Below are 42,203 nucleotides of genomic sequence, written 5' to 3'. Positions count from 1 at the left end.
CGAAGTGCGAGGTGCGAAGTGCTAAGTGCGAGTGCGAAAGTGCGAAAGTGAGCGAAGCCCTTCCTCCGGATCCGGAAGAAGGGCTTCGACCCGAGTGGAAGCTGAAGTGCAGCGCGGAACCCCGGTAAAGTACCCTCTCCCGAAGTTGGGAGAGGGTGGCGACGCGGTAGCGGCGCCGGGTGAGGGCCTACCCGCGGTCGCGCCTGGTCCTCACGCACCTCGCACTTCGCACTCTTCTCACACCCCCACCGCCTCCTCCGCCGGCTCCGCGGCCACCCCGGCTTCCGCGCGGCGGAAGACGAGGTGCGCCGTGCCGGGGGCGCGGTCGACCACCACCGTGTCGCCGTCGTCGAACTCGCCCTCCAGCACGTGCATGGCCAGCGGGTTCTGCACCAGGCGCTGGATGGCGCGCTTGAGCGGCCGCGCGCCGTACGCCGGGTCGTACCCCTCCTCGGCGATCAGCTCTTTCGCGGCGTCGGTCACCTTGAGCGTGATCTTGCGCTCGGCCAGCAGGGCGGCCAGGCGCTTCAGCTGCAGGTCCACGATGGTCTTCAGCTCGCCCCTGCCCAGCGGCGCGAACACGATCACGTCGTCCACCCGGTTCAGGAACTCGGGGCGGAAGTAGCGCCGCATCTCGGACAGCACCGTGTTCTCCACCTCGTCCCGCACCGCGGGGTCGTCCATCCGCCCGGCGCGCTCCAGGATCAGCGGGCTGCCGATGTTGCTGGTCATGATGATGACCGTGTTGCGGAAGTTCACCGTCCGACCCTGGCTGTCCGTCGCCCGCCCGTCGTCCAGGATCTGCAGCAGGATGTTGAAGACGTCGGGGTGCGCCTTCTCGATCTCGTCGAAGAGCACCACCGAGTACGGGCGCCGCCGCACCGCCTCGGTGAGCTGGCCCCCCTCCTCGTAGCCCACGTACCCCGGCGGCGCGCCGATCAGCCGCGACACGGCGTGCTTCTCCATGTACTCGCTCATGTCGATGCGCACCATGGCGTCCTCGTCGTCGAAGAGGAACTCCGCCAGCGCGCGCGCCGTCTCCGTCTTCCCCACGCCCGTGGGGCCCAGGAAGATGAAGCTCCCGATCGGCCGGTCGGGGTCCTGCATCCCCGCGCGGCTCCTGCGCACCGCGTTCGCCACCGCGCTGGTGGCCTCGGGCTGGCCGATCACCCGCTCGTTCAGGTGCTCGTCCAGGTGCGCCAGCCGCTCGCGGTCGCTCTGCAGCATCCGGGAAACGGGGATCCCGGTCCAGCGCGCCACCACCTCGGCCACGTCGTCGGCGTCGACCTCCTCCTTGAGGAACTTCGACTCCTTCTGCAGCTCGGCCAGGCGCAGGTCGGCGTCGGCGATCTCCTTCTGCAGCGCGGGGATGGTGCCGTACTGCAGCTCGGCCGCGCGGTTCAGGTCGCCGGTGCGCTGGGCGCGGTCCAGCTCCACCTTCAGCTCGTCGAGCCGCTCCTTCTTCTGGCGGATCGCGCCGATGGCGTCCTTCTCGGCCTGCCAGCGCGCCTTCATCCCCGAGCTCCGCTCGCGCAGGTTGGCCAGCTCCGCCTCCAGCCGCTCCAGCCGCTCGCGGCTCTCGGGGTCGGTCTCGCGCGAGAGCGCCTGCTTCTCGATCTCGAGCTGCATGATGCGGCGCTCCACCTCGTCGATCTCCTGCGGGAGCGAGTCGATCTCGATGCGCAGCCGGCTGGCCGCCTCGTCGATCAGGTCGATCGCCTTGTCGGGGAGGAAGCGGTCGCCGATGTAGCGGTTCGAGAGCGTGGCCGCCGCCACGATCGCCCCGTCGGTGATGCGCACCCCGTGGTGCACCTCGTAGCGCTCTTTGAGCCCGCGCAGGATGGCGATGGTGTCCTCCACGCTCGGCTCGCCCACGAACACGGGCTGGAAGCGCCGCTCCAGCGCCGCGTCCTTCTCGACGTACTGCCGGTACTCGTCGAGCGTCGTCGCCCCCACCACGCGCAGCTCGCCGCGGGCCAGGGCGGGCTTGAGCATGTTGCCGGCGTCGGGCGAGCCCTCGGTCTTCCCCGCGCCCACGATGGTGTGCAGCTCGTCGATGAAGACGATGAACTTCCCCTCGGAGCTGGTGATCTCCTTGAGCACCGCCTTCAGGCGCTCCTCGAACTCGCCGCGGTACTTGGCGCCCGCCAGCATGGCGCCGATGTCGAGCGAGATCAGCGTCTTGTCGCGTAAGCCCTCGGGGACGTCGCCGTGGACGATGCGCTGGGCGAGGCCCTCCACGATGGCCGTCTTCCCCACGCCGGGCTCGCCGATCAGCACGGGGTTGTTCTTGGTGCGGCGGGAAAGCACCTGCACCACGCGGCGGATCTCCTCGTCGCGGCCGATCACCGGGTCCAGCTTGCCGCGCCGGGCCCGCTCGGTGAGGTCGGTGGAGAAGCGCTGCAGCGCCTGGTACTTTTCCTCGGGGTTCTGGTCGGTCACGCGGTGGGCGCCGCGCACCTGCTCCAGCGCCTCCAGCAGCGCCTTGCGGCCGGCCCCCTGCGCGCGCAGCAGGTCGCGCACGGCGAAGCCCTTCTCGGCCAGGCCCAGCAGCAGGTGCTCGGTGGAGACGTACTCGTCCTTGAGCCCCTGCGCCTCCTTCTCGGCCTGGTCGAGCACCTGGTTCAGCTCGCGCGAGATGGTGGGCTGGGCGCCGCTCTGCTTCGGCAGCCGGGCGGCCGCCGCGGCGACCCCCGCTTTCAGCCCCGTGACGTTGACGCCCACCTTCTGGAGGATGGGGACCACGATCCCCTCTTCCTGGTCGAGGAGCGCGCCCAGCAGGTGCACGTCCTCGATCTGCGGGTTCCCCGCCTGGCGCGCGACGTTCGCCGCCTCCTGCAGGGCCTCCGCCGATTTGACAGTCAGCCGGTCGAAGTTGATCATCGTTCTCCTAAGTCCCGATTATTCAGCGATTTACCTCCAGCCCGGGGATTCCCTGCGCCTGCGGGGTTTTCCGCCGCCGGCAGGGACGCGCGAGGGTGCGCGCCGGGCGATGCTGCCGGTGGAAAAAGGAAGTTCCGTGCCTGGAAACGCATGCCATTTCGTCAGGGAAGGCCGATCCGGAGGAAGGCGACTGCGATCGGGGAGGATGGCGGCAGATACGCGATTCCTGCGTGCACTCGACGGCGCGTTTCGTGCGGCCGTCCGGGCCTGCGCCGCCTCGCCCGCCTCCGCCGCGGGAGGTGTGCGCCAGCCCACCCGCGCGCCGGGAGGTCAGCGTGAGGATCGCATCGCCGTGCCGCGCCCGTCACGAGGCCGGCGCCCGCGCCTGCTGCCGCGTCGCCTGAGCGTCCGCGGGGCCGCACGCCGTGCACCGGCGCGCGGCCCCTTTCTTCCCACTCAGTGGAGGAGGTGCACCATGAGCAGGGCCATTCGCGCCACACGGATCTCGCTCTTCGCCCTGGCGGTGGCCGGGGCGCTCGGCTTCGGCGCCTCGGCGGCGCTCGCGGACACGCGGCCGTGCCCGCTCACCGCGATCGGCACGTGCGGCAACCTGGCGCGGTGCCAGGACATGTGCGCCGCGGCGGGCGGCGACGTCTCGGGGGCGGCCTGCAACAACGGCTGCTGCTTCTGTCCCGGCGCGGGGGTCTGAAGCTCGCGCCGCGGCCCCGTCGTGTCCGGCCGCGGACGCGGCCCGTCCACCCTTCCGACCCGGGAGCAGCCATGTACGCGGCCACGGTGAAGCTCCGCAACGTGACGTTCGGCGCGCTGACGATCGCGGCGCTCGGCTTCGGCGCCACCTCCGCGCTCGCCGGCCCCGCGCCGGCGCAGTGCACCGATCCCAGCGCGCAGGGCACCTGCCAGTCGCAGTCGGACTGCCGGAAGATCTGCAACCGGCTCTCCAACGGGCTGATCCCGTTCTGCGACACGCAGACGCAGTGCTGCACCTGCCAGAAGCTGTAACCGCTCCGGCACGGAGAACGACGAGCCCCCGCCGCGCTGCTTCGCGGCGGGGGCTCCTCGGCTCGCAAGGCGGACCCGTCGGTCCGCGCACCAGGCTCAGTACGCTGCCTGCGGATACTGGGGCGGGCACCCGCCGCTGCAGTAGATGTCCTCGCTCGGCAGGCAGATGTCGATGCAGGTGCAGACGTCCGGCCAGGACATGCCGTCGGGCTGGGCGTAGCTGGAGGTCTGCATGAGCGAGGAGGTCTCGAACGAGCTGACCTGGAGCTGGTCGAGGTTGAGCGTCATGGCGTTCTCCTTGGGGCAGGTGGGGGAGGATGAGACCGGCGGGTGCACGAATCTCATACGACCCCGCCTTCTTCCGCAAGATCGTGTCGGCAAACGGGTTCAACGCGCCATAACGGTCCCGAGGCTCTGGAATGGAAGCTTCCGCCACGGTCCCTGAAACCCGAGCCCCCGCCGGCAAGCTCGCGACGGGGGCGAAGGAGTCGATCAGGTGGTCGAGCCGGGACGGAGGATCACCGTCCGCCGGCCATGCGACGTCGGGGTTGAGACCCCTCCATCTGCTGGGTGGGGAGAGGGGGCGCACTCTCCGGGTGCCGGGTGACGGCGACGTAGTCGAGGTCCAGCTCGTTCAGGTACGCGTCCGCCGCTGCGCGCAGCTCGTCGGTGTGGCCGTGGCGCTCCCACATGTCCTGGATTTCCCTGGCCGCTTCGGCATTCTCCTTCATGCGCTGATGGAACCGGGTCCCTCGCAGCTTCTCGATACTCTCCTCGACCAGGGCGGGATCTCGCTCTTCATCGAGGTAGAGGGGCAAGGGATGAGTGTCACTGAAGGGCGCCACCAGCCCGTCGAGCAGTTCCAGCGCGCTCAGCCAATCGTCCTGAACCTCCTCGTTTCCGGGAGCAACGAGCAGGTCCAGCTCTTCGGGCGTGAAGCGAGTGTAGGTGGTTCCGTGCGGCATTGGATCACCTTCCTTCCAGGATCGCCAGTGCTTCCAGCCGGGAAGTCGCCGCCGACGGGCCCGTAATCTCGTCGAGAACGAGAGCGCGGAAAGCCGGATCTGCATGGTTGTCCGCGAAGAGCAGATCGAACTCGGCTTCGGCGAGGTCGGGAATCAGCACTTCGCGGGAGCCTCGCCGGGCCGAGTTCCTCCGCAATGCGCGCTCGGCGAGATCCCGGTCATGTCCACACGTTAGACAACGGGATAGAAGAATTCAACCGGACACCTCCGGCAGACGCGCCGAAGCCGTGCGGCCGTCACGTCGTCCAGCCTCTTCGCTTCCTTCTGCTTCCTCACCCCTACCACCAGGCTCTTGCGGAGGTCGCGGACGAACCTGTCCCAGGAATCACGGTGCAGCCAGGGCAGGTAGAGGTCTTCGTAAATATGGTATGGACTGGACGACTTCGGATTGGTACCCGGCGGCGGATAGAACTCCTCCGCCAGCCAGGCGTAGTGCACGCCGCCGTAGAAGTAGTGGTTGATGATCCACGCGAGCGCCGGGACCGTTCCGTAGCAGTAGCGGGGCATGAGGAGGGTGGGCGGGACGGGAAAGTGGACAAAGTGCACGAGAAGATGGGGCGGGCCTCGCGCCGCCGCAAGGCCCGCCCCGCCCCAATCTCCTCTTCCGACCTCCCGGCCCGATCACACCACGCGCGTCTTCCACCTCCCGCGGCGGAAGAGGAGGGCGCTCGCCACGGCCAGCGTGGCGTGGGCGATGGTGATGGAGACGAACGCGCCCATCGGCCCCAATCCGAAGACCACCGCGAGCGCGTACGCCAGCGGGATCTCGAAGAGCCAGAACACCACGAAGTTCAGCAGCGTGGGCGTCCAGGTGTCGCCCGCGCCGTTGAACGACTGCGAGATCACCATCCCGTAGGCGTAGAAGAGGAAGCCGCTCGCCACCACGCGCAGGCACGCCGTGGCGTGGCGCGCCACCTCGGGGTCGGCGGTGAAGGCGCCCACCAGGGTGCCGGCGAACGCCACGAAGACGAGCCCCACCGAGCCCAGGAAGCACAGGTTGTAGAAGCCCGCCTTCCACACCGCGGCCTCGGCGCGCTCCGGCTTCCCCGCGCCCAGGCCCTGGCCCACCAGCGTGGCCGCGGCGTTGCTCAGGCCCCAGCTCGGCAGCAGCGCGAAGATGATCACCCGGATCCCCACCGTGTACCCGGCCAGCGCCGCGCTGCCGAAGGTGGCGATGATGCGCACCAGCCCCACCCAGCTCGTCGTCCCGATCAGGCTCTGCAGCGTGGCCGAGGACGACAGCCGGGCGATGCGGGCCATCACCCCGGCGTCCAGCCGCAGGTGCCGCCGCCCCACCCGGATGTGCCGCCCGGGGCGGGTGAGCTGCCAGAGCGCCATGGCCGCCCCGCTCCCGCGCCCGATGGTGGTGGCCACCGCCGCGCCGGTCACGCCCAGCTCCGGGAACGGGCCCGCGCCGAAGATCAGGCACGGCCCCAGGAAGATGTTGATCAGGTTGGCGAACCACAGCACGCGCATGGAGATGGCCGCGTCGCCCGCGCCGCGGAAGACGGCGTTGGCCACGAACAGCACGATGATGGTGGCCTCGCCGCCCAGCATCACGCGCGCGTAGCCGAGCCCGGTGGCGATCACCTCCGGCGAGGCGCCCATGAGCGCCAGGAGCCGCGGCGCGAGCAGCACCCCGGCCGTCCCCAGCACCGCCGACACCAGCAGCGCTAGCGCGATCCCCTGCACGGCCGCCGTGGCCGCCGCCTCGGGGTCCTTCTCGCCGATCCGGCGCGCCACCACGGCGGTGACGCCGATGGAGAGCCCGATCCCCAGCGCGTAGACGAAGGTCAGCAGACTCTCGGTGAGCCCCACCGCCGCCACCGCCTCGGCCCCCAGGCGGGAGACGAAGAAGATGTCGGTGAGCGCGAAGACGCTCTCCATCGCCATCTCCAGCACCATGGGGACGGCCAGGAGGAGGATGGCGTGGCCGAGCGGGCCGGTGGTGTAGTCGTGGTGCGCGGAGCCGCGCAGCGCCTCGCGCACCGAACGCCAGAAGCCAGGCGCCGGCGCGCCCGCCGCTTCGGCGGGAGCGAGGTCGAGCGGAGTAGACATGGGGACCCGAAAACCGTTGTGCCCCCGCCGGCCGCGCGAGCGGGAAAGCTCGCGCGGGTGCGCGGGGTGCGTGATCGAACAGGGTTCCGGGAGGAAGCCGCCGGCCGCAGGTGCGCCGGCGTCCGTGGGTGCGGGTTGGGGAGGACCTCCCGGAGATGCTGCCCTACCCGATCAGGCTGCCTTCATCGGCTCTCGGTCTGGCTGGTGGAAGGAGTCCCGGGGGCGCGGAGGCGGACCGCCGCGACCGGGGGCGCCAAGTATTGCGCCTCCCTTCCCGATGGTCAAGGCCCGCGATGGCGGGCCGGCGGTGGATCTCCGGAATCGTACCGGCTCCGGAAAACATCAGGTTTCACGCAGAATCAGCAGAGTTAGCGGAGTAGTTCTCTGCTGACTCTGCTGACTCTGCGTGAGAAACAAAATTTTTTATTCCGTCCCGGCGAAGATCGACAACTGCGGCTCCCAGGATTCTCCCGGCTCCGCGGAGGCGGCGGGGCCGGGCTCGCGCGCGTGGACCCGGGCGAGCGTCTCCTCCATCAGCCGCTGCTGCCGCCCGAGCTCGCGGGCCAGGGGGAGGTGGATCGGCCGCTCGCCAGTTTCGTCGGGATACTCCCAGAGGCCGTTGGGGCAGTAGCGGTCGTCGTTCCACCCCGGGTGGCTGACGATGGGATAGAGGCAGATCCCCTCCAGCGGCACCCCGCGGCGGAGGGCCGCGCGCGCCTCCCTGCACACGTAGCGCAGCCACGTGGCGCGGACGTCGCCCTCGATCCCCGTCTCGGCCACGAAGAGCGGGCGCCGGTAGCGCGTCCAGACCTCGCGCAGGATCTCGCGGAAGGGTCGGTAGCCGGGGTGCCCGGGCGGGATCCACCCCTGGCGATGGATCCACTGGTTGTGGACGTAGTAGTTGACGCCCACCACGTCCAGGTACCGCGGCGCGCCGCCCAGCTCCGGCATCTCGAGCCCCGCGAGCATGTCCCACGCCTCGTACTGCGCGCGGGTGTACGCCGCCGCGATCCTCCGGTCGCGCGGGCGCCCGGGGGCGGGCAGCACGTGGATGGCCGGGTCGACGTGGGCGATGCGGGCGCGCGGGTCCACGCTCCACACCGCCTCGATGGCCTCGATGGCGGCGCGCACCAGCTGCGCCTTGAGAGCGCGCGCCTGGCGGCGGCCGAACGGGTGGAAGTACCCCGCGCGCCCCGCCGCCCAGGAGAAGAACGAGATCTCGTTGACCGGGACCCAGAAGGGGACCTGGTCCGTCTCTCCCGCCACCACCTCGGCGGCGGCCCGCGCGAAGCGGGCGAAGCGCCGCACGAACTCCGGCCCGCGCAGGTCCAGCCAGTCGGGCCAGCCGTAGTGGCACAGGTCCCACATCACCTGCACCCCGGCGGCGCGGGCCGCGCGGACCAGGGGGAGCGCGCTCGCGAAGTCGTACCGCCCCGGCGTTCTCTCCACCAGGTGCCAGCGGAAGCCGTCGCGCGCGGCGCGGATCCCCACTTCGCGGAGCCGCCGGTAGTCGGCCTCCGCGTGCCGGTCGTGCCCGCTGGCGGCGATCACGTCCACCCGCCGGCCGCCGCGCAGGAGGCAGGTGGAGCACTCGAACCCGCCCAGGAAGAAGCTGCGGAACAGCCCCTCCATCGGCGCTTTAGTCCCCCGCGGCCGCGGCGGCCGGCCGGGCGCCGCCGCCCCGCGCCCGGACCGCGGCGGGGCGGGCCGGCGTCGCCCCGGTGATCCGGGCGTAGGTGGCGAGCGCCTGCGCCACCACCTGGTCCATGTTGTAGTACCTGTACGTCGCCAGCCGGCCCACGAACCACACGCCGGGCGTCTCGTCGGCCAGCTCGCGGTAGCGCCGGTACAGCTCGGCGTTCTCGGGGCGCGGCACCGGGTAGTACGGGTCGCCGCCGTCGCAGGGGTACTCGTAGACGATGCTGGTCTTCGGGTGCTCCTGCCCGGTGAGGTGCTTGAACTCGGTCACCCGCGTGTAGGCGTGCTCGTTGGGGTAGTTCACCACCGCCACCGGCTGGAAGCGGGGCGCGTCCACCGTCTCGTGCCGGAAGGTGAGCGAGCGGTACGGCAGCTTCCCGAAGCGGCAGTCGAAGAACTCGTCGACGGGGCCCGTGTAGACCATCTCCCGGTAGGGGACCACGCCCTCGATCTCGCGGTAGTCGGTCTGCAGCATCACCTTGATGTTGGGGTGCGCCAGCAGGTTCTCGAACATGCGGGTGTACCCGTGCAGCGGCATCGCCTGGTAGGTGTCGGTGAAGTAGCGGTCGTCGCGGCTGGTGCGCGCCGGCACCCGCGCCGTCACCGCCGCGTCCAGCTCCGACGGGTCGATCCCCCACTGCTTGCGCGTGTAGCCGCGGAAGAACTTCTGGTACAGCTCGCGCCCCACCTTGCTCACCACCACGTCCTCGGCGGTGCGGAGCTCCTCGCGCGGCTCGGCCAGCGAGGCGAAGAACTTTTCCAGGTCGAACGAGCTCAAGCTGAGCCCGTAGAGCTGGTTGACGGTGGTGAGGTTGATGGGGATCGGCACCAGCTGCCCGTCGACGCTGGCCAGCACCCGGTGCTCGTACGGCCTCCACGCGGTGAAGCGCGAGAGGTAGTCGAAGACCTCGCGCGAGTTGGTGTGGAAGATGTGCGGCCCGTAGCGGTGGACCAGGACCCCGTGGTCGTCGTAATGGTCGTACGCGTTGCCGGCCACGTGGTTGCGGCGGTCCACCACCAGCACCTTCTTCCCCGCGCCGGCGGCCAGCCGCTCCGCGATCACGCTCCCCGCGAACCCCGCGCCCACGATCAGGTAGTCGAACACATCACTGCTCCAGCTTGGGGAACGGTTGAAGCCCACCTGAATCATCCAGATCCATCTCTTCCGATCCGACCGAACCCCCTTTGGTCTCACACAGAGACGCAGAGACACAGAGAACTTCTGCGAGTTGTTGCCGTCTCTCTGTGTCTCTGTGCCTCTGTGTGAGTCATGCTGTTGATCAGTCCGCTCCCACCAGCGCTCCTCCCCCGATTGGACGGACGCGCTCCCGCTCTCTCCGGTCCACGCCGCCCCGGCGGGCGGAGACGACCTCCTCCACCCGCGCGCGCATCTCGCCCCAGGTGCGCTCCCACGAGGTGCGCGCGAGCGCCGCGTCCACCCGCTCCAGCCACGCGGCCCGCGTCTGCGGATCCTCCCGCAGCGCGGCCTCCACCGCCGCGACGGTCTCCTCCACGGTCGCCGCGATCCGCACCAGCCCCGGCTCGCCGTAGGTGCGCACCACGTCGTGGATCGGGGTGGAGACCACGGGCCTGCCGGCGGCCAGGTACTCCGGCGTCTTGGTGGGGCTGACGAAGCGGGTGGCCTCGTTGCGGGCGAAGGGGAGGAGCGCCACGTCCCACCCGGCGATCCAGGCGGGGAGCTCGGCGTAGCCCCGCGGCCCGGGGTAGTGGAGGTTGGGCAGGCGCGGCAGCTCCGCGGGGTCGATCTTCACCACCGGCCCCAGCAGCACCAGGTGCCAGTCCGGCCGCGCCTCGGCCACGCCGCGCACCAGGCCGGCGTCGAGCCGCTCGTCCAGCACGCCGAAGAAGCCCAGCCGGGGGCGCGGGACCGCCGCCTGGTCCGCCGGCTCGGCCAGCCCCTCGCGCGCCCGGGCGAAGTGGGCGAAGTCGATGCTGCTGGGGAAGAGGTGCACGCCCGGGTGGCGCCCGCGCTTGGCCTCGTACAGGCTGGCCCCGCCCGTGAACACCAGGTCCGCGCGCCCGAGCAGCTCCTCCTCGCGCGCCAGCAGCTCCGGCGGCGCGCCGCGGAAGGCGGAGAGCTCGTCCATGCAGTCGTAGACGGTGGCGAGCGGGCGCAGGTGCCGCGTGAAGGCGAGCGCCATCGGCGTGTAGTACCAGAGCACGAAGTCGAGCACCCCGTACTCCGCCAGCAGCACGTCCAGCAGGCGCCGCTGCTCGCGCTCGGCGGCGTCGCGGTCCAGCCCGTGGGGGAGGTGGGGGACGGCGACCGTCACGTTCTCCCCCCGCGGCCGCGTCTCCAGGCGGGGCCGCTCCGCCCCGAAGACCGGCTCCTCGACGAAGAACACCCGCCCCTCCCGCGCGAAGCGGCCGAGCAGGTGCTGCGGGCGCTGCCAGACGAAGTCCCAGCGCAGGTGCGAGAGGCAGACGAGGTCCACGGCGGAGGGCGGTCCGCCGAGCGGATGGCTGTTCAAGGATTGGGTCCAGGCAAGCGGTGACGGTGCCGGGCCGATACTACGGGTCCCGGGATCTCCCACGCGGACGAACTCCCGCGCCCGTCCGAAAGAGGCGGGACGGGCGGGGCTGGCCGGCGGCGCTTCGCGGGAGACGGACCCGCCGGGGGGCGAACCCCGGTTGCAAGCGGCATGCCCCGGAGTGGACACAGGTGACAGAAAACGGGGAACAGCCGTCGGCTGTTCCCCGTCCCCCTGAACCCTGTCGCCCGTGGTCGGCGCCGCCGGGCGGTCTCAACCAGCCGCGGCGCGCTCCCTCGTCTCTTCCTCCTCATCTCCCAGCAGCCGCGCCGCCTCCCAGCCCAGGATCGCCTGCTTGCGCGCGGTGCCCCACCGGTAGCCGCCCATCACCCCCAGCTTGCGGATCACGCGGTGGCAGGGGATGGCGAAGGCCACCGGGTTGCGCCCCACCGCGTTGGCCACCGCCCGCGCCGAGCCGGGCGCGCCGGCGGCATCGGCCAGCGCCTCGTAGGTGACCAGCGCGCCGGCCGGCACCCGCAGCAGCGCCTGCCACACGCGCACCTGGTGGTTGGTCCCCTGCACGAAGAGCGGGAGCGGCCGCTCGTCTCCCTGCTCGCGGTCGAAGATCCGCCGCGCGGCGTCCGCGGTCGCCCGCGGGTCCTCGGCCAGGCGGGCCAGCTCCCACCTCTCGCGCAAGTCCTCCAGCGCCTCCCCGCCGCCGTCCTCGTCGACGAAGGCGAGGCCGCAGACGCCGCGGTCGGTGGTGGCCAGCAGCGCGGTGCCGAACGGCGTCTCGTGGAAGCCGTAGCGGATGGCCAGGCCGGCGCCGCGCAGCTTGTACTCGCCGGGGGTGACGGCCTCCAGGGAGACGAACAGGTCGTGCAGGCGCCCGGGGCTGGAGAGGCCGGCGTCGTAGGTGGCCTCCAGCACCGAGCGGCACTCCTCCAGGCGCCGCTTGGCGTGCTCGACGGTGAGGAACTGGAGGAAGCGCTTGGGCGAGATCCCCGCCCAGCGGCGGAAGAGCCGCTGGAAGTGGAACTCGCTCAGGTGGACGCTCCGCGCCACGTCCTCCAGCCGCGGCTGCTCGCGGTAGTGGCGCTCCAGGTAGCGGATCGCCTGTTCGATGCGCTGGTAGTCCGAAGTAGGCATGGTCCTGAGTCTCGCGGAAAAAGGTGACTGCTGCCAGGGACCGGGTCCGGGGACGCGGCGGCGCCGTCTCGTCTCCTTCGTTCACGTTGCGAAGGATAGCGCTGGACAACGGGGCCGACCACCCGGATCTTGCGGACATCACGCAATGGAATTCTGCCGAGGAGGGAAATGGACCCGGTGCTCTCGATCGACGGGCTGGAGACGCCCGCGGCGCTGGTGGAGGTGGAGCGGATGCGCGCCAACCTGCAGAAGGCGGGCGACTACTGCCGCGCGCACGGGCTGGCGTGGCGTCCGCACGCCAAGACGCACAAGGTGCCCGAGCTCGCCGCCGAGCAGGTGCGCGCGGGCGCCGTCGGCGTCACCGTGGCCACGCCGCGCGAGGCGGAGGTGATGGCGCAGGCGGTGGACGACCTCCTCCTCGCCTACCCGCCCGTCGGCCGCGCCAAGCTCGAGCGGTTGATGGCGCTGCGCGACCGGGTGCGCCTCACCATGGCGCTCGACTCGTCCGAGGCGCTCGGCGGCCTGGTGGCGGCGGCGCGCGAGGACGTCCGCCGCGTGGGCGTGCTGGTGGAGGTGGACGCCGGGATGCGCCGCGTCGGGGTGCAGACGCCCGAGGCGGCGGTGGCGTTGGCGCGCGAGGCGGCGGGGCTGCGGGGCGTCGAGTACCGCGGGCTGATGTTCTACCCCGGCCACGTCCGCGCCCACGTCCGCGAGCAGGACGCCGCCCTCGCCGCCCTCGCCGCCACGGTGCGGCGCTTCGTGGACGCGCTGGAAGACGCGGGGCTGGCGCCGGAGGTGGTGAGCGGCGGGTCGACGCCCACCTTCTGGCGCTCGCACGAGATCGGGGGGCTCACCGAGGTGCGGCCGGGGACGAACATCTTCAACGACCGCACCACGGCCGAGATCGGCGCCTGCGCGTGGGACGAGGTCGCCTACTCCGTCCTCGCCACCGTGGTCAGCACCGCCGTCCCGGGGCAGGCGGTGGTCGACGCGGGCTCCAAGGCGCTCGCCCGCGAGGAGCTGCGCGCCGAGGGCGGGGGATACGGCGCGCTCCTCGACCGCCCCGAGGTGGTGGTCAAGGCGGTCTCGGAGGAGCACGGGCTGCTCGACCTGTCGCGCACCGGCTGGCGCCCGCGCATCGGCGAGCGCGTGCGCGTGGTGCCGAACCACGTCTGCGTCTCGGTGAACCTGCAGGAGCGCCTCTGGGGCGTGCGCGGCGACGAGGTGGTCGCCTCCTGGGACGTCGCGGGGCGGGGGAGGGCGCCGCTCGCCGCCAGGGTGGAGCCCCCTTCCTGACGGTCCCGCCGCGCGCCGCCGGGCGGGTAGGCGGCGCGCGCGCTCCGGTGCTATATTTCCGCCACACGTCTCCCGACCGGCGCCTCCCGTCCGCGGTTCCTGCTTTCCTCCGATTCCCGCTCCCGGATGACGGACTACCTGGATCGGAAGTTCGACCTCGCGGACCCGGAGCTCGCGTCGGCGCTCGACGAGGTGTCGTTCTGGTCGTCGCGCTTCGGGCGGCTGCTCTTCGACCACCTCGAGCCGCGGAGGGGGATCACGGGGCTCGACCTGGGATGCGCCAACGGCTTTCCGCTCTTCGAGCTGGCGCACGCGCACGGGCCCTCGTGCCGCTTCGCCGGGGTGGACGTCTGGGCGCCGGCGCTCGAGCGCGCCGAGCGGAAGCGCCGCGTCCACGGCCTGCGCAGCGTCGCCCTGGCGCGGGCGGACGGCGCGCGGCTCCCGTTCCGCGACCGCAGCTTCGACCTGGTGGTGTCGAACCTGGGCGTCAACAACTTCGACGACCCCGCCGCCGTCCTCGCCGAGTGCGCCCGCGTGGCGAGGCCCGGCGCCCGGCTGGCGCTCGCGACCAACCTCGCCGGCCACATGGCCGAGCTCTACGCCGCCTTCCGCGAGGTCGTCGCCGGATTCGGCAGACCGGAGTACCTGGAGCGGCTGGCGGCGAACGAGGCGCACCGCGGCACGGTCGACTCGGTCCGCGCGCTGGTCGAGGACGCCGGGTTCCGCGTCGCCCGCGCGGCGCGGGACGCGTTCGCGATGCGCTACCTGGACGGCGGCGCGCTCCTGCGGCACTCGCTGACGGTGATCGGCTTCCTGGGCGGGTGGCGCGCGGTGGTGGACCCCGCCGACGAGCCGGCCGTCTTCGCCGAGCTGGAGCGGCGGCTGGACGCCCTCGCGGCGGAGCAGGGCGGGCTGCGCATGACGGTGCCGATGCTGTACCTGGAGGCGGTGCGCGCGTGAGGCGGACGGGATGAACCTCCTCTTCCGGATGCTGCGCGTCCTGGCCGCCTCGCTCTTCGGCCCGCGGCTGGACCCGCTGGACGAGTCGGTGGTGCGCTTCCGGGTGCTCCCGAACGACCTGGACGCCAACCTCCACATGAACAACGGGCGCTACCTGACCCTGATGGACCTGGGGCGGGTGGACCTGCTGCTGCGGGCCGGCGTCGTCCGCGTGATGCTGCGGCGGCGCTGGGGCGGCGTGGTGGCCTCGCTCACCATCCGCTACCGCCGGCCGCTGGGCCCCTTCCAGCGCTACGAGCTGCGCACCCGCCTGGTGGGGTGGGACGAGCGCTGGTTCTTCGTCGAGCAGCGCTTCACCCGCCGCGGCGAGCTGATGGCGCTGGCGCTGGTCAAGGTGCAGTTCCTGGGGCGGGAGGGGCGCGTCTCGCCGCAGGAGATGGCCGCCGCCGGCCCGTGGACGCTCGAGCCGCCCCCGCTCCCCCAGGCGGTCCTCGACTGGCAGGACGCCGAGAGCCGGCTGCAGCCGCAGGGGAGCCCGCGAGAAAGGCAGTATGAATCCGCAGGATCCTGAAGCGCTGGACGCCCGGCTGGAGCGCCTGGAGCGGCTGGTGGAAGACCTCCAGCGCCAGCTCGCCGCGCGCGCGGACGCTCCCGCCGCGACGCTGGAAGCACCGCCTTCCCGGGCTCGGGACGCGGTTTCGTCCGCACCGCCCGTGATTCCCGGCGCGGCGGCGGAGGCGCGCCGGCGGAAGGCGCGGCGGGCCGGGTGGACGGCGCGCATCAACTGGGATGGGCAGCTCTGGCTCAACCGGCTGGGGATCGCGCTGGTGCTGCTGGGGATCGCGCTCCTCTTCCGCTACTCGATCGAGCAGGGGTGGCTCACGCCCGCGGTGCGCGTGGCGATCGGCGCGGCCGCCGGGGCGGTGCTCTTCGGGGCGGGCCTGCGGCTCGACGAGCGGCGGGGCTTCGGCGCGGTGCTGGCGGGCGGCGGGATCGCGGCGTGGTACACCACCGGCTGGGCCGCCTTCCACCTCTACGGGCTGATCGGCTACCTGGCCGCCTTCGCCGGGATGGTGGGGATCACGGGGCTGGCGTTCGGGATGGCGCTCCGGCGCGGCTCGCCGGCGCTGGGGATCCTGGGCGCCGTGGGCGGGCTGGGGACGCCGCTGATCCTGGGCGTCTCGTACGGCACGCCGCGCGGCTTCGCCCTCTACACCTCGCTGGTGCTGGCGTGGACGGCCGCCGTGCACCTCTACCGCGGCTGGAGAACGGTGCTGTGGACGGCGCACGGCTTCGGCTGGGTGCTCCTCTTCGTCTACGCCCGCCACGCCCCCGAGGTGCGTCTGGTCCCCGCCGACGCCTGGAGCGTGCAGGCGGCCGTCGTCTTCGCCTGGCTGGCGCTCGGCGCGCTGCCGCTGGCGAAGCGCGTCGTCGATTACCGCCGTGTGCAGCACGGGCACGAGCGCCACTGGAAGCACCTGGAGACGGCGCACTGGTACGCGCTGGCGCTCGTCCCCCCGCACGCGGCGCTCGTGGTCAGCGCGGCCGTCTGGCACCCGCAGCCCGAAGCCTGGGGGTGGTGGGTGATCGCCGTGGCCGGGGCGTACGCCGCCGCCGCGTGGGCGCTCTACCGCCCCGACCACCGCATCGCGCGGGCGCTCCTGTTCACCGCCTCGCTGCTGCTGTCGGTGGGGTGCGTGGCCGCGCTCGACGGCGACGCGCTGCTGGTGTCGTTCGCCGCGCAGGCGCTGGCGCTGCACGTGGTCGCGCCGCGCGGGGGCGGCGTGCCGGCGCGGTGGCTGGCGCACAAGGTGTTCATCGCGGCGGCCGGCTGGATGCTCTTCCGCCTGGTGGAGAACGGCGACACCGACGCGCCGCGCGTGCTGGCGGACCTCTCCGTCCTGCTGGTGGGCTTCGCCGCCGCGTTCCTGGTGCGCTCGCGGCGGGAGCGGACGGCGTACCTCTACTTCGTGCACGCGGGGCTGCTGGGGTGGGTCTGGCGCGGGCTGGCGCCGCTGGAGGGCGGGCAGGGGTTCGCCACCATCGCCTGGTGCGCGTACGGGCTGGGGCTGCTGCTGCTGGGGCTCAAGCGCGGCTCCGCCGTGCTGGAGCGGACGGGGCTCGCCACGCTCCTGCTGGTCGTCGCCAAGCTGTTCCTGGTGGACCTGGCGGCGCTGCACGCCCTCTTCCGCGTGCTCCTCTTCCTCGGCTTCGGCTCGGTGTTCCTGGTGCTCAGCTACACGCTGCAGAACTGGTGGAAGGACGGGCGCCCGGCGGAGGGCGACAAGCGCCCCCACGCGCCCCCGGCCCGGTAGATGGCGGCGCCGCTCCGCCCACCGCCCTCGCCGCCCCCGCCCCCGGGGCTGTGCGAGACCTGCGCGAACGTGAAGGTGGTCGAGACGCGCAAGGGCTCGCGCTTCTACCTGTGCACGCTCTCGGAAGTGGACCCGCGCTTCCCGAAGTACCCGCGCATCCCCGTGGTGCGGTGCATCGGCTACGTCCCGGCCCCGGGCGGGGAGTCGGTCGGGGCCGCGGCGGCGGGGGAGGGAGAAGGATGAAGCTCCTGGCCGGGATCCTCCTCGCCGCCTCGCTCGCGGCGCCGGCGAAGCTGCTCGCCTGTTCGTGCGTGGGACCTCGCGACGAGGTCGAGGCCATGGGCCGCGCGCACGCCGTCTTCGCGGGCCGGGTGGCGTCGGCGCGCGTTGTCCGGGGGGCGCACGGGCTCCCGGAGCGGGTGGTCGCCTTCACCGTGCACCGCTGGCTGAAGGGCGGCCGCGGCCGAACCGTGGTCGTCCGCACGTGGCTGGGCGGCGGCGACTGCGGCGTTCCCTTCCGCGTGGGCCGCACCTACCGCGTCCACGCCCGCCATCGCGAAGACGGGCGGCTGTGGACGAGCCTCTGCATGGAGCCGTTCCCGTCGCTATCCCGCCTTCGTGCCGGGCGCGGGGCGCGGCTCGCCGCCGCGCGGAACGCGTCCGCGGCCCCTTCCTGCCCCGGGTGATCCCCTTGTCGTCCATCCGCCTGCTGTCGATCCAGGTCGCCCTCCCGCGCACGCACGGGAACGAGGGCGCGCGGGAGCCGCTGGACCGTGCGTGGACCACGGCGTTCTTCAAGGAGCCCGTCGCGGGGCCGGTGTGGCTCGGGCGCGCCAACCTGGCGGGCGACCGCCAGGCCGACACGAAGAGCCACGGCGGGCCCGACAAGGCCGTGCTGGCGTACGCCGCCGCGCACTACCCGCTCTGGCGCGCCGAGCTGGGGGTGGAGATGCCGTTCGGCGCCTTCGGCGAGAACTTCACCGTCGCGGGGCTGGACGAGGGGAGCGTCTGCCTGGGCGACGTCTACGCGGTCGGCGGGGCGAGGGTGCAGGTCTCGCAGCCGCGCATCCCCTGCTGGAAGATCGCGCGGCGCTGGCGGCGCAAGGACCTCTCCGCGCGCGTCCAGGCCACCGGCCGCACCGGCTGGTACCTGCGCGTCCTCGACGAGGGAGCCGTCGCGCCGGGCGACGAGTTCGGGTTGCTGGAGCGCCCGCACCCGGAGTGGACCGTCGCGCGCGCCAACCGGGCGATGTACGTGCTCCGCACGCGCGAGGCGGTGCTGGAACTCGCCGCCTGTCCCGCCCTGGCGCCCTCGCTCGCCGCGGGCCTGCGCCAGCGCGCCGCCGCCCCGCGCGACGGCGGCGACGACGGGCGCCTGCTCGGGCCGAACGAAGACTAGCCGCCGCCGTCCCCCTTGACGCCGCCGTGCGGCACGTCCATTTTACCCGTCCGTTTCGATCCTTAAGATGCAGATCCATCCCCCGGCCTGAATCCACGCGGGAGCGGTGCCCGCCCGCGCGACGCTCCCGACCGTGCCCACCTGCCTCTTCTTCGACGAGTCGGGGAACCTCGACTTCTCGCCCAACGGGTCGAGGTACTACCTCTTCGGCGTGCTGAGCACGGCCGACCCCGCGCCGCTCACCGTGGCGCTCACGGAGCTGCGCTACCAGATGCTGGGGGAAGGGCTGGAGCTGGAGTGCTTCCACGCGGCCGAGGACACGCAGGCGGTGCGCAGCCGCGTCTTCGCGCGCATCACCGAGGTCGGCGGCTTCGAGCTGGACGTGCTGGTGGCCGACAAGCGCCGCATGCGCGCCGAGCTGCACGACCCGCTCGAGTTCTACTCGTGCCTGGCGCCGGCGCTGCTCGACGCCGTGCTGCGCCGCCACGCGGACGGCGGCGAGCGGCTGGTGGTGGTCACCGACCGGCTCCCGCTGCAGCGCCACCGCAACGCCGCGGAGAAGTCGATCAAGAGCGCCATCCGCAACACGCTGGGCGCACGCCCGTTCTCGGTGGTGCACCACACCTCGGCGGCGCACGCGCTGCTGCAGGTGGTGGACTACTGCACCTGGGCCGTGCAGCGCAAGTGGCACCGCGGCGACGGGAGGTCGTACGAGCTGATCCGCCCCTGGATCCGGGGCGAGTACGAGGCGCTGGGGGAGATCGGGGGAGGGTAGGAAAGCGACCTCCCCGGCTACCCTGCCGAAGCAGGGAGAACCCCTTGGGTTCTTGTCACCGGGGAGGAACCTTTGGCCTGGAGCCGCCCGGAAGCCCGTGCGGCGATCTGGACGGAAACTAACGAGCCGCCGCCGGGCTGTCAAGGGTTCTGTTCGGGATTTCTTCGCCGGCCTGCCGCGCTCCCGCGGGGCTCACCCGGGGAGGGGGCTGCGCTCGCGGAAGTAGTCGATGACGGCCTGCCCGAGCGCCTTCGCCTTCACCCCCAGCGTCCCGCTCTTCATGATCCACCCCACCACCGGCACCGTGCCCATGAGCTCGGCCGCGACGGCGCCGAAGCCGCTCGCGGCCAGGCCGCGCAGGTGCCCCTTCACTGCCTCCTCGTCGAACCGCGCCACGCCGAACGCGGCGGCCACCTGGCGGATCATCACCATGTCGGCCGCGGTGAGGGCGAGCGCCGCGCCGGGGAGCCAGCCGGTCAGGTACGCCGTGGCCGCCCAGCGGTCCACGACCCGTTTCGCCTTCGCCTCGGCCTCCGCGCGGGTGCGGGGCGGCTGCCGGTCCGCCATCGTGCCCTCCTGGATCGAAGGAGCGTCGGGCTACTCGCGGCTGTACATCGCCTCCAGCTCGTACACCGCCTCGGCGGGGCCGATCAGGATCAGCGTCTCGCCGGGGTGGATGACGCGCTGGGCGTCGGGGTTCAAGGTGAAGCCGCCGTCGGGCTCGCGGATGGCCAGGATGCTCACGTTGCGCAGGCGCCTGAGGTCGCACCCGGCCACCGTCTGCCCGGCGAAGGGCGAGTCTTCGGGGACGGTGACCTGACCCACGTCGACCGAGATCTCGACGCCGAAGCTGAAGATCTCGTTGAAGAGGTCGTGCACCGCCGGCCGGAGCAGCGCCAGCGCCAGGCGGTGCCCGCCGATGGCGTCGGGGGTGACCACGCGGTCGGCGCCGGCGCGGCGCAGCTTGGGCTCGGAGGCCTCGGAGTTGGCGCGGGCCACGACCAGCAGGTGCGGGTTCATCCCCCGCGCGGTGAGCACGGCCAGTACGTTGCTGGCGTCGGAGTCGAGCGCCGCCACCAGCCCGCGGGCGTGCTCCACCCGAGCCGTCTTCAGCACCTCGTCCTGGGTGGCGTCGCCGATCAGGTGGGTGATCCCCTCGGCCAGGAACATCTCCTCCAGGGCCTGCGACCAGTCGATCACCACGAACGGCTCGCCGCGGGCCATCAGGTCGCGCACGATGCGGGTGCCGAGCCGGCCGTGCCCGCAGATCACGTAGTGGTCGCGCAGCCCCGCGAGCGACTGTCTCATCCTTCGCCTCTGCACGCTGGTCCAGAGCGTCTGCCCGAGCATCACCTCCACGGCGTTGCTGGCGGCCCAGGCGCCGATCCCCACCCCCAGCACGATCAGCATCATCGTGAAGACGCGCCCCGCCTGGCTCAGGGGGTGCACCTCCCCGTAGCCCACGGTGGCCACCGTGATGATGGTCATGTAGGCCGCGTTGAGCCACCCCATCCGCTCCAGCACGTGGTACCCCACCGTCCCGAAGCAGAGCAGCAGCACCAGCAGCAGGAGCGAGAACTGGAACTGCCGCACGGGGTCCGCCAGCGCGGTCCGGAAGCGGTGCGGCAGCGGGAGGGGAGAAGGCGCGCGCGCGGGCTGCCTCGGCGGGCGCCGCCGCCGGAGGGGCGTGCCGCCGGGCAGGGGCTCGAGGGGGAGGGAGCGGCGCTCTCGCGGCGGCACGTGGGCTCGCGTGGGCACTCGGGCGGAGTGGAGGCGCTCCCGGCGCGGGAGCCCGTGCGCGGAGTCTACGGCGCGCCGGGCCGCTCTACAAGGCGGCGTGCGCGCGGGCGGCGTCGCCCGGCCGTCAGAAGTAGCCCCCGCACTCCCACTCGCCCGGCGGCACCCGGTAGGTGCACTCGTTCATCCCCGGACCCACGTAGCGGAACGACAGCTCGTACCCGTTCGCGGTCCGCCTGTACTCGAGCGGGTAGGCCTCCTGCTCCCGGCGGGGGACGGCGAGCGCGTGCGCGGCCAGGTAGCGGGGAACCAGCTCCGCGAGCGCGGCGGGATAGGCGCCCTGGGCGGCGCGATACGCCGCGAGCGCCTGCATCACCGGGTCCGCGCGCCGGTAGCCGCGCTCCGCCTTCGGACCCTTGCCGGGCGGATCGCACGCGGCAAGGAGGAGCGTCGCCGCCAGCGTCAGAAAGACGAGCGCTCGTCGGCGCCGACGAGTGGTCTGCGTCCTCACGGCGCGGGCTCCGGCGCGAAGCTGCGCGTCGCCTCCACCGCCTTCCGGTACGCCGCGACCTGCCGCTCGACCTCCGCCGCGTCCCACCCGATCCCCTCCTCGCGCGCCATCCGCCCGGCCACGGCGCGGGCGGCGGAGAGGGCGCCGTCGGGCGCCTCCAGGAAGAGGTGGAGGCGGCGCGCGAGCAGGTCTTCCAGCGTGAGCGCCATCTCGGCGCGGACGGCGTGGGGGACCTCGGCCCAGACGTAGGGCTGGCCCTCGACGATGCGCCCGCCCAGGGCGCGGTCGGCGCGGACGGCGGCCAGCAGCGCGTCGGCGTCCTCGCCGTAGGCGCGCGCCAGGCGAGCGGCCACGTCCTCGCCGATCCCCAGCTCCGCGGCCTCGCGGGCGACGCGGGCGCGGAACGCATCCCACGGCTCGCGCGGGGCGCCGGGGAGGGGGAGGTCGGCCGTGGGGGAGACGCCGCTCTCCACGCCGTGCCGCTCGCGCAGCCGCCGCGCGGCGCGGTCGACCACCTGCTCGGCCATCACGCGGTACGTGGTGAGCTTGCCGCCGGCGATGTTCAGCAGGCCGGACTTGTCCCACCAGATCTCGTGCTCGCGCGAGGTGGCGCCGGCGGAGAGCCCCTCGCTCGCGCGGCGCTGCGGGGCGAGCAGGGGGCGGATCCCGGCCCAGGTGCTCACCACGTCCGCCTCGGTGAGCCGCGCGGAGGGGAAGATCGAGTTCGCCGAGTCCAGCAGGTAGCGCACGTCCTCGGGCTCGGCACGCACGTCGGCGGGCGAGCCGGCGTAGTCGGTGTCGGTGGTGCCCACGTAGGTGTGCCCGCCCCAGGGGAGGACGAACATCACCCGCCCGTCCCGCGGCGACTGGAAGGTGATGGCGTGCCGGTTTCCCACCCGCTCGCGCCGCAGCATCACGTGCACGCCTTTCGTCGGCCGCAGCCGCGCGGGGGCGGCGGGGTCGGCCAGGCGGCGCAGGGCGTCGCTCCAGGGGCCGGTGGCGTTCATGACCACGCGCGCGCGGACCTCGAACGCCTCCGCCGCCGGGTCCAGCCGGTCGCGGACGCGGGCGCCGCGCACGACGCCGCCGTCTTTGATGAACTCGACGACCTCGGCGTGGGGGACGACCGCCGCGCCGGCCTCGTGCGCGCCGCGCGCGTTGGCCAGGGTGAGCCGCGCGTCGTCCACCGAGGCGTCGTGGTAGAGGGCGGCGCCCAGCAGGCCGTCGGCGCGTAAGCCCGGCTCCTCGCGGCGGACACCCTCGGGGCCCAGCATGCGATGCCAGGAGATGTTGCGGAAGAGGGCGAGGGCGTCGTAGAGCCACATCCCCGCCTGCAGCTTCCAGAGCCCCGTGGGGCCGCCGCGGAAGACGGGGAAGAGGAAGGCGAGGGGGTGCACCAGGTGCGGCGCCAGCTCCAGCAGGCGGCGGCGCTCGGCGCTGGCCTCGAACACCAGGCGCAGCTCGAAGCTCTCCAGGTAGCGCAGGCCGCCGTGGATCAGCCGCGAGGAGCGGCTGCTGGTGCCCCGGGCGAAGTCGCCCGCCTCCACCAGCGCCACCCGCAGGCCCCGCCCGGCGGCGTCGCGCGCGGCGGCCGCGCCGGTGACCCCGCCGCCCACCACCAGCAGGTCCCACGTCCCCTCCGCGAGGGCGCGCCGGTGCGCGTGGCGCGCGGCCGCGGAAAAGGGAGGGAAGGCGTCCGTCATCCGGTCGCCGCGGCGGGGCTGCGCATCAGGCGGAGGGCGCGCCGCGGGCGGGCTCGGCCACGTCGGTGAAGCCCAGCGCCCGCAGCAGCGAGCTGAAGGAGACGTCGGTGTGGCTGAGGACGAAGACGCCCTCGAAGGTGGTGTCCAGGAAGGTGAAGTCGGTCTCGATCATCAGCCCGCGGACCTGCTGCGCCAGCCCCTCGCGCTCGCCCTCCAGCAGCTCGGGGGTGCCGATCATCACGCCCTTCCCCAGGAAGGTGCCCAGCACGCCCACGTACGCCGCGCAGACGATGTTCCCCATCTCCATGAGCGCCGAGCGCTCCAGCGCGCCCACGCCGGAGGGGGGATCGCCGCGGCGGAGCATGAGCGCCACCATGCGCAGCGCCGTCTCGCGGGCCAGGATCAGCGAGGCGCGCTCGCCGCCGCCCTCGGTGACGCCCATGATCGGGACGGCGACCACCACCAGCGCGTCGCTCCCCGGGAACGAGCCGGCCGTCTCCGCGTCGCCGCCCACCCACTGGATGCGCGGCACGGAGATCATCACCCTGAGCCCGGTGAGCGCCGAGAGGTTCGTGGCGGCGTGGCCCGCGCCGATGTTCACCACCTCGCGGATGGCGTCGAGCTGCCTGGGGGTCACGGGGTTGTCGGTCATCGCGGGGCGTCCGGTCGGGTCAGGGCGGCGTGGCGCACGGTGGCCGGAAAGATCTCACCCGGCGCGGGCCGCCGTCCAGCCCCCGCCGGGTGCCATTCACGTTTCGAACCCATCGGCGCACAGCTCAGAGCCGCGGCGGAGTCACCCCCACCTGCCCCTGGTACTTGCCCTTGCGGTCGCGGTAGCTCACTTCGGGCCCTTCGTCGCCCTCGAAGAAGATCACCTGCGCGATCCCCTCGTTGGCGTAGATCCGCGCCGGGAGCGGCGTGGTGTTGCTGATCTCCAGCGTCACGTAGCCCTCCCACTCGGGCTCGAAGGGCGTGACGTTGGTGATGATCCCGCACCTCGCGTACGTCGACTTGCCCACGCAGAGGGTGATGACGTTCCGCGGAATCCTGAAATACTCGACCGACCTCGCCAGGGCGAAGGAGTTGGGAGGGACGATGCAGATCTCGCCCTGGAAGTGCACGAAGCTCTTCTCGTCGAAGGCCTTGGGGTCGACGATGGCGTTGTTGACGTTGGTGAAGATCTTGAACTCGTCGGCCACGCGCATGTCGTAGCCGTAGCTCGACAGGCCGTAGCTGATGGTGCCCTGGCGCACCTGCGCGTCCTCGAACGGCTCGATCATGCCGTGCTCGCGGGCCATCCGCCGGATCCAGGTATCGGGGCGTATGCTCATCGCGGAACGAGACTTGAAGGGGGTGGAGGGCCTTTTCGCGCGCGGGGCGAACGGACGCCGAAAGCCGGGGTACCGGGAGCGGCCGGACGCGCCGGGAACGTACGCGCGGGGCGGGGGCGGGGCAAGGGCCGGAAACGACCGCCATTTCGCTTGACACTGCTCCCTCGCGGGCAGTATCTTGGCCCCCGGCTCCAAACAAGTGAAGGATTTCACAAGCTCGCTGGCGAGAGGCGCCGACGGATGCTGAAGCCGTACCTCCCCGTGCTGATCCTGCTGGCCGTGTCGGTGGCCAACGCCGTCTTCATGGTGGTGCTCTCAACGGTGCTGAGCCCGGGGAAGCAGACCAGGGTCAAGGCGGCGCCGTACGAGAGCGGGATGATCCCGCTGGGGAGCACGCGCGAGCGGTTCTCGGTGAAGTTCTACGTGGTGGCGATCCTGTTCATCGTCTTCGACGTGGAGACGGTGTTCCTCCTCCCCTGGGCGGTGTCGATGCGCTCGCTGGGGTGGACGGGGTTCGCCGCCGCGATGGTCTTCATCGTGATCCTCACGGTGGGGCTCGTCTACGAATGGAAGAAGGGAGCGCTGGAATGGGACTGAGCGACACGGGCGCGACCGATCGCGATAGCACGCTCCCGGTGGTCCACCAGGGCCCGCCGGGATCGCTGCAGAAGGAGTCGGCGGAGTCCGGGCTGGCGCAGGGCGGGATCTTCTCCGGCCAGCCGAGCTTCCTCACCACCAAGCTGGACGCGGTGGTGAACTGGGCGCGCATGAACTCGCTGTGGCCGATGCCGTTCGGCACGGCGTGCTGCGCCATCGAGATGATGGCCACGGCGGCCGCCCGCTACGACCTGGCCCGCTTCGGGATGGAGCGGATGAGCTTCTCGCCGCGCCAGGCCGACCTCTTGATCTGCGCGGGCCGCGTTTCTTACAAGATGGCGCCGGTGCTGAAGAAGATCTGGGAGCAGATGCCCAGCCCGAAGTGGTGCATCTCGATGGGCGCCTGCGCCAGCAGCGGCGGGGTGTTCGACGTCTACAGCATGGTGCAGGGGATCGACACCATCATCCCCGTGGACGTCTACGTCCCCGGCTGCCCGCCGCGCCCCGAGGGGCTGATGTACGGCATCCTCATGATCCAGGAGAAGATCCGCAACTCCGCGCCCACCAGCGAGGACGAGTGGAACGCCGTGGACGAGCTGCCGGAGACGGGGAGCTACCTCCCCGAGCAGGTGGTCAACCACATCACCGCGCCCTTCGGCAACTCGACCAGCCAGAACCGCGCGAGCGGACTGGTGTCGACGGGGGCGGTGGTGCGGGTGTCGGACCGGAGGCCGTGAACTGCGAGTGTTTTAGTCCTTAGTCCTTAGTGCTTGGCAACACCGGGCTCGCGCTAAGGACTAAGCACTAAAACACTAAGGACTTCTTCGATGAGCGACGGCGACGCATTCAAGAAGGGGCTCGAGGGGCTCGACCAGGGCCCCCGCCCCTCCGACGCCGGGGCGACAGGGGCGCCGCCCCCCGCGGGCGACCTCCCGCCGCACCCCAGCGTGGACGCGCTGCGGGAGGAGTTCGGCTCCGCGGTGCTGCGCCACGAGGTCACCGCGGGCGACGAGCACATCGTCTACGTCCCCGCGGAGCAGAACCTGGAGATCCTGGGGTGGCTGCGCGACACGCCCGGGCACCGCTACGACTTCCTGCAGGACCTCACGGCGGTGGACTACGGCGGCGGGCGGGAGATCCAGGTGGTCTACCAGCTCTGGTCGATCCCCAACCGGCTGAACCTCAGGGTCAAGTGCGAGCTCCCGCTCTCCGCCCTGGAGATCAGGAGCGTCTACCACCTCTGGCGCGCCGCCGACTGGCTGGAGCGCGAGGTGTTCGACATGTTCGGCGTGGTGTTCGCGGGGCACCCCGACCTGCGCCGCATCCTGATGCCGTACAACTACGCCGAGGGGCACCCGCTCCGGAAGGACTTCCCCCTGCGCGGGCGCTTCTCGCGCGCCGAGCAGACCCGGCGGGCGCTCTCGATGAAGACCGAGGACCACTACTCGCCGCGCGAGCTGGAGATCGCCGACCTGCTGGGGCAGGCGGTGCCCGACCCCTTCAACCAGGGGGAGACGGGCGGCCAGCAGGGGCAGTTCGGCGGCATGGGAGGGACGGGCTGAGATGGCGCTGAAACGGGTGGTCTACAACGTCACGCGCAACCCGGAGCTCGCCCCGGGCGGCGCGCTGGTGCACGCGCCGATCGTCCCGGTGGAGGGCGAGGCGTACGAGGTGCACGACGACATCGCCGGCGAGCACATGCTCATCAACATCGGGCCGCAGCACCCCGCCACGCACGGGGTGCTGCGCCTGGTGCTGGAACTCGACGGCGAGACGGTGGTGCGCTGCATCCCGCACATCGGCTACCTGCACTCCTCCTTCGAGAAGCTGGGCGAGTACCGCGACTGGAACCAGGTGGTGCCGCTCACCGACCGCATGGACTACCTGGCGCCGCTGATCTACAACTGCGCCTACGCCATGGCGGTGGAGAAGCTGATGGGGGTGGAGGTCACCGAGCGCTGCAAGGTGGTGCGGGTGATCTGCATGGAGCTGGACCGCATCTTCAGCCACCTGTTGTGGCTCGGCACCACGGCCATCGACCTGGGGGCGTTCACCGTCTTCCTCTACACCTTCCAGCAGCGCGAGCTGATCTACGACCTGCACGAGCGCTTCACCGGCGCGCGCATCACCACGTCGTCGACTCGGATCGGCGGGATGATGGCCGACCTGCCGGCGGGGTGGATCGACCAGCTCAGGGCGTTCCTGGACGGCTTCGTCCCCGTGCTCGACGAGTGCGAGACGCTGCTCACCAACAACGCCATCTGGATCGGCCGCACCCAGGGCGTGGGGACGATCTCGGGCGAGGAGGCGGTGAACTTCGGCCTCTCGGGCCCGAACCTGCGCGCCTCGGGCGTCGCCTACGACGTGCGCAAGGACCGGCCGTACTACGACTACGAGACGTACGACTTCGACGTCCCCGTGGGCGAGCACGGCGACATCTACGACCGCTACCTGTGCCGCGTGGAGGAGATGCGCCAGAGCGTGCGCCTCCTCCGCCAGGCGATCGACCGGCTCCCCGGCGGCCCGATCAACGTCGACGACCCACGCGTGATCCTGCCGCCCAAGACGGCGGCGATGAACGACATGGAGTCGATGATCCACCACTTCAAGGTGGTGATGGAGGGGGTGCGCGCCCCCGTCGGCGAGAGCTGGTTCTCGGTCGAGTCGTCCAAGGGCGAGCTGGGGATGTACGTGGTGTCCGACGGCGGCAGCAAGCCGGTGCGCTGGCGGGTGCGCGGCCCCAGCTTCATCAACATCGCCGCGCTGCCGCACATGATCGAGGGGGCGCTGCTCTCCGACGTGATCGCGGTGAACGCGTCGCTCGACATCGTGCTGGGGGAGATCGACCGATGACCCACGCGGCCGGCAGGGTGAGCGACCCGCCCCCCTCGTCGTGGCCCGAGGCGAAGCAGAACCCCGGCTTCGCGGGCGACACCGGCGAGTTCGCGAGCCTCACCGAAGATCAGGTGCGCGGCCTCTCCTACGTGGGCGTGCGTCCGCTGGACGGCGGGCACCCCTCCGTCGCGGGGACGCTCCCGTACCAGGTGGCCGGGAAGGATCCCGGCGCGCCGGTCTTCGCGGGCCCGTACGAGGAGCGGCTGCAGAAGGTGCTCTCGCGGTATCCGGACAAGATGGCGGCGCTCCTTCCGGCGCTGCACATCGCGCACGAGGTGCGCGGGCACCTGTCGCCGGAGACGATGGACGAGGTGGCGGAGCGGCTGGGGGTGCCGCCGGCGTACGTGCGGGGGGTGGCCAGTTTCTACACCATGTACAACCTGGGCCCGGTGGGGAAGTACCTGATCCAGGTGTGCACCAACATCAGCTGCCAGCTCTGCGGCGGCGAGGCGGTGCTGGAGGCGTTCCTGAAGCACACGGGGACCGAGCCGGGCGAGACCAGCGCCAACGGGCTGTGGACGGTGATCGAGGTGGAGTGCCTGGGCGCGTGCGGCTTCCCCACCGCGGTGCAGATCAACGAGCGCTTCTTCGAGAACGTGCGGCCGGAGGACGTGCCGCGGGTGCTCGAGGTGCTGACGTGAACGGAAAGTGCTGAGTGCTGAGTCCTAAGTGCTTAGTCCTTAGTGTGTTAGTGAACGGAAGGGCGCAGGCGCATAGGACTTGGCACTAAGGACTAAGGACTAAAGCACTCAGGACCGCAGTCCGACCAGAGCGACGAATGGCGTATCCCTACTCGCACCCGAGCGAAGTCCGGCTCATCTCGAAGTACTTCGGCGACCCCGAGGCGCGCACCCTTCAAGGGTGGGAGCAGCGGGGCGGCTACCAGGCGCTGCGCAAGGCGCTCCAGATGGACCGCGCGGCCGTCGTGCAGACCGTGAAGGACTCCGGGCTGCGCGGGCGCGGCGGCGCCGGCTTCGCCACGGGGCTCAAGTGGAGCTTCATGCCCAAGAAGGAGCCGGGCAAGCCCCACTACCTGGTCTGCAACGCCGACGAGAGCGAGCCCGGCACCTTCAAGGACCGCGAGCTGATGCGGTGGACGCCGCACGCGCTGGTCGAAGGCTGCCTGATCGGCTGCTACGCCATCCACGCCGAGCACGCCTACATCTACGTGCGCGGCGAGTTCTTCGAGGCCACGCAGATCATGGCGAAGGCCATCGAGGAGGCGTACGCGGCCGGCTACTGCGGCAAGAACGTCCTGGGCAGCGGCGTCGACCTCGACATCACGCTCCACATCGGCGCGGGCGCCTACATCTGCGGCGAGGAGACGGGGCTGCTGAACTCGCTGGAGGGGCGCCGCGGCGAGCCGCGCATCAAGCCGCCCTACCCGGCCATCTCCGGCGCCTTCCGCGGCCCCACGGCCGTCAACAACGTCGAGAGCCTGATCGCCGCCGTGCACATCGTGCAGAACGGCGCCGAGTGGTACAAGCAGTGGGGGACGGAGAAGAGCACCGGCACCAAGCTCTTCTGCGTCTCGGGCCACGTGAAGCGGCCCGGCAACTACGAGATGGAGATGGGCTTCAACTTCAAGGAGTTCATCTACGACGTCTGCGGCGGCACCCCGTCGGGGCGGCCGATCAAGGCGGTGATCCCGGGCGGCAGCTCGGTCCCCATCCTCACCGGCGACGAGCTGGACATCGGGATGGACTACGAGGCGATGGCGGCGGCCGGGACCATGCTGGGGTGCGGCTCGGTGATCGTGATGGACGACACCACCAACATCGTCAAGGCCGTGCGCCGCATGGTGGACTTCTACGCCCACGAGAGCTGCGGCCAGTGCACCCCCTGCCGCGAGGGGACGGCGTGGGCGGCCAAGATCCTGCGCCGCATCGAGAACGGCCGCGGCGAGCCCGACGACCTGGACACGCTGCTGCAGATCTCCGACAACATGACGGGGAAGACGATCTGCGTGCTCTCCGACGCGGCGGCCGCGCCGATCGTCTCCTCGATCGAGAAGTTCCGCGCGGACTACGAGGCGCTGATGAGGGGGCCGGCGCTCGCGTCGGCTTCGAACGTCGGCGCCCCGCTCGGCGTCCGCTGACCAGAGGAAAGCAAGCGTAGATGGCCGACGCGAACCCGACCCCCGCCCCCGAGACCGTCAACGTCACCGTCGACGGTATGGAGATCACCGTCCCCAAGGGGACGCGGATCCTGGACGCCTGCGCGATGGCCGGGGTGGACGTGCCGCACTACTGCTACCACCCGGGGCTCTCGGCGCCCGCGCAGTGCCGCATGTGCCTGGTGGAGGTGGAGAAGGCGCCCAAGCTGGTCCCCGCCTGCACGGGGACGGTGGCCGACGGCCAGGTGATCCTCACCGAGAGCGAGAAGGCGCTCAAGGCGAGGGAGGGGGTGCTGGAGTTCTACCTGGTGAACCACCCGCTCGACTGCCCCGTCTGCGACCAGTCGGGCGAGTGCAAGCTGCAGGACTACGTGAGCGCCGAGGGCCCGGCGATGGGCCGCTCCAAGGAGCCCAAGCGGGTGCTGGGGCGCGACGACTTCGGCGGCGACGTGCTCTTCTACGCCGACCGCTGCGTGATGTGCACCCGCTGCGTGCGCTTCATGCGCGAGGTCGCGCAGGACGAGCGGCTGGCGGTGGTGCAGCGCGGGCACAGGAACGTCATCGACACCTTCTTCGACGAGGGGCTGGACGGGAACCTCTGGGCCGACAACATCGTCGACATCTGCCCGGTGGGCGCGCTGGTCAGCAAGGACTTCCTGCACAAGGCGCGGGCGTGGGACCTGGACCGGACTCCCTCGATCTGCCCCAACTGCTCGCAGGGGTGCAACGTGCGCCTGGAGACGCGCGACAACCTGGTGCAGCGCATCAAGCCGCGCCCCAACCCCGAGGTCAACTCGCACTGGATGTGCGACTTCGGCCGCCTGAACTACGAGTGGATCAACCGCGGCGGCCGCATCGAGGCCCCGCTGGTGCGCGACGGCGACCGCTTCGTCCCCGTCTCGTGGAGCGAGGCGCTCACCCGCCTGGCCGCGGCGCTCGAGGAGGGCCCGCTGGGCGAGGCGCGCGCCGTCGTCTCCCCGTTCATGGCCAACGAAGACCTGGGGATGCTGCGCCGGGTGATGGACGTGACCGGCGGCGGCACCGGCGTCTACCGCTGCGAGGAGGGCGAGGAAGTCGTCCTCCCCGGGTTCCCCACGCTGGCGCTGCGCCGCGACCGCGCCGCCAACGTCATGGGCGCCGAGGCGTTCGGCTTCAGCCGCGCGGGCGGGGCGGACGGGCTGGGCGGGCTGGTGGAGCCGGGCAGCTACGAGGGGAAGCTGTTCGTGCTGGGCGACGAGCTGGCGGACGGGGGCGAGGGCTTCGGGCGCCCGTCGCGGCTCTTCGTCTACATCGGCCACTTCATGGGGGCCGCCGCGCGCAACGCCCACTTCGTGCTCCCGGCGACCACGTTCGCGGAGATGGAGGGGACGTTCACCAACGTGCAGCGGCGGGTGCAGCGCTTCTGGCCCGCGCTGCAGGCGCCGGGGATGGCGCGGCCGGCGTGGCAGATCCTGGGCGTGCTGCTGGCCGGGATCAGCGACGCCTCCGCCGTGGCCACCGCCTCCGACGCCTTCCACGCGCTGGGGGAGGTGAGCCCCGCGTTCGCCGCGCTCTCCTGGGGCGAGCTGGGGCAGCAGGGGGCGGTGCTGGGGTCGTTCGCGCAGGCTGGGGATTAGTGATTTAGTCCTCAGTCCTTAGTCCTTAGTGATTTAGTCCTTAGTTCGTCCGGTTGCGAGACGGGGACGTGGGACGGAGCACTAACACACTAAGGACTAAGCACTAAGGACTTCGCACTTAGCACTTCGCACTGGGGCGTATGCAGGCAGCGATCGAGGGACTGAAACCGGTCGACGGGAGCGCCTACGTCTGGCTCTCCGCGGTGAAGGTGCTCGCCGTCTTCACCGTGGTGATGGTGGTGGTGGCGATGCTCACGCTGCTGGAGCGCAAGGTGAGCGCGTGGATGCAGGACCGGCTGGGCCCCAACCGCGTGGGCCCCGGCGGCCTCCTGCAGCCCGCCGCCGACGGGGTGAAGAACATCCTCAAGGAGGAGACCAACCCCTCCGAGGCCAACCGGGTGTTCTTCGTGCTGGCCCCCATGCTCTCCATCATCCCCGCGCTGGTCACCTTCGCGGTGATCCCCTTCGCCTCGCCCCTGCCCACGCGCTGGGGCGTGCTGCCGATGATCGTGGCCGACGTGCCGGTGGGCATCCTCTTCCTGCTGGCGCTCTCCTCGCTCGGCGTCTACGGGCTCGTGATCGCCGGGTGGGCCAGCTTCAACAAGTACGCGCTGCTGGGGGGACTGCGCGCCGGCGCGCAGATGATCAGCTACGAGATCGCGCTCGGGCTGTCGCTGATGTCGGTGTTCTTCCTGAGCGGCAACGTGGGGCTCCCCGAGGTGGTGTGGACGCAGCAGGCCATGAACCTGTGGTTCGCGCTCCCGCTCTCGGTCTCCTTCTTCTTCTTCTGGATCTCCAGCTTCGCCGAGACCAACCGGCTCCCCTTCGACCTCCCCGAGGCCGAGAGCGAGCTGGTCACCGGCTACCACACCGAGTACTCGTCGATGAAGTTCTCCATGTTCTTCATCGCCGAGTACGCGCACGTGCTCACCGTGTCGGCGCTGATGGCCACGCTCTTCCTGGGCGGGTGGGACATCCCCGGCTGGCAGGGCGACGACATGCTGGGCTTCGCGAACGGCCAGTGGATCGGCGCCGAGCCGGCGTGGTGGAAGACGCTGCTCACCTTCGGCGCCTTCGCGCTGAAGACCTTCTTCTTCATCATGGTCTTCATGCTGGTGCGCTGGACGGTGCCGCGCTTCCGCTACGACCAGGTGATGGACCTGGGGTGGAAGATCATGCTCCCGGCGGCGCTGGCCGTGGTGGTGGTGACGGCGGCCACGGTGCTGGCGCTGGACGGCTTCGGGGTGGAGATGACGCGGCTGTACTGGGGCTTCGTGCCGCTCTACGGGCTGGTGCTGACCGCGGTGAACGCGGCGATGCTGGCGGTGGTGCTCTGGGTGATGGACCGCGGGCACACGCTCTCCGGGAGCGGCTCGCTGGAAGAGAAGCGCACGCACGCGCGCGAGCTGGCGCGGCGCCGGGCCGAGGTGCGGCGGGTGCCGGTGGAGCCCGCCGCTGCCAACCAACGGGCGGGCTGAAGCGACATGGCGATCAACGTGAAGGTGATGAGGCGGCCGGTCCGGAAGTCGAGCTACATCCGGGCCACGCTCAAGGGGATGGCGCTGACCTTCCGCCACATGGTGGACCCGAAGAAGGTCACCATCCAGTACCCCGACCAGAAGAAGGAGCTTTCCCCGCGCTGGCGGGGGACGCACGTGATGGAGCGGCACGAGGACGGGCGCCCCAAGTGCGTGGCGTGCGGCCTGTGCCCCACCATCTGCCCGGCCAACTGCATCAAGCTGGTGCCGGGCGAGGACGACCAGGGGAACCGCTACCCGATCGTCTACGAGATCGACGAGTTCCGCTGCATCTTCTGCGGGATGTGCCAGGAGGTGTGCCCCGTGGAGGCGATCCACGTGGGCCAGCACTACGAGAACGCCGAGTACACGCGCGAGGGCTTCGTCTACGACCTCGACCGGCTGATGGCGCAGCAGCACCCGTCGACGCTGCTGTGGGACCCGAGCGATCCGGCGGGGGAGTAACGGCGAGTGCGTGAGTGCGGAAGTGCGAAAGTGCGTTGGTACGAGGTACGGAACTGCTTCGCACTGGCGCGTGATCGGGATTGCGTAAGCGCGAGGCCTGCCTTGCCCGCGTGGAGGGTCGGGATCGCGCTGGGTCAGTCCGCGCAGGCGGACTTCGTGTCGTTGTTGCAGCGAATTCATTCGCCCCGGGGTTCGGCCGATCCGAACAGACCCGGGGTTCGTCCGGCTTCGAAAGGCCGAAGCGATGGGTGTGACCCAGATCCTGTTCTTCTTCTTCGCGGCGTGCGCGGCGGGGAGCGCGCTGGCCATGGTCACGCGCAGGAACCCCGTGGCCTGCGCCATCTGGCTCATCGGGACGTTCTTCTCCGTGGCCGCCATCTACACGCTGCTCGGCGCCTTCTTCATCGGGATCGTCCAGATCCTGGTGTACGCGGGCGCCATCATGGTGCTCTTCCTCTTCGTCATCATGCTGCTGAACCTGGGCAGCGACTACGAGGACGACATCCGCGGCACGGGGGTGCAGGTGATGGCCGGCGGCGCCGGGCTCCTCATCGTGGCGCTCCTGGCCCGCGTGTTCGCCGGCGGCGTGCAGCCGCAGCTGGGCCGCGAGGCGGGGGCGCAGGCGCTCCTGAACGCCCAGGCCGAGCGCGGCGTGGTCGGCGTCATCGCCGAGCCGCTCTACACCACGTACGTCGTCCCGCTGCAGGCCACCGCCATCCTGCTGCTGGTGGCCGTGGTGGGCGCGGTGGTCCTCGCCAAGCGGAAGGTCTGAAACGCCGATGGAAACCATCCCGCTCGAGTACTCGCTGGGCCTCTCCGCCATCCTCTTCGCCATCGGCGTGGCGGGGGTGATGGTGCGCAGGAACGCCATCGTGCTGTTCATGTGCGTGGAGCTGATGCTCAACGCCGTGAACCTGGCGTTCGTGGCGCTCTCGCCGTACGCGGGGGTGCAGGGCCAGGTGTTCGTCTTCTTCGTGATCGCCGTGGCCGCCGCCGAGGCCGCGGTGGGGCTCGCCATCATGATCGCCGTCTTCCGGCACAAGGACTCGGTGGACGTGAAGAACTTCAGCCTGCTCCGGTGGTAGGCCGATGCTGATCCTCCTCCAGGAGGCCGCGCACGGGGCGGCCGCCGCCGCGGAAGGCGCGCACGGCGCGTTCGAGCCCGTGGCCCCGTGGCTCATCGTCGTCCTCCCCCTGCTCGGCTTCGTGCTGAACGGCGCGCTCTCGGTGATCGCCGCCCGGCGCGCGCTGCCGAAGCTGCCGCCCGTGGGCGACCCATTCTACGACCACGCGCACGAGCCCGAGCCGGGGCGCGCCCACGTGGACGCGCACGTCTACGCCACGGCCGGCGCCGAGCCCAGCGAGCAGGAGTCGCTCGACCACGGCACCCGCCCCAACCCGGTGGACGCCGCGGCCGCGGACCACGCGGACGAGGCGCATCCCGCCCACGACGCGCATCATGCCCACGGGGCGCACGACGTCCACGACGCGCATCACGCCCACGACGCGCACGACCACGCGCCGGCGGGGCCGAAGCCGTTCACGCACGTGCTGCCGTCGTTCATCGCGCCGGGGGTGCTGTTCGCGGCGTTCGCGGTGGCGGTCGCCAACTTCCTGCGCATGCGGGCGGCGCACCCCGGGGCGCCGTGGGTGCACTCGTACTGGGACTGGATGCCGGTGGGGAGCCTGCAGGTGGGCGCCGCGCTGCAGCTCGACCAGCTCTCCATGCTGATGGCGCTGGTGGTGACGGGCGTGGGCGCGTTCATCCACCTGTTCTCGGTCGGCTACATGAAGGAGGACCCCGGGTACCCGCGCTACATGGCGTACCTGAACCTCTTCGTGTTCTTCATGCTCACCCTGGTCCTGGGGGCCAACTACCCGGTGATGTTCGTCGGCTGGGAGGGGGTGGGGCTCTGCTCGTACCTGCTGATCGGCTTCTGGTTCAGGGAGAAGGCGAACGCCGACGCGGGGAAGAAGGCGTTCATCGTCAACCGCATCGGCGACTTCGGCTTCCTGATCGCCATGTTCCTGCTGTTCTGGAACGTGCGCTCGCTCGACTTCGTGAGCGTCTTCGCCGACGCGCCCGAGGCGCTGGGCTACGCCACGCCGGTGGCCACCGCGGTCGCCCTCTTCCTCTTCCTGGGCGCCGTGGGCAAGAGCGCGCAGATCCCGCTCTACGTCTGGCTCCCCGACGCCATGGCCGGCCCCACGCCGGTGTCCGCGCTGATCCACGCGGCCACCATGGTGACGGCGGGCGTGTACCTGGTGGCCCGCTCGTCGGTCCTCTACATGCTGGCGCCGTCCGCCTCGCTCGTCGTGGCGCTCGTCGGCGCGCTCACGGCGATCTTCGCGGCCACCATCGGCCTCAAGCAGTGGGACATCAAGAAGGTGCTGGCGTACTCCACCGTCAGTCAGCTCGGCTTCATGTTCGTGGCGGTGGGGCTGGGGGCGTACGTGGCGGGGATGTTCCACCTGATGACGCACGCCTTCTTCAAGGCCTGCCTCTTCCTGGGCTCGGGCGCGGTGATCCACGCCATGCACCACGCCCTGCACGCCACGCACAACCCCGCCGACGCGCAGGACATGCGCAACATGGGCGGGCTCGGGAAGTACCTCCCCGTCACCTTCGCCACCATGGCCATCGCCACGCTGGCGATCTCGGGGGTGCCGCCCTTCGCCGGCTTCTTCTCCAAGGACGAGATCATCGGCGCGGCGCTGCTCGGCGCGGAGGGGCACAACCCGTTCTCGCAGGCCCGGCTGTTCGGGATCCCGGGGAGCGCCTGGATGGGCTTCATCTGGGCCGTGCTCTCCGTCACCGCCTTCATGACGGCCTTCTACATGGGCCGCATGATGATCTACACCTTCCTGGGGCCCAACCGCACGGGCGACGAGGAGAAGAGGCACCTGCACGAGGGCGACTGGACGCTCACCCTGCCGCTCGTCGTGCTCGCCATCCTGTCGACGGTGGGCGGCTTCCTGAACGTGGACCCGCGGGTGCCGCTGGTGAGCGCCTTCGACTTCGGGCAGGGCGCGGCGCTGCACGAGTGGCTGCACCCGGTGCTGGCCCCCGCCGACGCCGTGGTGCGCGCCAACCTGGGCGAGCTGGCCGAGCCCGAGCACGCCCCCTGGCCGATCTTCTTCGCCATCGCCATCGGCCTGGGCGGGCTGCTGGCCGCCTGGCTGCTGATCGGGCCGAAGGCGCGGCGGATCGGCGACGCGGCCGCCGAGCCGGCGTACCGGGGGACGCCCGAGCGGGTGCTGTACAACAAGTGGTACGTGGACGAGCTGTACGACCGCGTGGTGGTGCGCCCGACGCACGGCCTGGCGCGCTCCTTCGCGCGGCTCGACATGGGGCTCATCGACGGCCTGGTGGACTTCGCGGGGCGCACCTCGCAGGCGGTGGGGCTGGCGCTGGGGCGGCTGCAGACGGGGCAGCTCAACACCTACGCCGTGGTGCTGGTGGTGGGCGTGCTGCTGGTGCTCGGCAGCTTCGTGGCCTTCTGACGGCGGGAGCCAAAGGGACGTGGACGACATTCTCCGGGGTCACGGGATCCTGACCTTCCTGATCTTCTTCCCGCTGGTGGCCGCGCTCGCGGCCTGGCTGGCGGGGGAGAGGCACGCCAAGCGGGTGGCGCTCGCCGCCGGGATCATCGAGTTCCTGGCCTCGGTGCCGCTCTTCTGGGCCGTGCGGCCGGGCGCCCCGACGACGTGCCAGATGACGGCGGTGGCCGGGCTCGCGAAGACGGAGGTGCGGCAGGTGCCCCTGTTCCAGAACTGCGCCGACTACGTGTGGTTCGGCGACTGGGGGATCCACTACCGCATCGGGATGGACGGCATCTCGCTGTTCATGGTGCTGCTCACCACGCTCCTCCTGCCGCTGATGGTGCTGGGGTCGTGGACGTACATCCGCGACCGCCAGCGCGGCTTCTACGCGTCGCTGCTGGCGCTCACCTCGGGCGTGGTGGGCGTCTTCCTGGCGCTCGACATGTTCCTCTTCTACGTGTTCTGGGAGGTGATGCTGATCCCGATGTACTTCCTGATCGGGATCTGGGGCGGGAGGGAGCGCGTGTACGCGGCGGTGAAGTTCTTCCTCTTCACCACGGTGGGCTCGCTGCTGATGCTGGTGGCGATCCTCTGGCTCTTCTGGAAGCAGTACTCGCTCAGCGGGGTGCCGAGCTTCTCGTACTTCGACTTCCTGGGCCTGGCGCTCACGGCGCGCCAGCAGCTGTACCTCTTCCTGGCGTTCGCGCTGGCGTTCGCCATCAAGGTGCCGGTCTTCCCCTTCCACACCTGGCTGCCGCACGCGCACGTGCAGGCGCCCACGGCGGGCTCGGTGATCCTGGCGGGGGTGCTGCTGAAGATGGGGACCTACGGCTTCATCCGCTTCGGGGTGCCGCTCTTCCCGTACGTGTCGGACCACCGGGTGATCGTCACCTGGGCGATGGCGCTGGGGCTGGTGGGGATCCTGTACACGGCGCTGGTGGCGGCCGCCCAGCCCAACGCCAAGAAGCTGGTGGCGTACACCTCGGTGGCGCACCTGGGCTTCGTGATCATGGGGATCTTCGCGTACAACCTGCAGGGGATGCAGGGGGCGCTCCTGGTGATGATCGGGCACGGGCTCTCCACGCCCATGCTCTTCTTCCTGCTGGGGATGATGTACGAGCGGCGCCACACCTACGAGATCGACGACTTCGGCGGGCTGGCGGCCTCGGTGCCGCTCCTGGCCGCGATGCTGGTGTTCGCGGGGATGGCCAGCGTGGGCCTGCCCACCACCAGCGGCTTCGTGGGCGAGTTCCTGGTGCTGGTGGGCGCCTTCGGCTCGCAGCCGTGGTTCGCGCTGCCGGCGGCGCTGGGGGTGATCCTGGCCGCCTACTACATGCTGCCGATGGTGCAGAAGGTGGCCTTCAACGCGCTGTCCAGGCCCGCCAACCGCACCATCCCCGACCTGAACGGGCGCGAGCTGGCGGTGCTGCTGCCGCTGGTGGCGCTCATCCTCTGGATCGGGCTGTACCCGAAGCCGTTCCTGGAGCGCATGGAGCCGGCCGCCCAGCACATCCTGGCCCAGGTGCAGCACGACCGCCGGGCGCCCGAGGTGCCGGACGCGCCGGTGGTGGCGTCGACCGCGGGCGCGGCGGCGGAGGACGGGGGGGCGCGATGATGCAGGCGACGCTCCCCGTGGCGGCGCCCGCCGCCGAGTACTTCTGGCCGCTCCTCCCCGAGATCGTGCTGGCCGCGTGGGCGATGCTGGTGCTGGTGGTGGACGTGGCGCTCAAGGGCGACCGCGCCGGGCCGTCGCGCCCCGTGGTGGGGTGGCTGTCGCTGGCGGGGCTCCTGGCGGCGGCGGTCGCCAACGCCTTCCTGCTGGGCCCGCCGGTGGCGGTGGACGGGCGCGCGGCGATGGTGGCGATGGACCCGTTCCGGGTGTTCGCCAACTTCGTGATCCTGGGCTCGGCGGCGCTCACGCTGCTGATGTCGGCGGGGTACCTGGACCGCCGGGGGCTGAACCGCGGCGAGTACCACGCGCTGGTGCTCTTCGCGGCGCTGGGGATGATGCTGATGGCCGGCGCGCGCGACCTGATCATGGTGTTCATCGCGCTGGAGCTGATGTCGGTGGCGGTGTACGTCCTGGTGGGCTTCGACCGGCTGGACGCCCGGAGCGCCGAGGCGAGCCTCAAGTACTTCCTGCTGGGCGCCTTCTCCAGCGCCTTCTTCCTGTTCGGGATCGCGCTCACCTGGGGGGCCACGGGGAGCAGCGACGTGCCCACCATCGGCAGCCTGGTGCTGGCGCGCGCGGTGCCGATGACGCCGATGCTGCTGGCGGGGATGGGGCTCCTGATGGTGGGGTTCGGCTTCAAGGTGGCGGCGGTGCCGTTCCACATGTGGACCCCCGACGCGTACGACGGCGCGCCCACGCCGATCACCTCGCTGATGTCCACGGGGGTGAAGGCGGCGGCGTTCGCGGCGTTCATCCGCGTGTTCCTGGTGGGGTTCCAGGGGGCGTACGACCAGTGGGTGCAGATCGGGGCGGCGGTGGCGATGGCCACCATGGTGGGCGCCAACCTGATCGCGATGACGCAGGGGAGCGTCAAGCGGATGCTGGCGTACTCGTCGATCGCGCACGCGGGGTACCTGCTGGTGGCGCTGCTGGCGATCCGGGGCGGCGAGGGGGCGGCGGCGTTCCTCTTCTACCTGCTGGTGTACACGCTGATGACGGCGGGGGCGTTCGCGGTGGTGATCGCCAACTCGCGCGAGGACGGCGAGGAGCGGGTGGCGCTGGAGGACTGGCAGGGCTTCGCGGCCGAGAAGCCGGCGCTGGCGGCGGTCTTCTCGGTGTTCCTGCTGTCGCTGGCGGGCTTCCCGCTCACGGCGGGGTTCCTGGGCAAGCTGTACATCATCCGCGCGGCCGTGGCCAACGGGCTCACCATGCTGGCGGTGGTGCTGGTGCTCACCTCGCTGGTGTCGTACTTCTACTACCTGCGCATCGTGGTGGTGATGTACATGCGCTCCCCCCGCGCGGCCGGCGAGCACCACGCGGCGCGCCTGTCGCGCCCGGCGTGGGTGGCGGCGGGGGTGGCGGCGGTGCTGGTGGTGGCGCTCTTCTTCGCGGGGAACCTGCCGATGCGGTGGGCGCGCACGAGCGCCGGCTCGCTCTGGGCCACCTCCGGGCAGACGACGACGCCGGCCGCGCCGTCTCCGACGTCCCCGACGGCCCCCGTGGCGCGCGCGCCCTGAAGCGGAGAAAGCACGCGGGAAAGCACGGAAGTACGGAGGTACGAAAGTACGAGGTACGAAGGCTGCGTGGAGTAGCGTGGTTCCGTACTCTCGTACTTTCGTACTTTCGTACTCAGGCACCCGGCACTCAGCACCCGGCACGGATCGATGGACCAGCACGAGGAGGAGGGGAAGGAGGCGAAGGGCCGGTGGCCGTTCGGCAAGGCCGGCACGGCGGCGGCGGGGCTCACCGCGGCCGCCGCGGCGGCGTACGCCGTGTACCTGCTGGGGGCCGGGCGCGGGCGCCGCAAGCCGGTCACCGAGCTGCCGAACGCGCTGGGGATGCGCATCGAGTACGTCCCCTGGGGCGACGTGCACTACGCCTACTACACGCGCGAGGGGCGCGGCCACCCCCTGGTGCTGCTGCACTCGATCAACGCGGTGGCCTCGGCGCACGAGATGCGGCCGCTGGCCCGGGCCTTCCTGCGCGAGCGCGAGCGGCCGGTGCACGCGCTGGAGTGGATCGGCTTCGGGCACAGCGACCGCCCCGACATCGACTACACGCCCGACGTGCTGGAGGACCAGCTCGAGCACTTCCTGGAGCGGGTGATCCGCCCGGCGGGGGGCGCCGACGTGGTGGGCCTGTCGCTGGGGGCCACGTACGCGGCGGAGGTGGCGCGGCGGCGGCCGGACCTGATCCGCTCACTGGTGGCGGTCGAGCCGGCGGGGCTGGGCGGCGAGCCGGCGGAGATCGGGCGGGGGTGGAGGCGGCTCCTCTTCACCCTGCCCGGGGTGCAGCGCGCCTTCTACGACCGGCTCACCACCCCCGAGGCGCTCTTCGAGTTCGCGCGCGAGAACCTGTTCACCCCGGAGTTCGGCGTTCCCGAGGAGTACGTGGACTTCGGGGCGCAGACGGCGCGGGTGGAGGGCGCGCCGCGGCCGCTGGACGACTTCCTGAGCGGCCGGATGTTCCCCGAGGAGGCGCTGGAGACGTTCAAGCGCCTGCGCCAGCCGGTGCTGATCATCCACGGCACGGTGGAGAGCCGGCGGCTGGAGAGCTTCACCGGGCTCCCCGAGCTGGAGACGCGCCCGAACGTGACGGTGGTGGGCCTGCCCACCGGTGCGCTGCCGCACTGGGAGCGCGCCCGCGAGGTGGTGCAGCGCGTCCGCGAGTTCCACGAGCAGCTGGACGGGGCGCCGCGGCGGGCGGCGGAGTAGGGAAAGTGCGAAGTGCGAAGTGCGAGGTGCGAAGTGCGAATCCGGAGGCAGTACGAAGCGCGAGGTGCGGCCTGCCGGTTTTCCGCACTTCGCACTCAGGACTTCGCACTGAGATGTTCCCCACGAACGGAGCGTTGAGGCGATGACGGAACTGAGACGGCACGCGCGGTACGCCCTCGTCCTCGCCACGGCGCTGCTGGCGGCGGGGTGCGACCGGGGCGGCGGCGACGAGCAGGCCGGGGCGGCGGTGGACGTCGACACCACCAACAAGGACTGGGCGGACGGGCTCTCGACCAGCCAAGTGCAGGCGGAGGCCAAGGCGATGACCCCCGAGGAGGCCGCCCGCAGCGGGATCGCCGACGCCGGCATCCACGTGGAGAACCTGGGGAGCGCCGACTCCACCCCCGCCGGCGCGCAGAACAACGACACCACTCCGTCCGCTCCCGCACCGGCGCCGGCGGCCCCCACGCGACGCGACACGGCGCCGAAGGCGCAGCGGTAGACCGGTCGTCACCGATGCGGCCCGTCCCTCTCCGGAGCACCGGGGAGGGACGGGTCTTTCGTGTCCGGTGCTGTCATACCACGTTTCCGAGCATTGTTCTGGTTCGCGAGAAACAGATTGGCATCACACAGAGGACACGGAGGACACGGAGAGAACTTCAATCTCTCCGCTGTTCCTCTGTGTTCTCTGTGCCCTCTGTGTGAGACCTTTTCAG

Annotated in this window: 42 protein-coding genes; 26 read left to right on the top strand and 16 right to left on the bottom strand. The window is 71.4% G+C overall.

The features are described 5' to 3' along the window. Positions 1-237 precede the first annotated feature (237 nt). The gene (clpB, locus tag VF746_23615; protein HEX8695421.1) at positions 238-2,883 is read right to left on the bottom strand and encodes an ATP-dependent chaperone ClpB; all 2,646 of its coding nucleotides are present in this window, start codon (positions 2,881-2,883) and stop codon (positions 238-240) included. Positions 2,884-3,358: 475 nt separating this feature from the next. On the opposite strand from clpB, the gene VF746_23610 reads away from it, so the two are divergent. Together VF746_23610 and VF746_23605 are read left to right on the top strand one after the other, a co-directional pair. Next, the gene (locus VF746_23610) at positions 3,359-3,592 is read left to right on the top strand and encodes a hypothetical protein (protein HEX8695420.1); all 234 of its coding nucleotides are present in this window, start codon (positions 3,359-3,361) and stop codon (positions 3,590-3,592) included. 71 nt (positions 3,593-3,663) lie between these two features. Next, a complete protein-coding gene (locus VF746_23605) occupies positions 3,664-3,903 on the top strand; it encodes a hypothetical protein (protein ID HEX8695419.1) in 240 nt (79 codons plus the stop codon). Positions 3,904-3,999: 96 nt separating this feature from the next. Here VF746_23605 and VF746_23600 read toward each other — a convergent pair whose 3' ends face one another. The 9 genes from VF746_23600 to VF746_23560 all read right to left on the bottom strand — a co-directional run bounded on the left by VF746_23600 (position 4,000) and on the right by VF746_23560 (position 12,325). Continuing rightward, positions 4,000-4,191 (bottom strand): hypothetical protein, encoded by a 192-nt coding sequence (locus VF746_23600; protein HEX8695418.1) that lies wholly within the window; start codon positions 4,189-4,191, stop codon positions 4,000-4,002. Between the two features lie 230 nt (positions 4,192-4,421). Beyond that, the gene (locus tag VF746_23595) at positions 4,422-4,868 is read right to left on the bottom strand and encodes a hypothetical protein (protein ID HEX8695417.1); all 447 of its coding nucleotides are present in this window, start codon (positions 4,866-4,868) and stop codon (positions 4,422-4,424) included. A gap of 4 nt (positions 4,869-4,872) precedes the next feature. After that, positions 4,873-5,028 (bottom strand): hypothetical protein, encoded by a 156-nt coding sequence (locus VF746_23590; protein ID HEX8695416.1) that lies wholly within the window; start codon positions 5,026-5,028, stop codon positions 4,873-4,875. A gap of 71 nt (positions 5,029-5,099) precedes the next feature. After that, positions 5,100-5,435 (bottom strand): hypothetical protein, encoded by a 336-nt coding sequence (locus tag VF746_23585; protein ID HEX8695415.1) that lies wholly within the window; start codon positions 5,433-5,435, stop codon positions 5,100-5,102. A gap of 114 nt (positions 5,436-5,549) precedes the next feature. Beyond that, a complete protein-coding gene (locus VF746_23580) occupies positions 5,550-6,986 on the bottom strand; it encodes an MATE family efflux transporter (GenBank protein HEX8695414.1) in 1,437 nt (478 codons plus the stop codon). Between the two features lie 423 nt (positions 6,987-7,409). Beyond that, positions 7,410-8,618, bottom strand: coding sequence for a hypothetical protein (locus VF746_23575; GenBank protein HEX8695413.1), 1,209 nt, complete (start codon positions 8,616-8,618; stop codon positions 7,410-7,412). 7 nt (positions 8,619-8,625) lie between these two features. Further along, the gene (glf, locus tag VF746_23570) at positions 8,626-9,789 is read right to left on the bottom strand and encodes a UDP-galactopyranose mutase (GenBank protein HEX8695412.1); all 1,164 of its coding nucleotides are present in this window, start codon (positions 9,787-9,789) and stop codon (positions 8,626-8,628) included. Positions 9,790-9,964: 175 nt separating this feature from the next. Then, positions 9,965-11,176, bottom strand: a complete 1,212-nt coding sequence (locus VF746_23565) for a glycosyltransferase family 1 protein (GenBank protein ID HEX8695411.1) — start codon at positions 11,174-11,176, stop codon at positions 9,965-9,967. Between the two features lie 273 nt (positions 11,177-11,449). Next, positions 11,450-12,325, bottom strand: a complete 876-nt coding sequence (locus VF746_23560) for a methylated-DNA--[protein]-cysteine S-methyltransferase (protein HEX8695410.1) — start codon at positions 12,323-12,325, stop codon at positions 11,450-11,452. A gap of 168 nt (positions 12,326-12,493) precedes the next feature. Here VF746_23560 and VF746_23555 point away from each other — a divergent pair, with 168 nt between their 5' ends. The 8 genes from VF746_23555 to VF746_23520 all read left to right on the top strand — a co-directional run bounded on the left by VF746_23555 (position 12,494) and on the right by VF746_23520 (position 19,070). Beyond that, entirely contained in the window at positions 12,494-13,621 is a 1,128-nt protein-coding gene (locus tag VF746_23555) for an alanine racemase (GenBank protein HEX8695409.1), read from the top strand. 126 nt (positions 13,622-13,747) lie between these two features. Further along, the gene (locus tag VF746_23550) at positions 13,748-14,581 is read left to right on the top strand and encodes a class I SAM-dependent methyltransferase (GenBank protein ID HEX8695408.1); all 834 of its coding nucleotides are present in this window, start codon (positions 13,748-13,750) and stop codon (positions 14,579-14,581) included. 10 nt (positions 14,582-14,591) lie between these two features. After that, positions 14,592-15,152 (top strand): thioesterase family protein, encoded by a 561-nt coding sequence (locus tag VF746_23545; GenBank protein HEX8695407.1) that lies wholly within the window; start codon positions 14,592-14,594, stop codon positions 15,150-15,152. After that, positions 15,133-16,896, top strand: a complete 1,764-nt coding sequence (locus tag VF746_23540) for a DUF2339 domain-containing protein (GenBank protein HEX8695406.1) — start codon at positions 15,133-15,135, stop codon at positions 16,894-16,896. The genes VF746_23545 and VF746_23540 overlap by 20 nt, the downstream gene beginning before the upstream one ends. Next, positions 16,897-17,139, top strand: coding sequence for a hypothetical protein (locus VF746_23535; protein HEX8695405.1), 243 nt, complete (start codon positions 16,897-16,899; stop codon positions 17,137-17,139). Further along, the gene (locus tag VF746_23530) at positions 17,136-17,582 is read left to right on the top strand and encodes a hypothetical protein (GenBank protein HEX8695404.1); all 447 of its coding nucleotides are present in this window, start codon (positions 17,136-17,138) and stop codon (positions 17,580-17,582) included. Before VF746_23535 ends, VF746_23530 begins: the two co-directional genes overlap by 4 nt. Before the next feature lie 5 nt (positions 17,583-17,587). Next, the gene (locus VF746_23525; protein ID HEX8695403.1) at positions 17,588-18,295 is read left to right on the top strand and encodes an MOSC domain-containing protein; all 708 of its coding nucleotides are present in this window, start codon (positions 17,588-17,590) and stop codon (positions 18,293-18,295) included. A 106-nt stretch (positions 18,296-18,401) separates the two neighbouring features. Next, positions 18,402-19,070 carry a DUF3800 domain-containing protein gene (locus VF746_23520; GenBank protein ID HEX8695402.1) on the top strand — a complete coding sequence of 223 codons (669 nt, stop codon included), beginning with the start codon at positions 18,402-18,404 and terminating at the stop codon, positions 19,068-19,070. A 192-nt stretch (positions 19,071-19,262) separates the two neighbouring features. Here the strand turns inward: VF746_23520 and VF746_23515 are convergent, their stop codons facing one another. The 6 genes from VF746_23515 to dcd all read right to left on the bottom strand — a co-directional run bounded on the left by VF746_23515 (position 19,263) and on the right by dcd (position 24,352). Continuing rightward, a complete protein-coding gene (locus VF746_23515; protein HEX8695401.1) occupies positions 19,263-19,637 on the bottom strand; it encodes a hypothetical protein in 375 nt (124 codons plus the stop codon). A 30-nt stretch (positions 19,638-19,667) separates the two neighbouring features. Next, positions 19,668-20,810 (bottom strand): potassium channel protein, encoded by a 1,143-nt coding sequence (locus tag VF746_23510; protein ID HEX8695400.1) that lies wholly within the window; start codon positions 20,808-20,810, stop codon positions 19,668-19,670. Positions 20,811-20,934: 124 nt separating this feature from the next. Then, positions 20,935-21,318, bottom strand: a complete 384-nt coding sequence (locus VF746_23505) for a hypothetical protein (GenBank protein ID HEX8695399.1) — start codon at positions 21,316-21,318, stop codon at positions 20,935-20,937. Then, positions 21,315-23,021, bottom strand: coding sequence for a glycerol-3-phosphate dehydrogenase/oxidase (locus VF746_23500; protein ID HEX8695398.1), 1,707 nt, complete (start codon positions 23,019-23,021; stop codon positions 21,315-21,317). The genes VF746_23505 and VF746_23500 overlap by 4 nt, the downstream gene beginning before the upstream one ends. 25 nt (positions 23,022-23,046) lie before the next feature. Continuing rightward, entirely contained in the window at positions 23,047-23,673 is a 627-nt protein-coding gene (locus VF746_23495; protein ID HEX8695397.1) for a chemotaxis protein CheC, read from the bottom strand. Between the two features lie 124 nt (positions 23,674-23,797). Continuing rightward, on the bottom strand, positions 23,798-24,352 hold the full coding sequence (gene dcd / locus VF746_23490; protein HEX8695396.1) for a dCTP deaminase: 555 nt from the start codon (positions 24,350-24,352) through the stop codon (positions 23,798-23,800). A 240-nt stretch (positions 24,353-24,592) separates the two neighbouring features. On the opposite strand from dcd, the gene ndhC reads away from it, so the two are divergent. From ndhC to VF746_23410, 16 genes are all read left to right on the top strand, one after another. Then, positions 24,593-24,949 carry an NADH-quinone oxidoreductase subunit A gene (gene ndhC, locus VF746_23485; protein HEX8695395.1) on the top strand — a complete coding sequence of 119 codons (357 nt, stop codon included), beginning with the start codon at positions 24,593-24,595 and terminating at the stop codon, positions 24,947-24,949. Then, positions 24,940-25,686, top strand: a complete 747-nt coding sequence (nuoB, locus tag VF746_23480; GenBank protein ID HEX8695394.1) for an NADH-quinone oxidoreductase subunit NuoB — start codon at positions 24,940-24,942, stop codon at positions 25,684-25,686. Before ndhC ends, nuoB begins: the two co-directional genes overlap by 10 nt. Positions 25,687-25,776: 90 nt before the next feature. Next, positions 25,777-26,511: an NADH-quinone oxidoreductase subunit C gene (locus tag VF746_23475; protein HEX8695393.1), complete on the top strand. Its 735-nt coding sequence runs from the start codon at positions 25,777-25,779 to the stop codon at positions 26,509-26,511. Position 26,512: 1 nt separating this feature from the next. Beyond that, positions 26,513-27,802 carry an NADH dehydrogenase (quinone) subunit D gene (nuoD, locus tag VF746_23470; protein HEX8695392.1) on the top strand — a complete coding sequence of 430 codons (1,290 nt, stop codon included), beginning with the start codon at positions 26,513-26,515 and terminating at the stop codon, positions 27,800-27,802. Further along, positions 27,799-28,485 (top strand): NAD(P)H-dependent oxidoreductase subunit E, encoded by a 687-nt coding sequence (locus tag VF746_23465; GenBank protein HEX8695391.1) that lies wholly within the window; start codon positions 27,799-27,801, stop codon positions 28,483-28,485. Before nuoD ends, VF746_23465 begins: the two co-directional genes overlap by 4 nt. Positions 28,486-28,622: 137 nt before the next feature. After that, entirely contained in the window at positions 28,623-29,942 is a 1,320-nt protein-coding gene (nuoF, locus tag VF746_23460) for an NADH-quinone oxidoreductase subunit NuoF (GenBank protein HEX8695390.1), read from the top strand. Between the two features lie 20 nt (positions 29,943-29,962). Further along, entirely contained in the window at positions 29,963-31,576 is a 1,614-nt protein-coding gene (locus tag VF746_23455; protein ID HEX8695389.1) for a molybdopterin-dependent oxidoreductase, read from the top strand. Between the two features lie 140 nt (positions 31,577-31,716). Beyond that, entirely contained in the window at positions 31,717-33,054 is a 1,338-nt protein-coding gene (gene nuoH / locus VF746_23450) for an NADH-quinone oxidoreductase subunit NuoH (GenBank protein HEX8695388.1), read from the top strand. 6 nt (positions 33,055-33,060) lie between these two features. Next, positions 33,061-33,558 carry an NADH-quinone oxidoreductase subunit I gene (locus VF746_23445; GenBank protein HEX8695387.1) on the top strand — a complete coding sequence of 166 codons (498 nt, stop codon included), beginning with the start codon at positions 33,061-33,063 and terminating at the stop codon, positions 33,556-33,558. 250 nt (positions 33,559-33,808) lie between these two features. Continuing rightward, positions 33,809-34,330 (top strand): NADH-quinone oxidoreductase subunit J, encoded by a 522-nt coding sequence (locus tag VF746_23440; protein HEX8695386.1) that lies wholly within the window; start codon positions 33,809-33,811, stop codon positions 34,328-34,330. Positions 34,331-34,337: 7 nt separating this feature from the next. Continuing rightward, on the top strand, positions 34,338-34,643 hold the full coding sequence (nuoK, locus tag VF746_23435) for an NADH-quinone oxidoreductase subunit NuoK (protein HEX8695385.1): 306 nt from the start codon (positions 34,338-34,340) through the stop codon (positions 34,641-34,643). A gap of 4 nt (positions 34,644-34,647) precedes the next feature. Next, entirely contained in the window at positions 34,648-37,062 is a 2,415-nt protein-coding gene (nuoL, locus tag VF746_23430) for an NADH-quinone oxidoreductase subunit L (GenBank protein ID HEX8695384.1), read from the top strand. 19 nt (positions 37,063-37,081) lie between these two features. After that, a complete protein-coding gene (locus VF746_23425) occupies positions 37,082-38,716 on the top strand; it encodes an NADH-quinone oxidoreductase subunit M (protein ID HEX8695383.1) in 1,635 nt (544 codons plus the stop codon). Further along, complete coding sequence (locus tag VF746_23420) at positions 38,713-40,290, top strand: NADH-quinone oxidoreductase subunit N (protein ID HEX8695382.1); 1,578 nt, start codon at positions 38,713-38,715, stop codon at positions 40,288-40,290. The genes VF746_23425 and VF746_23420 overlap by 4 nt, the downstream gene beginning before the upstream one ends. A 147-nt stretch (positions 40,291-40,437) precedes the next feature. Next, positions 40,438-41,487, top strand: a complete 1,050-nt coding sequence (locus VF746_23415) for an alpha/beta hydrolase (GenBank protein ID HEX8695381.1) — start codon at positions 40,438-40,440, stop codon at positions 41,485-41,487. Positions 41,488-41,629: 142 nt separating this feature from the next. Then, positions 41,630-41,989, top strand: a complete 360-nt coding sequence (locus tag VF746_23410; protein HEX8695380.1) for a hypothetical protein — start codon at positions 41,630-41,632, stop codon at positions 41,987-41,989. Positions 41,990-42,203: the final 214 nt, after the last annotated feature.

The sequence above is a fragment of the Longimicrobium sp. genome, assembly GCA_036389795.1.
In the GTDB taxonomy this organism is placed as follows: Bacteria; Gemmatimonadota; Gemmatimonadetes; order Longimicrobiales; family Longimicrobiaceae; genus Longimicrobium.
Note: the sequence above shows the minus strand (reverse complement) of the source record. Positions and strands in the feature narration are given on the sequence as shown.

What these genes read in the sequence shown, in the direction of transcription:
- VF746_23555 (HEX8695409.1), top strand. Translation starts at nt 12,494, where the DNA reads ATGGACCCGGTGCTCTCGATCGACGGGCTGGAGACGCCCGCGGCGCTG.
- VF746_23610 (HEX8695420.1), top strand. Translation starts at nt 3,359, where the DNA reads ATGAGCAGGGCCATTCGCGCCACACGGATCTCGCTCTTCGCCCTGGCG.
- VF746_23415 (HEX8695381.1), top strand. Translation starts at nt 40,438, where the DNA reads ATGGACCAGCACGAGGAGGAGGGGAAGGAGGCGAAGGGCCGGTGGCCG.
- VF746_23545 (HEX8695407.1), top strand. Translation starts at nt 14,592, where the DNA reads ATGAACCTCCTCTTCCGGATGCTGCGCGTCCTGGCCGCCTCGCTCTTC.
- VF746_23495 (HEX8695397.1), bottom strand. Translation starts at nt 23,673, where the DNA reads ATGACCGACAACCCCGTGACCCCCAGGCAGCTCGACGCCATCCGCGAG.
- VF746_23585 (HEX8695415.1), bottom strand. Translation starts at nt 5,435, where the DNA reads ATGCCCCGCTACTGCTACGGAACGGTCCCGGCGCTCGCGTGGATCATC.
- VF746_23410 (HEX8695380.1), top strand. Translation starts at nt 41,630, where the DNA reads ATGACGGAACTGAGACGGCACGCGCGGTACGCCCTCGTCCTCGCCACG.
- VF746_23530 (HEX8695404.1), top strand. Translation starts at nt 17,136, where the DNA reads ATGAAGCTCCTGGCCGGGATCCTCCTCGCCGCCTCGCTCGCGGCGCCG.
- VF746_23600 (HEX8695418.1), bottom strand. Translation starts at nt 4,191, where the DNA reads ATGACGCTCAACCTCGACCAGCTCCAGGTCAGCTCGTTCGAGACCTCC.
- VF746_23420 (HEX8695382.1), top strand. Translation starts at nt 38,713, where the DNA reads ATGATGCAGGCGACGCTCCCCGTGGCGGCGCCCGCCGCCGAGTACTTC.
- clpB (HEX8695421.1), bottom strand. Translation starts at nt 2,883, where the DNA reads ATGATCAACTTCGACCGGCTGACTGTCAAATCGGCGGAGGCCCTGCAG.
- VF746_23445 (HEX8695387.1), top strand. Translation starts at nt 33,061, where the DNA reads ATGGCGATCAACGTGAAGGTGATGAGGCGGCCGGTCCGGAAGTCGAGC.
- nuoD (HEX8695392.1), top strand. Translation starts at nt 26,513, where the DNA reads ATGGCGCTGAAACGGGTGGTCTACAACGTCACGCGCAACCCGGAGCTC.
- VF746_23575 (HEX8695413.1), bottom strand. Translation starts at nt 8,618, where the DNA reads ATGGAGGGGCTGTTCCGCAGCTTCTTCCTGGGCGGGTTCGAGTGCTCC.
- VF746_23595 (HEX8695417.1), bottom strand. Translation starts at nt 4,868, where the DNA reads ATGCCGCACGGAACCACCTACACTCGCTTCACGCCCGAAGAGCTGGAC.
- VF746_23540 (HEX8695406.1), top strand. Translation starts at nt 15,133, where the DNA reads ATGAATCCGCAGGATCCTGAAGCGCTGGACGCCCGGCTGGAGCGCCTG.
- nuoK (HEX8695385.1), top strand. Translation starts at nt 34,338, where the DNA reads ATGGAAACCATCCCGCTCGAGTACTCGCTGGGCCTCTCCGCCATCCTC.
- nuoL (HEX8695384.1), top strand. Translation starts at nt 34,648, where the DNA reads ATGCTGATCCTCCTCCAGGAGGCCGCGCACGGGGCGGCCGCCGCCGCG.
- VF746_23550 (HEX8695408.1), top strand. Translation starts at nt 13,748, where the DNA reads ATGACGGACTACCTGGATCGGAAGTTCGACCTCGCGGACCCGGAGCTC.
- VF746_23560 (HEX8695410.1), bottom strand. Translation starts at nt 12,325, where the DNA reads ATGCCTACTTCGGACTACCAGCGCATCGAACAGGCGATCCGCTACCTG.
- VF746_23605 (HEX8695419.1), top strand. Translation starts at nt 3,664, where the DNA reads ATGTACGCGGCCACGGTGAAGCTCCGCAACGTGACGTTCGGCGCGCTG.
- nuoH (HEX8695388.1), top strand. Translation starts at nt 31,717, where the DNA reads ATGCAGGCAGCGATCGAGGGACTGAAACCGGTCGACGGGAGCGCCTAC.
- nuoB (HEX8695394.1), top strand. Translation starts at nt 24,940, where the DNA reads ATGGGACTGAGCGACACGGGCGCGACCGATCGCGATAGCACGCTCCCG.
- ndhC (HEX8695395.1), top strand. Translation starts at nt 24,593, where the DNA reads ATGCTGAAGCCGTACCTCCCCGTGCTGATCCTGCTGGCCGTGTCGGTG.
- dcd (HEX8695396.1), bottom strand. Translation starts at nt 24,352, where the DNA reads ATGAGCATACGCCCCGATACCTGGATCCGGCGGATGGCCCGCGAGCAC.
- VF746_23475 (HEX8695393.1), top strand. Translation starts at nt 25,777, where the DNA reads ATGAGCGACGGCGACGCATTCAAGAAGGGGCTCGAGGGGCTCGACCAG.
- VF746_23535 (HEX8695405.1), top strand. Translation starts at nt 16,897, where the DNA reads ATGGCGGCGCCGCTCCGCCCACCGCCCTCGCCGCCCCCGCCCCCGGGG.
- VF746_23465 (HEX8695391.1), top strand. Translation starts at nt 27,799, where the DNA reads ATGACCCACGCGGCCGGCAGGGTGAGCGACCCGCCCCCCTCGTCGTGG.
- VF746_23500 (HEX8695398.1), bottom strand. Translation starts at nt 23,021, where the DNA reads ATGACGGACGCCTTCCCTCCCTTTTCCGCGGCCGCGCGCCACGCGCAC.
- VF746_23580 (HEX8695414.1), bottom strand. Translation starts at nt 6,986, where the DNA reads ATGTCTACTCCGCTCGACCTCGCTCCCGCCGAAGCGGCGGGCGCGCCG.
- nuoF (HEX8695390.1), top strand. Translation starts at nt 28,623, where the DNA reads ATGGCGTATCCCTACTCGCACCCGAGCGAAGTCCGGCTCATCTCGAAG.
- VF746_23455 (HEX8695389.1), top strand. Translation starts at nt 29,963, where the DNA reads ATGGCCGACGCGAACCCGACCCCCGCCCCCGAGACCGTCAACGTCACC.
- VF746_23515 (HEX8695401.1), bottom strand. Translation starts at nt 19,637, where the DNA reads ATGGCGGACCGGCAGCCGCCCCGCACCCGCGCGGAGGCCGAGGCGAAG.